This window comes from Streptomyces scopuliridis RB72 (genome assembly GCF_000718095.1).
Taxonomy (GTDB): domain Bacteria; phylum Actinomycetota; class Actinomycetes; order Streptomycetales; family Streptomycetaceae; genus Streptomyces; species Streptomyces scopuliridis.
Genome location: NZ_JOEI01000006.1, coordinates 1 through 57,671 on the forward strand (window position 1 = coordinate 1; position 57,671 = coordinate 57,671).

The 57,671-nt window shown below is 71.1% G+C and carries 51 protein-coding genes and 1 pseudogene (1 of these 52 running past the window's edge); 21 read left to right on the forward strand and 31 right to left on the reverse strand.

What is annotated here, in order from left to right; genetic code table 11:
* Positions 1–337: 337 nt before the first annotated feature.
* On the forward strand, positions 338–628 hold the full coding sequence (locus IF11_RS0108080) for a hypothetical protein (protein WP_116641066.1): 291 nt from the start codon (positions 338–340) through the stop codon (positions 626–628).
* A gap of 227 nt (positions 629–855) precedes the next feature.
* On the opposite strand, the gene IF11_RS0108085 is transcribed toward IF11_RS0108080, so the two are convergent.
* The 5 genes from IF11_RS0108085 to IF11_RS0108105 form a co-directional block, all read right to left on the reverse strand.
* The gene (locus tag IF11_RS0108085; RefSeq protein ID WP_030350776.1) at positions 856–1,455 is read right to left on the reverse strand and encodes a hypothetical protein; all 600 of its coding nucleotides are present in this window, start codon (positions 1,453–1,455) and stop codon (positions 856–858) included.
* A 703-nt stretch (positions 1,456–2,158) separates the two neighbouring features.
* Positions 2,159–3,364, reverse strand: a complete 1,206-nt coding sequence (locus IF11_RS0108090) for a DUF2201 family putative metallopeptidase (RefSeq protein WP_030350777.1) — start codon at positions 3,362–3,364, stop codon at positions 2,159–2,161.
* A gap of 131 nt (positions 3,365–3,495) precedes the next feature.
* Positions 3,496–4,818, reverse strand: coding sequence for an AAA family ATPase (locus IF11_RS0108095; protein ID WP_030350778.1), 1,323 nt, complete (start codon positions 4,816–4,818; stop codon positions 3,496–3,498).
* A gap of 215 nt (positions 4,819–5,033) precedes the next feature.
* Positions 5,034–6,620 (reverse strand): hypothetical protein, encoded by a 1,587-nt coding sequence (locus tag IF11_RS0108100; RefSeq protein ID WP_030350779.1) that lies wholly within the window; start codon positions 6,618–6,620, stop codon positions 5,034–5,036.
* 634 nt (positions 6,621–7,254) lie between these two features.
* On the reverse strand, positions 7,255–8,592 hold the full coding sequence (locus IF11_RS0108105) for a diacylglycerol/lipid kinase family protein (RefSeq protein WP_240627942.1): 1,338 nt from the start codon (positions 8,590–8,592) through the stop codon (positions 7,255–7,257).
* Positions 8,593–8,801: 209 nt separating this feature from the next.
* On the opposite strand from IF11_RS0108105, the gene IF11_RS0108110 reads away from it, so the two are divergent.
* From IF11_RS0108110 to IF11_RS40770, 4 genes are all read left to right on the forward strand, one after another.
* Positions 8,802–11,582: a winged helix-turn-helix domain-containing protein gene (locus tag IF11_RS0108110; RefSeq protein WP_078490546.1), complete on the forward strand. Its 2,781-nt coding sequence runs from the start codon at positions 8,802–8,804 to the stop codon at positions 11,580–11,582.
* 108 nt (positions 11,583–11,690) lie between these two features.
* Positions 11,691–11,888 (forward strand): hypothetical protein, encoded by a 198-nt coding sequence (locus IF11_RS0108115; protein ID WP_030350782.1) that lies wholly within the window; start codon positions 11,691–11,693, stop codon positions 11,886–11,888.
* A 190-nt stretch (positions 11,889–12,078) separates the two neighbouring features.
* The gene (locus IF11_RS0108120; protein WP_037727327.1) at positions 12,079–12,495 is read left to right on the forward strand and encodes an SHOCT domain-containing protein; all 417 of its coding nucleotides are present in this window, start codon (positions 12,079–12,081) and stop codon (positions 12,493–12,495) included.
* Between the two features lie 307 nt (positions 12,496–12,802).
* Positions 12,803–13,708 carry an SCO2400 family protein gene (locus tag IF11_RS40770; protein WP_425315186.1) on the forward strand — a complete coding sequence of 302 codons (906 nt, stop codon included), beginning with the start codon at positions 12,803–12,805 and terminating at the stop codon, positions 13,706–13,708.
* 29 nt (positions 13,709–13,737) lie between these two features.
* Here the strand turns inward: IF11_RS40770 and IF11_RS36480 are convergent, their stop codons facing one another.
* Positions 13,738–16,560, reverse strand: a complete 2,823-nt coding sequence (locus tag IF11_RS36480; RefSeq protein WP_051745679.1) for an FtsX-like permease family protein — start codon at positions 16,558–16,560, stop codon at positions 13,738–13,740.
* A gap of 8 nt (positions 16,561–16,568) precedes the next feature.
* Positions 16,569–17,345: an ABC transporter ATP-binding protein gene (locus IF11_RS0108135; RefSeq protein ID WP_211266750.1), complete on the reverse strand. Its 777-nt coding sequence runs from the start codon at positions 17,343–17,345 to the stop codon at positions 16,569–16,571.
* A gap of 206 nt (positions 17,346–17,551) precedes the next feature.
* On the opposite strand from IF11_RS0108135, the gene IF11_RS0108140 reads away from it, so the two are divergent.
* The 3 genes from IF11_RS0108140 (at position 17,552) to IF11_RS0108150 (ending at position 20,919) form a co-directional block, all read left to right on the forward strand.
* A complete protein-coding gene (locus IF11_RS0108140; protein ID WP_051745681.1) occupies positions 17,552–18,766 on the forward strand; it encodes a sensor histidine kinase in 1,215 nt (404 codons plus the stop codon).
* 5 nt (positions 18,767–18,771) lie between these two features.
* On the forward strand, positions 18,772–19,416 hold the full coding sequence (locus tag IF11_RS0108145) for a response regulator (RefSeq protein ID WP_030350788.1): 645 nt from the start codon (positions 18,772–18,774) through the stop codon (positions 19,414–19,416).
* A 366-nt stretch (positions 19,417–19,782) separates the two neighbouring features.
* Entirely contained in the window at positions 19,783–20,919 is a 1,137-nt protein-coding gene (locus IF11_RS0108150) for a serine hydrolase domain-containing protein (protein ID WP_051745683.1), read from the forward strand.
* Positions 20,920–20,941: 22 nt separating this feature from the next.
* Here IF11_RS0108150 and IF11_RS0108155 read toward each other — a convergent pair whose 3' ends face one another.
* The 6 genes from IF11_RS0108155 to IF11_RS0108180 form a co-directional block, all read right to left on the reverse strand.
* Positions 20,942–21,259: a hypothetical protein gene (locus tag IF11_RS0108155; RefSeq protein WP_030350790.1), complete on the reverse strand. Its 318-nt coding sequence runs from the start codon at positions 21,257–21,259 to the stop codon at positions 20,942–20,944.
* Positions 21,256–22,005 (reverse strand): oxygenase MpaB family protein, encoded by a 750-nt coding sequence (locus IF11_RS0108160; protein WP_051745685.1) that lies wholly within the window; start codon positions 22,003–22,005, stop codon positions 21,256–21,258. The genes IF11_RS0108155 and IF11_RS0108160 overlap by 4 nt, the downstream gene beginning before the upstream one ends.
* On the reverse strand, positions 22,002–23,264 hold the full coding sequence (locus IF11_RS0108165) for an MAB_1171c family putative transporter (protein WP_030350792.1): 1,263 nt from the start codon (positions 23,262–23,264) through the stop codon (positions 22,002–22,004). The genes IF11_RS0108160 and IF11_RS0108165 overlap by 4 nt, the downstream gene beginning before the upstream one ends.
* Positions 23,257–23,763: a hypothetical protein gene (locus IF11_RS0108170; protein WP_133243329.1), complete on the reverse strand. Its 507-nt coding sequence runs from the start codon at positions 23,761–23,763 to the stop codon at positions 23,257–23,259. The genes IF11_RS0108165 and IF11_RS0108170 overlap by 8 nt, the downstream gene beginning before the upstream one ends.
* Before the next feature lie 59 nt (positions 23,764–23,822).
* Positions 23,823–24,191, reverse strand: a complete 369-nt coding sequence (locus IF11_RS0108175) for a helix-turn-helix domain-containing protein (RefSeq protein ID WP_157848418.1) — start codon at positions 24,189–24,191, stop codon at positions 23,823–23,825.
* Between the two features lie 563 nt (positions 24,192–24,754).
* The gene (locus IF11_RS0108180) at positions 24,755–26,527 is read right to left on the reverse strand and encodes an LPXTG cell wall anchor domain-containing protein (protein ID WP_030350795.1); all 1,773 of its coding nucleotides are present in this window, start codon (positions 26,525–26,527) and stop codon (positions 24,755–24,757) included.
* A gap of 199 nt (positions 26,528–26,726) precedes the next feature.
* Here IF11_RS0108180 and IF11_RS0108185 point away from each other — a divergent pair, with 199 nt between their 5' ends.
* The gene (locus tag IF11_RS0108185; protein ID WP_030350796.1) at positions 26,727–27,692 is read left to right on the forward strand and encodes a DUF1152 domain-containing protein; all 966 of its coding nucleotides are present in this window, start codon (positions 26,727–26,729) and stop codon (positions 27,690–27,692) included.
* Between the two features lie 150 nt (positions 27,693–27,842).
* Positions 27,843–28,214: pseudogene (locus IF11_RS0108190) on the forward strand (leucine-rich repeat domain-containing protein); the annotation flags it as partial.
* A gap of 31 nt (positions 28,215–28,245) precedes the next feature.
* Here IF11_RS0108190 and IF11_RS0108195 read toward each other — a convergent pair.
* The 12 genes from IF11_RS0108195 to IF11_RS0108255 form a co-directional block, all read right to left on the reverse strand.
* Complete coding sequence (locus tag IF11_RS0108195) at positions 28,246–29,142, reverse strand: LysR family transcriptional regulator (RefSeq protein ID WP_030350798.1); 897 nt, start codon at positions 29,140–29,142, stop codon at positions 28,246–28,248.
* Between the two features lie 130 nt (positions 29,143–29,272).
* Complete coding sequence (locus IF11_RS0108200; protein WP_030350799.1) at positions 29,273–30,139, reverse strand: NAD-dependent epimerase/dehydratase family protein; 867 nt, start codon at positions 30,137–30,139, stop codon at positions 29,273–29,275.
* A 294-nt stretch (positions 30,140–30,433) separates the two neighbouring features.
* Positions 30,434–31,645: a cytochrome P450 family protein gene (locus IF11_RS0108205; protein WP_030350800.1), complete on the reverse strand. Its 1,212-nt coding sequence runs from the start codon at positions 31,643–31,645 to the stop codon at positions 30,434–30,436.
* A 105-nt stretch (positions 31,646–31,750) separates the two neighbouring features.
* Positions 31,751–33,340 (reverse strand): extracellular catalytic domain type 1 short-chain-length polyhydroxyalkanoate depolymerase, encoded by a 1,590-nt coding sequence (locus tag IF11_RS0108210; RefSeq protein ID WP_240627940.1) that lies wholly within the window; start codon positions 33,338–33,340, stop codon positions 31,751–31,753.
* Between the two features lie 97 nt (positions 33,341–33,437).
* Positions 33,438–34,958, reverse strand: a complete 1,521-nt coding sequence (locus IF11_RS0108215) for a phytoene desaturase family protein (RefSeq protein WP_078490553.1) — start codon at positions 34,956–34,958, stop codon at positions 33,438–33,440.
* Positions 34,959–35,022: 64 nt separating this feature from the next.
* Positions 35,023–36,726 carry an ABC transporter ATP-binding protein gene (locus tag IF11_RS0108220; protein ID WP_030350803.1) on the reverse strand — a complete coding sequence of 568 codons (1,704 nt, stop codon included), beginning with the start codon at positions 36,724–36,726 and terminating at the stop codon, positions 35,023–35,025.
* A complete protein-coding gene (locus tag IF11_RS0108225) occupies positions 36,723–37,484 on the reverse strand; it encodes a class I SAM-dependent DNA methyltransferase (RefSeq protein ID WP_037727332.1) in 762 nt (253 codons plus the stop codon). The genes IF11_RS0108220 and IF11_RS0108225 overlap by 4 nt, the downstream gene beginning before the upstream one ends.
* Positions 37,481–37,648 (reverse strand): hypothetical protein, encoded by a 168-nt coding sequence (locus IF11_RS40775; RefSeq protein WP_157848419.1) that lies wholly within the window; start codon positions 37,646–37,648, stop codon positions 37,481–37,483. The genes IF11_RS0108225 and IF11_RS40775 overlap by 4 nt, the downstream gene beginning before the upstream one ends.
* Before the next feature lie 178 nt (positions 37,649–37,826).
* Positions 37,827–38,435 carry a hypothetical protein gene (locus IF11_RS0108240; protein ID WP_030350805.1) on the reverse strand — a complete coding sequence of 203 codons (609 nt, stop codon included), beginning with the start codon at positions 38,433–38,435 and terminating at the stop codon, positions 37,827–37,829.
* The gene (locus IF11_RS0108245) at positions 38,432–40,237 is read right to left on the reverse strand and encodes an alpha/beta fold hydrolase (protein ID WP_240627938.1); all 1,806 of its coding nucleotides are present in this window, start codon (positions 40,235–40,237) and stop codon (positions 38,432–38,434) included. Before IF11_RS0108245 ends, IF11_RS0108240 begins: the two co-directional genes overlap by 4 nt.
* A gap of 184 nt (positions 40,238–40,421) precedes the next feature.
* Entirely contained in the window at positions 40,422–40,607 is a 186-nt protein-coding gene (locus IF11_RS0108250) for a hypothetical protein (protein WP_030350807.1), read from the reverse strand.
* Between the two features lie 101 nt (positions 40,608–40,708).
* Positions 40,709–40,912, reverse strand: a complete 204-nt coding sequence (locus tag IF11_RS0108255) for a hypothetical protein (protein ID WP_030350808.1) — start codon at positions 40,910–40,912, stop codon at positions 40,709–40,711.
* A 351-nt stretch (positions 40,913–41,263) separates the two neighbouring features.
* Between IF11_RS0108255 and IF11_RS0108260 the strand changes: the two genes are divergently transcribed.
* From IF11_RS0108260 to IF11_RS0108275, 4 genes are read left to right on the forward strand one after another with little or no spacing between them, the layout of a single operon-like run.
* A complete protein-coding gene (locus IF11_RS0108260) occupies positions 41,264–42,220 on the forward strand; it encodes an ABC transporter ATP-binding protein (protein ID WP_030350809.1) in 957 nt (318 codons plus the stop codon).
* The gene (locus IF11_RS0108265; protein WP_030350810.1) at positions 42,217–42,984 is read left to right on the forward strand and encodes an ABC transporter permease; all 768 of its coding nucleotides are present in this window, start codon (positions 42,217–42,219) and stop codon (positions 42,982–42,984) included. Before IF11_RS0108260 ends, IF11_RS0108265 begins: the two co-directional genes overlap by 4 nt.
* A gap of 30 nt (positions 42,985–43,014) precedes the next feature.
* Positions 43,015–44,199, forward strand: a complete 1,185-nt coding sequence (locus IF11_RS0108270; protein ID WP_051745693.1) for a sensor histidine kinase — start codon at positions 43,015–43,017, stop codon at positions 44,197–44,199.
* Positions 44,199–44,804, forward strand: a complete 606-nt coding sequence (locus IF11_RS0108275) for a response regulator transcription factor (RefSeq protein WP_030350812.1) — start codon at positions 44,199–44,201, stop codon at positions 44,802–44,804. Before IF11_RS0108270 ends, IF11_RS0108275 begins: the two co-directional genes overlap by 1 nt.
* 284 nt (positions 44,805–45,088) lie before the next feature.
* Here IF11_RS0108275 and IF11_RS0108280 read toward each other — a convergent pair whose 3' ends face one another.
* Positions 45,089–45,751 carry a GOLPH3/VPS74 family protein gene (locus IF11_RS0108280; protein WP_030350813.1) on the reverse strand — a complete coding sequence of 221 codons (663 nt, stop codon included), beginning with the start codon at positions 45,749–45,751 and terminating at the stop codon, positions 45,089–45,091.
* A 583-nt stretch (positions 45,752–46,334) separates the two neighbouring features.
* On the opposite strand from IF11_RS0108280, the gene IF11_RS0108285 reads away from it, so the two are divergent.
* The 3 genes from IF11_RS0108285 to IF11_RS0108300 all read left to right on the forward strand — a co-directional run bounded on the left by IF11_RS0108285 (position 46,335) and on the right by IF11_RS0108300 (position 49,848).
* Positions 46,335–46,901 (forward strand): hypothetical protein, encoded by a 567-nt coding sequence (locus IF11_RS0108285; protein WP_030350814.1) that lies wholly within the window; start codon positions 46,335–46,337, stop codon positions 46,899–46,901.
* Positions 46,902–47,241: 340 nt separating this feature from the next.
* Positions 47,242–47,808, forward strand: a complete 567-nt coding sequence (locus tag IF11_RS0108295) for a YcxB family protein (RefSeq protein WP_051745695.1) — start codon at positions 47,242–47,244, stop codon at positions 47,806–47,808.
* A gap of 1,356 nt (positions 47,809–49,164) precedes the next feature.
* The gene (locus tag IF11_RS0108300) at positions 49,165–49,848 is read left to right on the forward strand and encodes a TetR/AcrR family transcriptional regulator (protein WP_030350817.1); all 684 of its coding nucleotides are present in this window, start codon (positions 49,165–49,167) and stop codon (positions 49,846–49,848) included.
* On the opposite strand, the gene IF11_RS0108305 is transcribed toward IF11_RS0108300, so the two are convergent.
* From IF11_RS0108305 to IF11_RS0108325, 5 genes are all read right to left on the reverse strand, one after another.
* Positions 49,845–51,761: an ABC transporter ATP-binding protein gene (locus IF11_RS0108305; RefSeq protein ID WP_051745720.1), complete on the reverse strand. Its 1,917-nt coding sequence runs from the start codon at positions 51,759–51,761 to the stop codon at positions 49,845–49,847. The two genes, IF11_RS0108300 and IF11_RS0108305, sit on opposite strands and share 4 nt — an antisense overlap.
* Before the next feature lie 234 nt (positions 51,762–51,995).
* Complete coding sequence (locus IF11_RS0108310) at positions 51,996–52,439, reverse strand: VOC family protein (RefSeq protein ID WP_030350819.1); 444 nt, start codon at positions 52,437–52,439, stop codon at positions 51,996–51,998.
* 128 nt (positions 52,440–52,567) lie between these two features.
* A complete protein-coding gene (locus tag IF11_RS0108315; protein ID WP_030350820.1) occupies positions 52,568–53,008 on the reverse strand; it encodes a universal stress protein in 441 nt (146 codons plus the stop codon).
* Between the two features lie 70 nt (positions 53,009–53,078).
* Complete coding sequence (locus IF11_RS0108320; RefSeq protein WP_420894595.1) at positions 53,079–53,816, reverse strand: FMN reductase; 738 nt, start codon at positions 53,814–53,816, stop codon at positions 53,079–53,081.
* A 2-nt stretch (positions 53,817–53,818) separates the two neighbouring features.
* Positions 53,819–54,901 carry an LLM class flavin-dependent oxidoreductase gene (locus IF11_RS0108325; RefSeq protein ID WP_030350822.1) on the reverse strand — a complete coding sequence of 361 codons (1,083 nt, stop codon included), beginning with the start codon at positions 54,899–54,901 and terminating at the stop codon, positions 53,819–53,821.
* 280 nt (positions 54,902–55,181) lie between these two features.
* On the opposite strand from IF11_RS0108325, the gene IF11_RS0108330 reads away from it, so the two are divergent.
* The 4 genes from IF11_RS0108330 to IF11_RS0108345 form a co-directional block, all read left to right on the forward strand.
* Positions 55,182–55,490 carry a DsbA family protein gene (locus IF11_RS0108330; RefSeq protein WP_030350823.1) on the forward strand — a complete coding sequence of 103 codons (309 nt, stop codon included), beginning with the start codon at positions 55,182–55,184 and terminating at the stop codon, positions 55,488–55,490.
* Between the two features lie 114 nt (positions 55,491–55,604).
* Positions 55,605–55,751: a DUF6126 family protein gene (locus IF11_RS41240; protein ID WP_165840650.1), complete on the forward strand. Its 147-nt coding sequence runs from the start codon at positions 55,605–55,607 to the stop codon at positions 55,749–55,751.
* A gap of 428 nt (positions 55,752–56,179) precedes the next feature.
* Entirely contained in the window at positions 56,180–56,833 is a 654-nt protein-coding gene (locus IF11_RS0108340; RefSeq protein WP_157848420.1) for a GNAT family N-acetyltransferase, read from the forward strand.
* Between the two features lie 72 nt (positions 56,834–56,905).
* On the forward strand, positions 56,906–57,671 hold the 5' portion of the coding sequence (locus tag IF11_RS0108345) for a serine hydrolase (protein WP_051745699.1). 233 nt of this gene lie beyond the right edge of the window; only the first 766 of its 999 coding nucleotides appear in the window; the start codon lies at positions 56,906–56,908; its stop codon lies beyond the right edge, outside the window.

Consider the following 57,671-nt stretch of genomic DNA (forward strand, 5'->3'; position numbering starts at 1 on the left):
CCCGCCGGATCGCACCGCACCGTAGTCACCGCGCCCAGCGCGTCGACGACCGAGGCGAGATGGCCGCGGATGTCGTAGGCGTAGTGCGTGATGTGGCCGGCCGGGCCGCTTGCAAGCGCTGCGCGCGTTGGCGTGCGTCCTTGCGGACCTGCTGCGGTAACTGAGCTTCGGGGGCACAAGGGAGCTCGGCGGCGGGACACGAATGTGGGCCGTGCTGCCGAGGGACGCGGAATCACCAACTATCTCCCACGAAAGGACTGTTGGAGAGCCGAATGTAGCGAATGCATACTTGGGGCCACGAGGCTGAGGCCGCCGATCTACAGCGCAGGGAAACCCGATGAGTGCTGCCCGCCGTGGCAAACGCCGTGCCACGCTGCCGTCCCGCGCGTGGAGCGTGCTCGCGGCGTCCGTCGGGTTGATCGCACTCTCCGGCGCGGCCGTGTCCGCCACGGTCCTGAACGCGGGGGGCTCCGACGGCGTGGTCACGCACCGCGAGACAGCGAGCCCCGAGGAGGTCCTTGAGTTCTGGACTCCGGAGCGGATAAAACAGGCGAAGCCCGCTGAGATGCCGGTGCAACCGGTGGAGTGCGTGGGCCGGCAATGGTTCGTCCGCCCGCACTGCTGGTGATCTCGACCGACGGGTGTACCCCGGCGCCGGGACGGACCGGCAGCCGTGGAGGTCGGTGCAGAACCCAACGCCCGCCCACGCAAAACGCTCGGCCGGGAGACCCCGGCCGAGCGTTTTGGCTGAGCTGCTGACTAAAGCCATTTGACCAGCAGGTTGCTACGCCCCCTTGAATTCGCCACCGAGAGGGGGTTTCGTGCCGCCGGCGTGGCCTCTAGGCTGCCATCAGGTCAGATCGTCGGTGTGTCATCGACGATTTCCTTGTGCGGTTCGACAATGAACTTCCAGCCATCGCTGGGCTCCAGGAACCGCACTCGGGTCGGATAGATGTCCAAGGCGCGGCGGTCGCGGTTCTGGCTGCTCGTGTTCTTCCGCCCCCGGGTCGGCTCCTCGTACAGGTCGACCTTGACGTCCGGCACCGCGACGGCTTCCTCGCTCCAGCGCTGAACGATCCCCACGCCGAACGCGTCCCGCGCGGCGGAGTAGAGCGAATCCAGAGATTCCTTGTTCCCGTTGGGCACGAAGAGGGCGAGGTTCAGGAGGACGCCGGCACTCTGGAGAACCTCGATTTCCTCCCCCGCCTTGTCGGCAACCCAGATCCCGCCCTCTTCGGCATTGTCCGGGAGAACATGAATTTCCTCATCGAAGACCGTCCTCGCGATGAAGGACCCTCCCTCAAAATTCTTACCCGGCCCTGTAAGGAAAGCCGGTGCGTAGCAGTCGAGAGGAAGGCCATCCGTCGCCGCCGAGACGAAGATGTCGTCCTGGGGGCCCAACTCTGAAACCTCCCCGGCCGTAAGACGTCGAGCCGTAACCTTCTCGGTATTCACGCCATTCCCCTTTTTTCGTGGCGTCCTGTGAATTCATTAAGACTCTACCACGAAAACGACCGGCCAGTTCCCGTTACGCATGTCTTCGCGCCCACGATAGTACTGGTCATACCTCCGAGTAATTTCTTCCGGTAGAACAGCGGACTAATGACGAATCTTCTCGCATCGCCAGGCGAAACGCGGCACCCGTAGAGAAATGCGGTGAGGCCCAAGAGGTGACCTATCCGCTTCGATGGTGTTTTCGGCAACGAAGTCAGTCGTCAAATGGAATGCGAGCGGACTTGGCCGAATAGCGACAAGCAAACAAGAGGCGCCTTGATGCTCGGCATTGGGCTGTGCTTGCGCTCCCATCCGTTCCCATACGTTCCCATCCGTTCCCATCCGCTCGAAACTCCGACCCGGCCTGGGCGCAGCCAGACGCGTCACCTCGCACGACTGAATGAAACGGTCATCTCGAATCGCGACACGGCCGCGGACAGCCGATCACACCGATTTCCCCAGCCATGTCAGACAGCTCGGTCTCAGCGTTCAACGGTGACACTATTTCCGGCGTCAGCGGTCGTAACGCATACACATGACTGAACGTGGCGGGGCAGCCGGCACAGACGAGAGCCAATGACCCTGCTGCCAACAGGGCGGATGAATCACGATCGATCAGGGGCGTCGACAGCCCGGGTGGCAGTACCGCGCCACTGCGGCCTTCTCAGCCGATAGTGACGACACGCGCCCAGGGCGGCGGGGTGTCCGGGACGTAGTCGGGGTTCTCTTCCGGCACAGCGCGGGCAGGACGGGGGAAGAGACCGACGACGGTACGGCAGGGCGGCTGCGCGGAGGGCCAAGGCGTCTGACCGTCCGTCAGGGCGACGATCACGTCCGGGCGGGGCCGGGAGCGGAGCGCCCGGGCGAAACCGGAGCGCAGATCCGTTCCCCCGCCGCCGACCAGTTCGATGTTCTCGGCGCGGCAGAGCGGGACGGCGACCCCGGCCGCCGCGTCGCAGGAGATCACCGAGACCAGGTCACGCCGCCCGCCCACCGCCCGCGAGATCGCCGCCACCTCCAGCAGCGCGCTGCCCAGCTCGGCGTCGCTCACCGACCCGGAGGTGTCGATCACGACGCAGACCCGGGGCGGCGTACGGCGCAGGCTCGGCAGCAGCACGCCGGGGACACTGGCCGAGCGCCGGGACGGACGCCGGTAGCTGTGGTTTTCTCCCACCCCCGGCGCACCCGCCGCGGAGCGGACCGCCGCCCCCAGCAACTGTCGCCACGGCTGCGCCGGATGGAACGCCTCGTCCGCCCACCGGCGCCATCCCTCCGGAGCGTCGCCCGGCCGGCCCTTGATCCCCTCGGCGACCCGGAAGCGGACCGCGTCCCGCTGCTGCTTGCTGAGCCCGTGTGCCCCGTCGGGCCCCAGCTCCCATGGCCGGTCCTGTCCGTCGGCACCACCACCGCAGTCCAGCCAGGCCAGATCACCGGTGAGCCCTGACATCGACGCCGTCCGCAGGTACTCCTCCATCAGCAGCCCGTCAGCCAGCCGCAGCAGCGACGGGAGCACCGCCCCGGCAGGCAGGGGCAGACCGTCACCGTAGATGTCGTCATTGATCTCGAAGTCGGCGGCGATGTTCCGCCGCAGCCGTTCGCCCCGCCCGTGTTCCTCGTGCTCCCGCGCATACCGTTCGCCTCGCCCGTGGTGGTCCCGGAGCAGATGGGAGACCTCGTGCACCCAGACACCCGCCAGCTCCTCCACCGGGGTACACGCCACGAAGCCGGGGGAGACGTAGCAGCGCCAGTGTGCGTCCACCGCCATCGTCGGCACCGACCGGTCCTCCACCACGTGCAGCGCGAAGAGCGCGCTTGCCAGGTAGGGACGGACCTTCACCGCGTGCAATCGGGCGGCCAGCAGCTTCTCCATGTCCAGCGGGAGTCCGGGCGGGCCGTACGGTGCGCCGGAGCCGGCCGGCGGCGACGGAACGGTGGCCCGTACCGGGCGAGGCGGCGCGGGCCGGGCCATCGGGCGCGGCAGCGGGTGCTTCGCGGCCCCTGTCATCGGCACGCCCCCGTCGCACGCCCGGCGTCGGCCGCCGCCGCGGCCCGCCCCACCGACCGGTCCGCACGCCTGGCGAGACCGATCACCCCGACCAGCCGCTCCACCGCATCCGGTACCTCCCAGTCGTCGCGCCGCAACGCGGCGAGCGCCGTCGCCGGGGCGACCAGCAGGTCCGGGGCGCCGGTCTCCAGCGCCCGGACCAGCACCGCCCAGCCTGCCTCCCACCGCGCCCGCTCCGGCCGCGCCCGCTCCGGCCGCGCCCCGACGGCGGCCACCACCGCCTCCAGCGCGGCCTGACGCAGATCGCCCCGTACCGGCAGCTCGGCGGAGCCCGGATCGGCCAGCAGCGACTCCGGGTCGGGCAGGTCCATCCGGTCCAGATGGGCGAGGAGTTCGAGCCCCGGCCCGTCCCCCACCGTGCCCCGCACCAGCAGTGCCAGCACCTCCCGGGATACGGAGGCCGCCGTACCGAAGGCCAGCAGGGCCAACGCGGCCTCCCAGCTCCGGGGCGAGGGCCAGGCACCGCCACGACGCGTCTCCGTGCTCGGCAGCCGGTGGATCAGCGTCGGCCGGGCTTCCAGGAATCCGCAGACCGCGCGCCGGGCGAAAGCCACCGCCTCCGGCAACCGCTCCGGAACCAGCCGGGGCACCTCCGCCCGAGGCCAGACCCCGCCCAGCCCGCGCACCACTACCTCCCGGTTGTGCACCCAGTACAGATGTACGAACCGGTTGGCCAGCGGCGGGCTCAGCTCCCACCCGTCCGCCGCCGACGCGCTCGGATTGGCCGCGGCCACGATCCGCACCTCCGGCGGCAGTTGCAGCGCACCGACCCTCCGCTCCAGGACGACCCGGAGCAGCGCGGCCTGGACGGCGGGGGTGGCGGTGGAGAGTTCGTCCAGGAAGAGCAGCCCCCGCCCGGCCCGCACGAGTTCCACGGCCCACTGCGGCGGCGCCATCGGCACCCCCTGCACCGCCGGGTCGTCGCCGACGATGGGCAGCCCGGAGAAGTCGGTCGGCTCGTGGACGCTGGCGATCACGGTCGTCAGCGGCAGGTCGAGGGATGTGGCGAGCTGCGTCAGGGCCGCGGTCTTGCCGATGCCCGGCTCGCCCCAGAGCAGCACGGGCAAGTCGGCCGCGACGGCCAGGGTGAGCGCTTCGAGTTGCTCGTCGGGGCGCGGCTCGGTGGTGGTCGTCCGCAGGAGGGCCAGGAGGTTGTCGGCGACGGCGAGTTGGGGGTCGGATCCGGATGCGCCGGCGGGGGTGGGTGCGGGCAGGCCGACGGCCGGGACCGGGGTGGGCAGGAGAGTGCTGGAGGTCATGGGCATCACCTTGGGTGGGATAAGGGGACGGAACGGGCCGTCCCGGATGTCGAGGGGGCGTGCGGCGCGGAATGCGCAGTGCCGGCACGGGACTTAGGTGAGGGCAGCCGGTCAGGCGGTCGCCCGGTCAGCAGGTCAGCAGGTCAGCAGGTCGGCAGGTCGCCAGGTTGGCAGGTCGCCAGGTCAGCAGGTTGGCAGGTCGGCAAGTCGGCAGGTCAGGCCAGGCCGGTGCGGGGCCGGGCCCGGCTGCTCCGCTTGCTGCGCATCGCGGGAGGCGTACGGCGGTCGAGCCGGGGACGGTGGCCCGCCTCCGCGTGCCTCACGCCCGAGGCGTTTCCGCCCCCTACCGCGCCGGCGCCGGGGTGCACGGCGACCAGCCCCGAGCGGAAGAGCCCGTGGTCGACGCGGCGCGCCGCGGCCGACTCCAGTTCCTCCCGGAGCGGCCCGTCGCGCAGGACCGCACCGGGACCGAGCAGCCCCTCGACCACGGCCAGCGCCCCGGCGACGTCACCGTGGCCCAGTCGCTCCCGGACCGCGGGCAGTGCCTCCGGGTTACGGTGCACCTCGTCGATGGCCCGCAGGCAGGGCAGCGCAGGGCCGCCGAGCGCAACCAGCAGTTCCTCCCGGCGCAGTTGAGCCGGGTCGTGATCGATCGCCTTCAGCGCCCCGTCCCGCAGCGCGATCAGGTGGACCTCGCCCCGGCACTCAACCCGGTGCGGATCGCCGGGCCGGGGGGCGGGGCCGGCCGCCGGTTCCGACCCGGACGCCGCCGCCGACCCGGACGCCGCCACCGACCCGGACGCCGCCAATACTGTGGCGACGAGCGGATGCAGCCGATCGGTCGCGACCAGCCCGGCCCGCAGCAACTCCAGGTCCGGAAGGACCCGGGCCGCCGCCTCCGGCAGCACCGGAAGCGCCGCGGCCTCCTGCGGCGGCAGCGCCTCACGCAGCGGCCGGAACGTCGGGGCATGGCTGTCGTCGGGTGCGACGAGTTCGAGCACGGCGCGGCTCCGCGCACCGAGCCGCACGGTAAAGGCCCCGCGAGGGCGACCCTCGGCCCGCAACAGCAACTCCGCCTCGGCGGCCCAACTCGCCGACGCCCACGAGTAATCGTGGACGGCGGGCCGAGCCGGCAGGTCCGGAACGTCTGGCCGAGCGGGCGTGTGGAGCCGGTCGGGCGTGTGGAGCCGGTCGGGCGTGTGGAGCCGGTCGGGCGTGTGGGGCCGGTCGGGCGGCGCCATGGACAGTGCCACGCCCGCACCGCACCGCCGCGCCAGTTCGCCGCTCCGCTCGGAATCCCAGAGATGCCGGTGCAGGTCGAGCCGGAAACGCCGGTCGGGATGCGGGTGCGGATGCGGCTGGTGCATGGGGGCGCCGTCCCCGGACTCCTCCCACAGGGCCAGGGATATCCGCTGTCCGGCGTCCGCCCAGGCCGGCGGTGTCCGCACCACCAGCCGCAGCGGCGTGGCGCCGGAACTCCGGTAACGCGCCAGGGAGATGGTGAGGCCCGGCCGGAGCCGCCCGTCGGGGGCGATCCGGGGCATGTGCCAGCGGAGCAGATCCGGCGCCAGCCGACGCAGATCTGCACGGAGGTGGGTGAGGAGATCGGTGCCGTGGCGGTGACGCACGGCGCGCAGATCTAGGTCGACGTCGACCCGGGCGGCGGCACAGGCCCCCGCCCAGTCACCGACCGCACGCCGTGCGGTCGCGGTCTCGATCATGGACGGTGGCACGGCGTACTCACGCACGCGCTGCCACATCAACAGGTGTGCCGGAATCGGGTTCGCGAAGTGATGTGCCATCAGCACTCACCTTGCGCGAACGATTCCCCCGATCCGTACGAGGAGTAGTTCATCATCCCCGGCATCATAAGCACCACGATGAGGATCTGTCAGGCCCCCTCGACCGCCCATCGGCCCTTCCTCGACGCACGCCGCAACGCCCGGAGTCGCGCGGCGAGTACCGCCGTCGCCGCCCGTTACGGACCGCGCGGACCCGGCATGGAGGGAACGACCAGCCGCCGCGCCCGAGCACCCAGTGCCACTGCCGGATGTGGATACGTCGCCCTCGCACAGCCCCGCGGAGCGCACCGATGTGCTCCAGCCACCACTCCAGGCCGCCCGTCGCGTTGGTGAGCGCACCCGCTCACGGGACGATCCGGCCCGGGAGTCGACGCGAAGACCGCGTCCACCGCCTTGAGCGCGTCACGCCGTATCACGTACGGACCGGCGGCATCGGTCCCGGACATCACATGGCCTCCGACGTTCCATACGAGTTACCCGGGCACGAAGCGCCCTTGACAGCACGCAGAACCAACACCCTCAGTCCCGCTCCGCAGCTCAGAGGGCGAGTCGGCAGCCGGGTCGTCGCGTGAGCCGTGCGGAACTCCACCGCCGCCTGCCCACCGCGGAAACGAGCCGGGCGTGCCGGCGCCGGTCAGCCCGGGGCACGCCCCGCCGCGGCCCGTCCCACCGTCAGGGCCTGCCTGCGCACCCTGCGCCAATTCATCGGCGGTGCCGCGCGCGGCACGCCCGGGCGGCGACTGGGCAGCCGTACGCGCAGCGCGCCCGGTTCGATCCGGCAGCGTACGGGGACAGGCACGGTGAGGGCCTCGCCGTCGACACCGGCAGGGATGGAGGGTGCGTCGGCGTCGATGACGACCTCCCGGGCGGTGGCCGAGGTCAGCCCGGGTCCACGCCGGCCGCGAAGCATCGAGGCCGCCTGGACCGCGTTGTCGACCTTGACACCGAGCACCCCCAGGACGCCGGAATCCAGCCGATCCCGGTATCCCAGGCCCGCGGGATCTCCCATCCGGTAAGGGTTGTTGCTCACCAGGACGGCTTGGGGTCCGTCGATGACGACGGAATCAGCGTGCACTTCCAGGCGCGGGCCGCTGTGGTGGGTGAGCAAGTCCGGCAGCATCTGGAGGGTCGTACGGGCCTTGTCGCCGCGATAGGCCGGGCTCTGCACCACGGTCGCGTACGCGCCGAAGGAGGCGTTGTTGACGAAGACGCGCTCCCGGCCTTCCGCCGGGGACGCCCCCACGGCCATGAAGCCGAGGTCGACGCGGCGCTCGACGCCGTCGGTGAGCGCCTGGAGGCACGTCGAGGGGTCCTCGCGGTCGAGGCCGAGGTCCATGGCGAAATGGTTGCGGGTCCCGGCGCAGATGACGACGAACGGAACGCCGAACTCCACCGCGACGCCCGCGACCAGGGCCTGCGTACCGTCGCCGCCCGCGACGCCGAGCAGGTCGGCGCCGTCGTCCACGGCCCGCCTCGCCAGCTCGGCCACGTCCTGCGGATGCGCGGGGTCCAGTACGACGACCTCGGCGCCGAGAGCCCTCGCCCTGTCCACCAAGTGGAACCTTGCGACCTTCCCGTCGCCCGAGCGCGGGTTCATGATGATGAACGGGCGTCCCGGAGGAGGGACCCGGCGTTCCGGCGTGCGCACCGGGCCTGGGTCCGCCAGTGCTGTTCTGCCGGCGGAGACAGCCAGCGTCCACAGGGCGAGCGAGACGAGCACCACCCACAGCACTCCGGCGACCGCGTAGAACACCACGACGGCGACCGGCGCGCCGATCGCCAGTATGAGAGCGAGCGCCCTGGCCACACCCGCGCGCGCGAGCACCCACCACACGCCGGCCGCCGTGACGGCCAGCCCTGCCAGCCCCACGCCCACCAGCGCGACGCTCCGAAGCCCGGCGAACACCAGGAGGACCAGCAGCGCCGCCGTTCCCGCCGCCAGCGCGAGGCGTGCGGCCCAACGCCTGTCCACGCGATCAAGCCTCCCGCCGATCAGACAGCTCCCGTCCGTCATTGCACAGGCGCGGTCCGCGAAGCGCATCACCCGGCACGGGTGACCCGTCCCCGGGCCGTCGCGTGGCGATCAACGGCCGAGCGCATGACCATGGGAATGCCGGTTCCCCGGCACCGCCCGGCATGGCCCGGCATGGCTCGGTTCACGTGGTGACAGGACCGGAGTCGATGTGCCGGCCACGAGCCATCCATCGCCACCTGGGGGTGGTACGCATTCTTCCAGCCCGTGCCACGGCCGCAGAGGGCGGCGAGAACGAGGGCGGCGAGAACACCGTCGTCCCGTCGTTCGGCGCAGCCGGGGCACCGCTGGATCCGTCCGGGGACCCGCTGCTCGCGGCGAAGTTCTCGGTCCCGGCCGTCGCCCGCGGCTTCGTCCGCCGAAAACGGCTTCTGGACCGGCTCACCGACGGTACGAGCGGGCCGCTCACCCTCGTCACGGGCCCGGCAGGGGCCGGGAAGACGACCCTCGTCTCCTCCTGGACGCGGTGGGGTAAGGCCCCGGGACCGGTGGTGTGGGTGACCCTGGACTCCGGCGACACCCCCGGTGTCTTCTGGACCTACGTCGTGGACGCGTTCCGCCGCGGGCTTGCCGGGTTCCAGCGCGGACCCATCGGGCTCACCGGCGACATCGGCACGCCCGTCTCCGCCGGCAGCGTCGATCACTCGCTGCTGGTCCGCCTCTGCTCCGCCCTGGAACGGCTGCCCGAGCCGGTGGTCCTCGTGCTCGACGGCCTGGACAAGGTGCCCGACCGGGAGGTGGCATCGGGCCTGGAATTCGTCCTGGACCACGCCGGGCCGCGGTTGCGCCTGGTCCTGACCAGCCGGGTGGATCCCCCGCTGCCGCTCCATCGCTACCGTACCGAGGACCGGGTGTACGAGATCAGGGGCGGCGACCTGGCGTTCACCCCGCACGAGGCGGCCGTACTGCTGCGCGGGCACGGCCTGGTGCCGGGCGCGGAGACCGTGGGCGCCCTCACCGGCCGCACCGAGGGCTGGGCCGCCGGACTGCGGCTGTGCGCCCTGGCCATGCGGGAGTCGGGCGACGCGGACGGCTTCGTCCGGTCGTTCAGCGCCTCCGAGCACGCGGTGGCCGACTACCTGCTCGCCGAGATCCTCGACGCCCAGCCCGCCGCGACCCGGGAACTGCTGCTCCGTGTCAGCATCCTGGACCGGGTGCACCCCGATCTCGCCAACGCGCTGACCGGGCGCGAGGACGCCGAGCTGATCCTGACGCGGCTGACACGTGCCAACGCCTTCGTCGAACCCATCGCCGACACACGGTGGTGTCGCTTCCACACGCTGTTCGCCGAGGTACTCCACGCACACCTGCGCAGCCGGCGGCCCGGCCTGGAACCGAAGCTGCACCGCCGGGCCGCACGCTGGTTCACCGATGCCGGCCAGATCACCGACGCCCTGGCCCACGCGGCCGCGGGCGGGGACTGGCGGTACGGCGCCACCGTGGCCGTCCAGCACCTGATGGTCGGACGTCTGCTGGCCGACCCCGGGGCCGAGGGGCTCGATCGGCTCTTCTCCCGCATGCCGCCGGACGTCCCGGGGGCCGAACCCGCCCTGATCGCGGGGGCCCGCGACCTGTCCCGGCACGACTCCGCGGGCTGCCGCGCGCACCTCGCGCGGGCCGAGCACCACCTGTACCGCAGGGGAGCACGGCCCACGCCCGAGGCGCGGCTCACCCACGCCCTGCTGCGGCTGCTGTCCGGGTCGTACGAGCAGCGGCACACGGGGGCGGACGGCGCGGCGGCGGCCGAGGAGGCGGCACAGCACGTCGGGGAACTGATGGGGCGGCTGCCACCGTTCCGGATCAAGGAACACCCCGAAATCGAGGCGCTGCGACACCACGGGCTGGCCTGCGCCCTGCTGAAGTCCGGGCGCCTCGACGACGCCCGTACCGCGTTCGCGGAAGCCGTGCGGGCCCGCGCGGCCGAGGTGACGCCCCTCGTGCGGCACCAGTGCTTGGGGCAGCTCGCCCTGGCCGAGGCCATCGACGGTGCGCTGACCGTCGCGGCGGACCACGCCCGGTGCTCCCTCGGCGTCGCCGACCAGCACCGCATACCCGAGCCCCGCCGTTCGGGGGCCGGTCACCTGGCGCTGGCCATCGTGGCGTTCGAACGCGGCGATGTCCGCGCCGCGATTCACCACCTCGATCCCGCCGAGGCGCTCCCCGACACCCGCGACGACCCGATGCTGATGACCGAGACAGCGGTCCTGTGGTCCCGGGTGGAGCTGGCGCGGGGCCGGCGGTCGGCGGCCCTCGGGCCCCTGGACGCACTCGGCCCGACCCCCCTGCCATGGCCCGCCGAACGCCGGGCCGTCGCGCGCTCCGCCGTCGCCCTGGCCCGCGGAGACCACGCGACGGCGATCTCCGTCCTGGACGGGGCCGCATCCGGAGGCCCGTCCCGGACCGTCGCCCTCGCGCTCGCCCACCTCTCCGCCGGGCACACCGAGGCCGCTCTGCGCCTCGTCGCACCGATCGACGGCTCATCGGGGCCGCCCCTGCCCGATCGCGTACGGATCCTGCTGCTGCGGACCCATGCCACGATGCCGGACGGCGACCCCGCGGTCACGCGCGCCCTGCTCGCCCAGGCTCTGGACGCGGCACGCCCCGAACAGCTGCGACAGCCTTTCACCGAAGCCGGACCCTGGCTACGGCATCTGCTCCACCGTCCGGACGGCCCCCTCGGCGTACATGCCTGGCTCACCGCGCGGCCACCGGACCGCCAGGACAACCCGATCCTGATCGAACCGCTGAGCGGACGTGAACGGGAGGTGCTCGCGCACCTGGAGCAGATGATGTCCACCGACGAGATCGCCGCCGCCCTGCACCTGTCCGTCAACACCGTCAAGACGCATCTGCGGGGCCTCTACCGCAAGCTGTGCGTCTCCCGCCGCCGGGAAGCGGTCGAGCGCGGCCGTGAGCTCCGCCTTCTGTGAGGTGCCGGCCCTGCCGTGCGGTCACCTCCCGTGGGTGATGTGGTCCCGCCGCCCGACGGGGAGCATGCGGAGGACGGTTTTCCCGACGCGGGAGAAGCGGTGGGGCGCATGCGGTACGAGTTCCGTGTCACCGGCCATGTCTCGGCGGTCCTTGCCGAGGGGTTCCCGGAGCTGGACAGGGTGCTGGCTCCCCGGCAGACGCTGTTCATCGGTGAGGTGACGGACGAGGCGCATCTGTACGGGCTGCTGAACCGCTTCCGGGATCTGGGCCTGCGCGTCGAGGAGATGCGCCGCCTCGCGGACTGACACCGCCTGTCCAGCAGACCGGCAAGCTCCACAAGGCCGGAATCTCACCCGTACCGGGTGAAGCGTCCAGCCCCCGGATCACGCACGCTCGAACCGCGAGTAGATCGCGCGAGTAGCGCGAGTAGATCGGGGGGGATGGATCGGGGGGATGGCTTGGCGCGGGGGCCTGGATTGGGATTGGGAGAAGGCAATGGACGGTTCCATGTACCTGGCGTACGACTATCCGGTTCTGGGCGCGTTCTGGACCATGTTGTGGATCTTCCTCTGGGTCCTGTGGTTCGTCGTGCTCTTCCGCGTCATCGTCGACATCTTCCGCGACGACACCATGAGCGGCTGGGCCAAGGCCGGGTGGCTCGTCCTCGTGATCGTCCTTCCCCTCGTCGGCGTCCTCGTGTACGTCCTCGCTCGCGGTAAGGGCATGGGCAGGCGCGAGACGGAGCATGTCCGGGCCCAGCAGAAGGCGTTCGACACCTACGTGCGTGAGACCGCCAGGGGTACGGGAGGAACCAGCGAGGTCGAGGAACTCGCGAAACTCTCGGAGATCCGCGCCAAGGGCGACATCACCGACGAGGAGTTCCGCCGGGCCAAGGAGAAGATCCTGCACTGACGGCCTGACGGCCTGACTGCGGCGACAGCCACGTCGGCACAGCCGGTCGGTCCTCTCCTCACAGTCCTCACAGGCGGGTCGTACGGCGATGCCGGCCCGCGGCATTGATCCCCGTCCGTCCGGCGGATCCGCGGCCCGCGACCGCGTACGGACGGGGCCGCCGGCCAACAATCTTCGCGAGAGCAACACACAGAATACGCATAGCCTCCCGCAGAGGCCGTTACGTTGTTTCCCGCTCGATCATGAGTGCGAACTTGAACCGGTCGCCGGAATTCCTGGTGGCGCAGTCAGCACAGAAAGATCGCGGATGGACTACTGCTCCTCGTGCCGTCGGACCCTCAACGGGGCCCTGGTGTGCCCCGGGTGTGGCGCGTACGCCCCGGACATCGCCCCTCCTGGTCATCACCAGGGTGACGCGGCACCCACAACCGTGACGGCGGCGGAGGCGTGGCAGGCGCGGGAGTTCTCGGCCTCGGCGGAGTACTACGACGCTCCTCACGCCGGTCCCGAGCCGACCGCTTCCGACGCTCACCACGCCCCCGAGGGCGCGATGGCGGACGTGTCGGACGCCGGGCCGTTCAGCGATTCCGAGTACACCGCCGCCCCTGTGCCGGAGGGCCGCGCCGCCCGGCGCCGTCAGATGGCGCGCTGGAAGAAGCAGCGACGCCGGGCCGTGGTCGCGTCGACCGTCGCGCTCGTCGGGGGCGGTCTGACCCTCGCCGTACTGCCGTCCCGGCCTTCGACCGGCCACGACACGCAGGCATCCGCGACACCGGAGCCGAAGGCCACGGCCACAACCGGGACGGACGCCACCGAAACCGACTCGTCCTCCGTACGGCCGCGCACGGAAGATTCGCAGGGATCCGGCAGCAGCGCTCGCTCGTCCGCGATCACGAGCCCGCCGCGGAAGGCCACCACCCTGGTGGCCAGGACCTCTACGAAGAACCCGCGGCAGACCACCATCGCCGCCCGTCCCACGGCGACGACGAGCGCGCAGCCTCGCACCACCACTGCCACCGTGACGGCCGACGAGGCGCCCACCGCCAATCCGCCGGCCCCGGAGACGACGCCGCCGCCTCCCCCGCCGCCACCGCCCCCGCCCGCCGACGACTCCACAGCAGACACGCCGCCCCCGAGCCCCCCGCCGACTACGACAAAGCCGGACCGGCTCTGCGTGCTTGTCCTGTGCATTGGAGGATCGGCCGGCAACTGAGACTGGGGGCGCGCCCGCCCTCAGCCCCCTTACTCCCGCGACCGCATCGCCTCCAGAGGCCGTGCGCGCAGCACCCTCGTCGCCGGGATGCGGATCGAGAGCACGCCCGTCAGGACCGTCGCGGCGACGATGGCCGCGAAGACCCAGGGTGGGCCCGACGGCAGGGGTGTGTCGATGAGGCGCAGGGAGAGGATCGTCAGGGGGACGGCGGCTACGGCCGTGCCGATCAGGACCGCTATGCCCGCCACCAGTGACGTTTCGAGGGCCAGCATGCGGGTTACCTGGCGGCGGGTGCCGCCCACCAGGCGGAGGAGGGCCAGTTCGCGGGCGCGGCCCGTGGTGATGGTGACGAGGGTGGTGGCGACCGAGAGGGCGACGTAGGCCAGTACGACGGCGAGCAGGAGGCGGTTCAGCCAGGCGTTGGCCTCCATCTCGGTGTCCTGGGCCACGAGCAGGGACTCGCGGTCGCCGACGGCGAGGCCCGGGTGTTCCTTCGCCAGTGCGCTCAGGCCTGTGGCCACGGCGTCGCGGTCCGCGTCGGGGGCGGTCGCGACGAGTACGACGTCGGCGAGCCGGTCCGTCGTGTGGGGCAGTACGGCGTCGGACGGGAGGAGTACGTCGCCGAAGCCGAGGTTGGGCCGGTACAGGGCGATCACCCGGGGCTTCGTGGGGGTTCCGTCGCCCAGTACGAGGTCGACGCGGTCGCCGACCTTCTTGCCGAGCCAGAGCGCTTCGGTCTCACTCAACGCGACGGTGTCGCCGCGCAGTTCGCGCAGGCTGCCCGATGCGACGGGCAGGTCGAGCGTGCCCGTCAAGCCCGTGGCGTCGATGCCGTAGGCGGTGGACCGTGACAGTGGTTCCTCGGTGGCCTCGCGGTCGACCGCGACCACTTCGGTGGCGACCAGCGGGGTCGTCGCGGAAACGCCCGGCACGTGGCGTGCGGCCGCCGCGATGTCCGGGGCGACGCCGCCCCCGGCGCCGGCCAGCACGAAGTCCGCGACCGTCGCCGCGCGGGCCTGGTACTGCGTCGCCGTGGACAGCGTGGTCTGGCTGTAGAACTGGCTGGTCGCGAAGCCGATGGTCAGCACGAGCGGGGTGACGGCCGCCGCCAGCCGCCGGGAACCGGCCACGCTGTTGGCCGCCGCGAGGTAGCCCGCCACCCGGGAACGCCGCAGCAGGCTCGCGCCGGCGAGGCGGGAAAGCGCGGCCATCAGCCGTGGGCCGAGCAGCGCGATACCGATCAGGGCCAGCATCGAGGAGAACTGGGCGGGCACCGCGGCCAGACTCTGCGGTACGACCACGACGGCCGCGACGGCGACGAGCGCCAGGCCCAGCAGCACGTACCCGCCGATGACGCGCCCGCGCCCGATGTCGGGACGTTCCACCGCGGACTCGCGCAGCGCCTCCACCGGCCGCACCCGCACCTGGCGCCGGGCCGCCACCCATACGGCGATCCGCGCCGCGCCGAGGCACAGCACCAGCGTGGCGATCGCGGGCGCCGGGCCGATCGACAGAGCGAAGCCGTCCTCGATCACACCGATACGGGCGAAGCCGTCGCGCAGCGCCTGCGCGGCGAGATAGCCGGGCCCTATACCGGCCGGCGTCGCGACCCCCGACACCAGCAGTACTTCGGTGGCGAGCATCCGGTGCACCTGGCGCGGGGTGGCGGCCACCGCGCGCAGCAATGCGATCTCCCGGCGCCGCTGGTGCACCATCAGCGACAGCGTGCCGGCCACGACGAGGACGACGATCATCAGAACGAAGCCGGTGAACGACCCCGACACCAGCGTCAGGACCGAGCGCGACTGCGCCGCGCTGAGAAACTCGACCTCGCCGCGCTCGACACCGGCCCGCACCACGACGCGTTGGCCGTCCGCACGGTCACCGTTCCCGCTGCCGCCGTACCCCTGCCCGCCGTTCCCGCTGTCGCCGTACCCCTGCCCGCCGTTCCCGTTGTCGCCGTATCCCTTCGCGGCGAGGGCCCGCTCCACGCGTTCGACGAGCGTGTCCCGGTCCTGCGACAGCGAGCGCACCATCCCGAGCAGACCGCTGTCGCCGCCCGTCGGTACGCCGGGGTCGGCGAAGACGGCGATGGCCGCGACCGACGCGGGGTGGCCGGACAGCTCGCGCGCCCGCGCGTCGGTGAAGAACAGGGCCGACTGCCGAGGCAGTCCGTCACCCTCCGGCGGTGTCGCCAGGCCGACGACCCGGTACGGCGTGGCGCCGTCCGCCGTCGCGATCCGTACCTGCTCGCCGACACCGGTCCCCGCCCGCGCGGCGGTCGCCGCGTCCAGCACGATCTCGTCGGGACGCCGCGGTTCCGCGCCCTCGCGCAGCGCGAACGGCGTCAGCTTCGCCGTACCCCAGCCGTGGCCCAGCATCTCGCCGCCGTCCGGGCCGCCCAGCGTCCTGCCTTCGCCCGTCACCAGCGTCGCCGGGAAGCTGACTTCGCCAACCGCCGTACGTACGCCGGGAACCGCGGCCACCGTCGCGACCAGCTCCGCGGGCAGCATCGCCCGCTCGGGCAGCGACTCGACGGGGTCCGGCCCCTCGGGCAGCGGTACGGTGACCGACTGCCCGGCGCCGACGACGACCGGGGCCGCCGCGTACCGCTGCGGCGCGATCCCGGCGAACAGCCCGGATTCCAGCAGCACCCCGCAGGCCGTGACGAGTACGGCGCCGCCGAGCACCGCGAGGAACGACGCGATGAACTGGGCGCGGCGGGCCAGGATCGACTTCCGGGCGACGTACCGGACTCCGCCGATGGATCGGCCGGGACCGGCGGGCCGGGCGCCACCGCCGGGCCGGGCGCCACCGTCAGACTTGCCGGCCCCCATGCGCCGGTCGCTCACCGCGCCCCTCATCGCTCCCCCAGATGCGTCATCCGCGCCGCCACCGACTCCGCCGTCGGCGCGTCGAGTTCGCCGACGATCCTGCCGTCGGCGAGGAACATCACGGTGTGCGCGTAGGACGCCGCGACCGGATCGTGGGTGACCATCACGACCGTCTGCCCGAGCGAGTCGACCAGCCCCCGCAGCAGCCGCAGCACCTGCGCGCCCGTGCCGGTGTCGAGCGCGCCCGTCGGTTCGTCGGCGAAGACGACATCGGGCCGCGTCACCAGCGCGCGGGCGATCGCCACCCGCTGCTGCTGGCCGCCGGAGAGCTCGCTCGGCCGTCGCCCGAGCAGTTCGCCGAGCCCGACCGCGCCCGCGATCTCCGTCAGCCATGCCGGATCGACCGACCGGCCCGCGAAGCGCAGCGGCAGGGTGATGTTGTCGCTGACGTCGAGCGCCGGGATCAGGTTGTACGCCTGGAAGACGAAGCCGATCCGCTCGCGGCGGAGTTCGGTGAGGGCCGTCTCCTTCAGCCCGCTCAGGTCGGTGTCCCCGAGCAGCACCCGGCCCGACGCGGGCCGTTCGAGGCCCGCCGCCAGGTGCAGGAACGTGCTCTTGCCCGAGCCCGACGGACCCATCACGGCGGTGAACGCGCCACGCGTGATCCCGGCCGTCACCCCGTGCAGGGCGGTGACGGCGGCGGCGCCCTCCCCGTAGACCGCCGTGGCGGCCTCCAGTCGCACGGCGAAGCCGGACGCCGTACCGCCGGGCATCCCACCCCCGGACGCCGTACCGCCGGGCATCCCACCCCCGGACGCTGTACCGCCGGACGTCTCGCCGCCCGGCGCCACCCGCCCCGATATCCGTACCGGCCCTGCCGTCATGATCCGCCCCTCCACCAGGAAATCGTTATCGTGACGGTAGGCCGGAGCCGTTGGCGTGAACGATCCCGTACATGCCAGGATCGAGGGTGGAGCCAACTCCACCACGCACCAGGGGGCAGCCCGACGTGACCCACCCCACCGCGGGGCAACCCCGGCCACGGCTGCGCGAGTTGAAGTTCCTCGCGGTCGGTGCCGGCACCGGCCTCGTGTCGTGGTTCGTGCTGGCCGGGCTGATCCTGAGCGTGGCGCCGGTCGTCACGCTTCCGCTGCTGCCCCGCACCGCACGGGCCGCGCGCCGCCTGGCGGCCTTCGAACGCCGCCGTACCGGCGAGTTCCTCGGCACGCCGATCGCCCCGCCCCAGCCGCTCGACGGCGACGACATCGGCGCCGTACTGACGAGCCCCGACATGCGCCGTGACGTGAGCTGGCTGACCCTCCAGGCCACGCTGGGCACGCTGGCGGGACTGGTGGCGGTCAGCGCGCCGGCGGGCGTCGTCCAGAACGTGGTGATCGCCGCGCTCTGGCCGTATCTGCCCGAGGTCACGACGACGCTGAACCACCCGGTGGAGTCCTGGGGCGACGCGACCCTCGCGCTGGCCACCGCCGCCGCGTACGGCACGGTGGGGGCGCTCCTCATACCGACCCTCGCCCGGTGGTACGCGCGCATCAGCGCCGTACGGCTCGCGCCGCGCAGGATCTCGCTCGCCGAGCGCCTCGCCGAGGTCACGGCCACCCGGGCCGCCGCGCTCGAAGCGCACGGCACCGAGCTGCGCCGGATCGAACGCAACCTCCACGACGGCACGCAGAACCGTCTCGTCGCGGTCGTGATGCACCTCGGGATGGTGGAGCGCGCGCTGCACCGCGACCCGGAGTCGGCCCTGCCGATGGTGCTCACCGCCCAGAACGCGGCCACCGACGCGCTCAGCGAACTGCGTGAGGTGGTGCGCAGTATCTATCCGCCGGTGCTGATCGACCGCGGTCTGCCGGGCGCGGTGAGCGCGCTGGTGTCGCACTGCGCGATCCCCGCCACGTACGAGGCGCGGGACCTGCCCCGCGCGCCCGCCGCCGTGGAGGCCGCGGCCTACTTCGTGGTGGCCGAGGCGCTCACCAACGCCGTCAAGCACAGCGGGGCGCGGCAGATCACCGTGGTCCTGCACGCCGACGACGGCCTGCTCACCGTCGAGGTCACCGACGACGGCCAGGGCGGGGCCGACGAGACGCTCGGCACCGGACTGCTCGGTATCGAACGCCGGGTCGCCGCCTTCGACGGTACGACCCTGCTCCACAGCCCGCTCGGCGGACCCACGGTCCTGCGGGCCGCCATCCCCCTAGGAGTCTGACGCCTGTGCGCATCGTGATCGCCGAGGACGACGCCCTGCTGCGGGCGGGGCTCACGCACCTGCTGCGTGCCGAGGGCATGGAGGTCACCTCCGCCGTCGACAACCCCACCGATCTGCTGGCCGCCATCGCCGCCGACCGCCCTGACGTCGCGGTCGTGGACGTACGGATGCCGCCGACCTTCCGTGACGAGGGGCTGCGCGCCGCCGTCGAGGCGCGCCGCCGGCAGCCGGGCCTCGCGGTGCTCGTCCTGTCCGCGCATGTCGAGGACAGCTACGCCACCGAACTGCTGGCCGACGGCGCCGGCGGCGTGGGCTATCTGCTCAAGGAGCGGGTGGGGAAGGTCGCCGACTTCCTCGAAGCGCTGGAACGGGTGGCCGGGGGCGGTACGGCGATGGACCCGGAGGTCGTCGCGCAGCTGCTGGTACGCCGCCGCTCCGACGACCCGCTGCTCAGCCTGACCCCGCGCGAGCGCGAGGTGCTGGCGCTGATGGCCGAGGGGCACTCGAACGCGACGATCGCCGGGCTGCTGGTCGTCTCCGACGGCGCGGTGCACAAGCACATCGGCAATATCTTCAGCAAGTTGGGGCTGCCGACGACGGATGGGAGGCACCGGCGGGTGCTGGCGGTGCTGGCGTATCTGAAGGCGTGACAGCGACGGTGTGATGGCGAAGACGCGATGGCCGCGCCGGGAGAGGCCGCGGCCTGGGGATCGCACCCCTTGGGGGGTGGACCTTGCTCCACCCCCCTTACGGGCGCAGGCCGCATTCCCGCGGCATGCCGGACACGGACAAGCTGAGGACATGCCGGAGCACACACCTCCGGTCCGTACAGCTCGTACGGCCCCTCCCGTCCGTCCTCAAGGAGTTCCCGCATGTCCCACAACACCCCTGCCCCGGCTTCCACTTCTGGTGCTTCCGCTTCTGATGCTTCCGCTTCTGGTGCTTCCGCTTCTGGTGCTTCCACCCGCCGGAGTCGTCCTCGGCGGCGGGCTGCCACCCTGATCGCCCTCACGCTGGTGGCCGGGCTGGGTCTGCCGACGGCGTACAGCGCGGCCTACGCCGACGAGAGCACACGGACCAGCGCGGCGGGCACGCAGAAGGACACGCAGGCGGCCGCGCGGAAGGGCATGCAGAAGATAGCCGACGGGCTCGTGAGCGACGGCAAGCGTCCCGCCGCGCTCATCAGTACGCGGGAGCGGGACGGCCGTACGGGTACGTACGCCGCCGGGGTCGGCGACCTGGCGACCGGCGCCCGGGTCCCGGCCGACGGGCAGGTGCGTATCGGCAGCAACACCAAGACCTTCACCGCCGTCGTGGTGCTGCAACTCGTCGGCGAGGGAAAGATCGACCTCGACGCGCCGATCGAGACCTACCTCCCGAACCTCATCCGCGGCGAGGGCGTCGACGGCCGCCGGATCACCGTACGGCAGCTGCTCCAGCACACGAGCGGACTGCCCGAGTACACCCAGGCCGTGGCCGGGAACTTCGCGGAGTTCCAGCACCGCTACGCCGAACCGCGCGAGCTGCTCGACCTCGCCCTCGAAGGCAAGGCGTCCTTCCCGCCGGGCACCAAGTGGGAGTACAGCAACACCAATTACGTCGTCGCCGGCCTCCTCGTCCAGAAGATCACCGGCCGCCCCCTCGCCGAGGAGATCACCAAGCGGGTCATCGACCGGATCGGGCTCCGGCACACGTACTTCCCGCAGGCGGGCGACATGACGATCCACGAGAAGCACCCCAAGGGCTACTTCACCGAGAAGCCCGGCACCCCGCTGCGCGACGTCACGGTGCAGGACCCCTCCTGGGGCTGGGCGGCCGGGGCCATGGTCTCCACCAACAGCGATGTCAACCGCTTCTTCACCGCGCTGCTCGACGGCCGCCTGCTCAAGCCGGCCCAGCTCAAGGAAATGCGCACCACCGTCCCGGCCGAGGACCCCGTCCCCGGCTCCCGCTACGGACTCGGCCTGATGAGCAAGCCGCTGTCCTGCGGCGGCGTCGCCTGGGGCCACGGCGGCGACATCCCCGGCTACGAAACGCGCGGCGGCGTCACGGAGTCCGGCCGCGCCGTCAATGTCGCGGTCACCGTCCTGCCCAGCGATCTGGCCGGGGTGATGGAGGTGGAGAAGGCGGTGGACACGGCGCTGTGCCGCTGAGTCCCACACTCCGCAGCGTCCGTCAGCCCCCGAGGACCCAGCGCACCGCCGCGGCCACGCCGAGGACCAAGGGCGGCACGAGCCACCACGGTCCCATCGTGCGCCGCACCGAGGGTACGACCGTGATCAGCAGGGCCAGGGCGCTCGTCGCGAGGGTGAGGGCGCACGACAGCGCGATTCCGGCGCGTGCGTCGTCGTCCCAGGGGCCCGACGGGCGGATGGTCAGCGCCGTGTAGCAGCACCAGGCGGCGAGCAGCTGCAGGATCACGAGCGGGACGGCTAGGACCTGCCGCAGACAGCCCTGGTCGTCGGTTGTCGATGGTGGCGGTGGTGGCGTCATGTGGCGCGGCGTCGGGCGCGGGCTCGGAGCGCGTACGTGACCAGGGCGCGGATCGGGGCGGGTGGGCGGCGTACGGTCAGGGCCGCGCGGAGCGGCTGGTCCAGGAGCGAGGCCGCGACGGCCGGGGCGAGGGGGGCCAGGGGGGCCGGGAGCCGGGCCGCCAGCAGGCCCTTGCTGGTGGCGGCCCAGAGCGCGCGGCCCGCCTCCGTGGGGGCGAAGTGGCGCGTCTCGTAGTCGCGCATCCAGCCCTCCACAGCCGCCAGGTCATGGGCCGAGCCGCCTGCCAAGTCGCCGCTCGTGACCGGGGGTTCGGGCAGGCCGAGGGCGTCCGAGAGGGCCATGTGGAAGGCGTACGCCGCGTCCCGTTCCGCTTCGGTGACGTGCCGGTGGCCGTGGGCGTCGATGAACCGCAGGGGGCAGACGGTGAAGCAGGCCAGTACGTAGTGCATCAGCTCGGGCGTGATGCCGGGCCGGTCGTGGATCCGGCGCAGGCTGTCGACGACCCGCCTGCCCTCCGCGCTGTCCAGGCCCTCTCCGATCAGGGTGAACATGGCGACCCCGGTCGCCTTGGCCCGGCCGCGCGGCTCGTTGGTCATCCGGCCGCCGGCGGCCAGTACGTGGGCGATGTCCGGGATGCCGAAGGTACGGACGAAGCCGAGGGTGAGTCCGACCCGGGACTCCTCCGGCATCGTCTCCAGGACGAGCCGCGCGTAGGCGCGGTACGCGCCGCGCGTTCCGGCGGTCATCCGGCCGCGGTGGCGACGGCCAGCGCCTCGCCGGTCAGGGGCGCGTACAGATAGCGGGCGACCCGTACCAAGTGCGCGCGCTCCTCCCCCGGTTCCGCGTCCAGGCCGGGCAGTGGGGCCTGGTCCTCGCGCGGGCGCGGCGGCGTCCCGGCGTTCAGCGCCTCGCCGGCGAAGCGCAGCGCGGCGGCGACGATCAGCGCCGCCCGGTCGCCGTCGTCGAGGCGGGCCCGCTCGGCGACGGCGGTGGCCGCGGTGACCACCGCCGGATCGACCCACGGCCGCAGCGTCAACTGCCCGTCACGTATCTCCAGTCCGCGCCTGGCGGTACGCCACTCCAGGTCCCGGAACGCCAGCCGTTCGGTCCAGGCCGACGGCGGCGCTTCCAGGGCCAGCCGGCGGTCCGCGCGGTAGACCAGGTCCCACAGCGGGCGCAGGGCCTGGTAGTCGCGGCGCCTGCGCGTCCAGGCGGCGACGGCCGGTCCGGCGAAACCCGCGGTGATGAGTACGGCTCCGAGCGCGGCGAACGCGGGGCCCACGGCGGTGCTCAGCCACTCCACCCCGTCGACCTCCGCGAAGGCCGCACCGATCGCGATGAGCTTGCACGCGACATAGCCGCAGGCCACGAGCCCGCCGACGGCGATCAGCCGGATGCCTCGGCGCAGCCATCCGTACGGCAGCCCGGAGGCGTGCCCGGAGCACACCCTGCTGATGTCGAGCAGCGCGAAGCCGAACAGCGCCTGGTAGATGACGAGGAAGACGGCGATCTGCGGAATCGTCGCGAAGGTGGTGTCGAACGTGAGGGGTGTCTCCGGGCTGTCCGCTCCCCCCGTGAAGAACAGCGCGATCATCACCGGGACCAGCACCGCGAACACCGCGAGCCGCCGTCGCGCCTGGCGCCAGGTGGCGCCGGTCGCCGCGTCCCACACCCGTGAATTGGTGCGTTCCTTCGGCGGGGTCCACATCCGCGCCAGCACGACGGCCGCGGCGGAGAACCCCGTAATGCCCAGATAGACGAGCAGAGTCGCCAGGTTGCCGCGGCCCGTGAGGCGGTCGATCAGCCGGTACAGCACCGGGGACGCCACCACGAACGCGGTCGCCGGGGCCGCGATCGTCACGGCGACGACGAGCAGACCGTGGGACGGATCCCGCCGCCACGCCCGGAGCTTCAGTACGGCGACGACCCAGGCGAGCGTGCCGATGCCGAGGTAGACCGCGTTGAACGGCGCCTCGGATATGCCGGACGCGCCGCCCTCAGACATGCTGTCCCTTGCGATGCTCCAGCGCGGGCGCCAGCTGGGACGTCGTCCCGGCTCCGGGCGCCAGCACAAGAATGCGCGTCAACTCGGCCCCCAGGATCTCCGCTTCCTCTTCCGCGGCACCATCGTAGTGCGAGCGTCCGAGGACCAGCCGGATCATGTCGGCGTCGATCGTGGGCAGTTCCACATGGGCCGTGTCCTCGTCGGCCGCCGGGGCCTCGGCCAGATGCCCGCAGAGGAGATGCGCGAGTTCATGGCAGATGATGTGGGCCTGGTGCAGGTCCGAGGTCTCCTGCTCGAAGTAGATCACGTCGGATTCCGCGCGGCGTTCCACGAACCCCGACGGCTCTTCCACCCGCATCCGGCGCGGAACGAGCCGTACGGGACGCCCCGACCGGTCGGCGACCGCGGCGCACAGCTCTTCGACCGTGCTCAGCTGCGGCAGATCCAGCTCTCTGACCATGGCCCGCATCCGGCGGCGGGTACGTCCAAGATCTCGCACGATCTCCCCATCAGCATCAGCCAGTCGCCAGTGTCCCAACGGCGTCCGCCGGTAGTCGGTCACGCGTCGGGGCGGCCGTCGGAGCGGCCGTCGGGCAGTCCGACCGCCCTCCTCAGTTGTTCCACAACAGTGAGGGCGGCGTCCTGCATTTCCGGGGGAAGGCCGGCCGCCCGCATGGCGATACGTTCCACCCGGGCGTCCCGCAGCGCCTCGATCTTCCGCAGATCGCGCTCGACGGCCTGGGCGGTGGCGGAGTCGCTGAAGTAGTCCAGCGGGATGCCGAAGAACTTGGCGATCTTCACCGCGTTCTCCAGGCTGGGCTTCTGTGTGCCCTTGCGGAGGTTGCCGATATAGGTGCCGCTGAGGCCGGTCCCCTCGGCGATCTCCGAGTCGCGCCAGGGGCGGCCCAGATCCTTCGGATAGATCACCGAGATCACACGCCGGAAGCGCGCCGCGAAGTCCAGCGGTTCCGACGGCTCCTGACTGTCCCGACCGTCCCCGCTGTCGCGACTGCCCCTACTGTCGCGACTGTCCCCACTGTCGCCAGTGTCGTCAGTGTCGCCAGATCGAAGAGCCGACGCTTCTGAGCGTGGAGAATCGGTGGCCATGTGCCGGATCATAGAACTCTTCGGCCGTCGGCGGGGATCACGCCGTCGTACCGATTTACACGATCGTTGCGATTAAGCGGGCCAAAAGGCGTGCCGCGCAGGGAATCGCCGTCGACCACCAGCTGGTCAATCAACAATAGTTGACTTCTGCTCGGCGCAGGTAGCAGGATCGACGACGCTGGCGCGTGCACGTCATGAGAGTTCCCGCAGCGGGACCTGGGTCTGCGGGCGCTGGGCGCCGCTGCCCCACGGGGGTGGGCAACAGTGCCCGGCGCCAAGGCCTGTCCGGCGGACAGGCCCCAACGCCCTCATGGCGCGCTCGCAACGGCTGTGCCGGACGGGCGGGGGCCATGAGGGCCTTTGGTGGAGTTGGACCGTGCGCGTCAGGCCGCTGTACGGGTCCCGCGCCTGCGGGTGATGACCACCAGCGCGCCGCCCGCCGCGAGTACGGCCGCGCTCGCCCAGGCGATCGCCGACGTACCGCTGCTACCGGTCTGGGCCAGGGCGCCGGTGCCGCCGCCCGTGGTGCCCGCGGTGGCGTTCGGGTATGTGGTGGTGGTCTGGGTCTGGGGCTGGTTGCCGCCCGAGCCGCCCGCCGAACCGCCCGTCGAGCCGCCGGTGCCGGCGGCGTCCGTCACATTCACCGTGAAGAACGCCTGGTTGTTCGCCTTGTTGGTGTCGAACGTCAACTCAGCGCCCCACTCGGACATATGACGTACGACGCCGCGGGTCGTCGCCGGCGCGTCCTCGTCGACCTTCAGCACGAACGGCAGCGTCGCGACCTTGCCCACGGGGAACGGCGAGCCGATCCAGCAGAGGTAGGCGGGAGCATCGGGATCGGGTTCGCCCGTGCCGTCGCCGTTCCAGAGGCGGCAGCGCTCCGGCACCTTCACCGCCCTCGTGCCCTTGGGGATGTTGACCAGCAGCGAGATCTGGCCGTCGGTGGTGATGAGGTCGACGGAAGCGGGGCCGTCGTTGCGGATCTTCGCCGCCAGGGTGACGGTGTCGCCCGGATCGGCGGTGACGGTGTCCCCGGTGACGTCGAGATCGGCGGTGTTGACCGCGTTGACGATCCATCGCCACCACTCAGTCAAGGACTCGCTGGGCGGAGCGGCGCCGTCCGGAACGAGCGCGAGCTCAGGCCCGGAGCCGTTGCCGCTCTTCGCGCTCGTCGGCACGGTGGCGGCGAGGGGCGTCACCCGGTAGTCCACGAACTCGAAGAGCGCCGTCTTCTTGACGTCGAAACCCACGGACGTGGACAGCCGGTACCGCTTGCCCGGTTCGACGGGCGTGCTGATACGGCACACCGCCTCGGGCAGCGTCCGCCCGTTGCCGGACGGAAGGTCGGTGGTGCCGTACACACAGTTCGAGAACCGCTGCGCGAAGCCGAGTTCATGGGAGGTGCCGATCCGCAGTTCCACGCCCTGAGCCGTCAGCGACCCGGTGTTGGCGACGGTGATCGGGGCGTCGAGCGTGCTGCCGGGCTCGGCGGTGTCCGTCTGGGGGAGCCGGCTCACGACCAGATTCACCGCGCCGACGGTGACCTTGACGGTGGTGTCGATCACCTTCGCGTTGGAGGAGGTGGCGTAGACCCGGGCGGTACCCGTCGTGCCGAGCGCGGCGCCCGGCTTGGCTCTCATTTCGATGAGCCCGCCCTCGTAACCGTCCGGAGCGATGTCCCCGACAGGCCACGCGCACACGTCGCCCGGGCAGCCGGAGCCGAGGATATCGGTGAAGGCGGAGATGCCGGACACGTCGATCTTGACGACCACGTCCTTGGCGGTGCCGCCGTCGGGGTCGCCAGGGACGCCCCAACTGATCTGCGGCGGGTCGCTCTCGGCGGGCTGCGGCAGGCCGACCTCGTTCCGGACGACGTGGAACTTCAGGACGGGACCGTCCTGTGCGGCTTGCGGGCGGTCCGCCTGGGCGGCGGGCTGCGGGCGGTTCGCCTCGGCGGCGGGCTGCGGACCGTTCGCCTCGGCGGCGGGCTGCGAACCATTCGCCTGGGCGGCGGGCTGCGAACCATTCGCCTGCGCGGCGGGCTGCGGACGCGACGGGTCCGCCTGAGCGGGGGTACCGACGAGCGCGGCGCCGAGGAGAACGACCGCGACGGCGGCCGGGGTGGCGGACCATCGGCGTCGACTGGGTAGTGACATCTCGCGGATACCTTTCCGTTTACCGGACGTTGGCTTCCAGATGTCCTGTGCGACAGGTGGGCGTGGCGAATGGTTGTGCGGAGGTGAACGTTCCGCTCATGCGTGGCGCTCGTGCGTGGCGACGCCGCGGCCGGGCGGGGGTGCCCTTGGACACGTTATTGACCGGAAACGTACGCGCGCGTCCTGCTACCGTCCCCCGGTGTTCTCCCTCCGCGAGCCCGCCTTGTTCACCCGGCTGCGCGACGCACAGCGCGTGCTCATCGCCGGGGCCGGCGGTGGCTTCGACATCTACGCGGGACTCCCGCTCGCCCTGGCCCTGCGCGCGGCGGGAAAGGACGTCCATCTGGCCAATCTCTCGTTCGCCCATCTGTACGGTCTGAACACGGACGTCTGGTTGGCGCCCGATGTCGCGGCCGTCCGCCCCGACACCGTGGCCCGTGGCGGCTACTTCCCCGAGCGCACCCTCGCCCAGTGGCTGGAGCAGCGCGGGCTGCCGTCGACCGTGTACGCCTTCCCCGCCACGGGAGTTCGGCCGCTGCGCGCCGCCTACCGAGCGCTGATCAGCCACTTGGGCGGCGTCGACGCGATCGTCCTCGTGGACGGCGGAACCGACATCCTCATGCGCGGCGACGAGTCCGGACTCGGCACCCCCGAGGAGGACATGGCCAGCCTCGGCGCGGTGAACGGACTGGACGAGGTGCCCGTCCGGCTCGTGGTCTGCGTCGGCTTCGGGGTGGACTCGTACCACGGCGTCAGCCACGCCCTCGTCCTGGAGAATCTGGCGGCCCTGGAACGCGAGGGCGCCTACCTCGGGGCGTTCTCCCTGCCCGGCGCCAGCGAGGAAGGCGCGCTCTACCTCGACGCCGTCGCCCACGCGCATGCCGCCACACCGGACCATCCGAGCATCGTCCACGGCTCCATAGCCGCCGCCGTACGCGGGGACTTCGGCGACATCCAGTTCACCGAGCGGACCAAGCACAGCGAGCTGTTCATCAATCCGCTGATGGCCCTGTACTTCTGCGTGGACGCGCCGGGCCTGGCCCGCCGGAATCTCTATCTCGACCGGCTGGAGAGGACCCACCTCACGCGCCAGATCAGCACCGTCATCGAGGAGTTCCGCGACGAACTCCCGCGCCAGCGCCCGCCGCGCGCGATCCCGCACTGATCCGAATCCGTATGTCCTCCGCGCCACGTTGTGCGACTTTTGGTCGGTGTTCCGGCCGGGCGCGCACCTCGGACGGGCAACACCGCTACTTCTTCATCTCCGAAGGGCCGAGGGCATGACGGCGACGCTCAATCTCTGGCGGCAGGGACCGCTCTGGTGGAACTGCGCGCCCAGCACAACCGGCTGACCGCACTGCCCCACACCATCGGCCGGCTCACCCGGCTCCGGGAGCTGTGGCTGCGTGGCAATGCGCTGGAGCGGCTTCCGGAATCCGTGGCGGATCTGGCCGAACTGCGCCATCTCGACGTCCGGGAGAACGCCCTGGCTGACATACCCGAGTCGTTGGCCGGTCTGCCCCTGCTCCGTCAGCTCGATCTACGGGCCAACCGCATCCGCGGGCTTCCGGACTGGCTCGCCCGACTGCCCTCATTGGAGAAGCTGGATCTGCGCTGGAACGACATCGAGCCCCGGCCCCGCCTGCTCGACGCGCTGACGCGGCGCGGGTGCGTCGTCTTGCGGTGAGCGCCGTGGACACCACAGGACTCCGTCACCGTCACTGGCGATGTCCGGTGGCGTCGTGCTCCGCCGCGATGGACGCGAACTCCTGGATCAGCGGGCTGCGCCGGCCGCTCGCCCAGGCCAGGCAGACCTGGTTGGGGGCGATGTCAAAGATCTCGACGTGGGTGACGTCGGGGCGGGTGTAGTACGTCGCGGTCGACAGGGGCAGGACGACCACACCACGCCCGGCCGCCACGTTCTCCAGCTTTTCCTCGACCGTCCGGATGGGCCGCGGTGCCGCCTGCCCGCCGGCGGAGCCTTCGGTGGAGAGCTCCGTGGCGATGTCGCGCCACTCGGGTACGGCGTCCGGGTCCTGCAACAGGTGCTCGTCCGCGAGGTCGTTGACGCTCAGGACGCCCTTGTGCGCGTAGGGGTGGTCCGCGGGGAGCACCGCCACGCGCGGCTCCGTCAGCAGGTTCCGCAGGCGCAGGCCGTGCCGGTCCAGGGGCATGCGTACGTAGCCGACGTCGACCCGCCCGTCGTGGATCACCTCGGCCTGGTCGTCCCAGCTGGTTCTGACGACCTCGACCGAGAGGTCCGGATGACGGCGGGAGAGTTCCCGTACGGCGCCCGTGACGATCAGTCCAGGCATGAAGCCGATCGCGAACGTCTCCGTCCCCCGGGCCGCGCGGGCCAGTCGGCGGCGTGTGGCCTCCGCCGCCGCCAGCAGCGGCACGGCGTCGGCGAGGAGTTGCCGGCCCGCGGAGGTCAGCTCGGTGGCGCGCTTGTCGCGTACCAGGAGCTGGACCTTCAGTTCGCTCTCCAGCGCCTTGATCTGCCGGGAGAGCACCGGCTGCGCGATGTGCAGCTTCTCGGCGGCCCGCCCGAAGTGCAGTTCCTCGGCCACCGCGACGAAGTACCGCAGCTTACGGAGATCGAGGTCGAGGGCCACGGGGTGCTCCTTCCACACGTTGGTGCTCGGGGCCGCCCATGCTCGGGGCCGCCCGTGCTCGGGGCCGCCCGTGCTCGGGGCCGCCCGTGCTCGGGGCGGCGGGCGGGTGCTCGGCTGCCGACCGGCTCGGTCAGTGTGCGGCCAGTTCCGTCAGCGGATCCAGCCGTACGGGGTTCCAGCCCAGCCGCCGGCGCGCGCGGGCGCCCGTGAGCCGCTGGTCCAGCGCGAAGGCCTCGGCGACCGGTCCCATCTCCTCCGTCGCCTCGTCCATCGTCAGATGCCGGATCGCGCCCGGCCGCCCCATGGCCCGGCTGAGCGCCTCGGAGACCTGGAGCGCGGTGGGGTTCCGGTCGCCGACGCCCGCGTAGACGGATCCGGCGGGGGCCGCCAGCGCCAGCACGTACAGCTCGGCGAGGTCCTCGACATGGACCAGCGACCAGTGGTTGGACCCGTCCCCCACGCACGGGACAGCGCCCGCCGCCCGCCCGGGAGCCGCGTAGAACGTCTCGATCAGCCCGGCCGAGCGGCCGTACACCAGGCCGGGCATCACCACCACGGGCCGCTCGCCCGTGGCCGCCCGCGCGAGGACGCGCTTCTCGTTCTCCACGCGCCATGCCGTCAGCCTCGGCGGTTTCAACGGCGCGTCCTCGTCGACGATCCCGGCGGTGTCGCCGTAGACCCACACCCCACCGGTGTGCACGTACGGGCGGGCTCCCGCGCCGTCCTGCATCGCCTCGGCGGCGGCGCGGTCGACCTCGGCGGCGTCCGTACCGGCGTACTGGCCCAGGTGCAGAACACCGTCCGCGGCGCGCGCCGCCTCGCGGAGCACGGACACGTCGGTGAGCTCGCCACGGACCGGGCTCGCGCCCAGACCGGTCACGACCCGCTCGGAGGCATCGCTCCGTACCAGCGCCGCGACCTCGATTCCCCGCCGGACCAGCGCCTCGGTGGTGGCCTGCCCGATGTAGCCGGACCCTCCCGTCACGAAGACCTTCATGATCGCTCCCTTCCGGAGTGACGAACCCCGAGTGACGAACTTCCTCGGTGGTGAACTCGGCACTACCGACTCTGCTCGCGGAGGGGGCCGACGGTCCAAGACCTGGTCCGGCGTCTGTCATGCCCGGCGGGTATCAGTCCAGGTCAGAGGGTTGGCGGCGGGATCGGCCGACCGGGTGATCGCTCGGGGGCCGGACGCCTGGCGCCGGTCAGCCGCTCGCCGACCGGGCCTCGACGATCCGGTCCAAGGCCGCACCGGGGGCCGCTTCAGGCGATCACCAGCGGTCACCAGCGGTCACCAGCGCACCGGGAGCGTACGCAGTCCGCGCAGCAGGCTCGGGCGCCACTCGGGGGCGGCGGTCGCGTCGTCGAGGGCGAGGTCCGGGAAGCGGTCCAGCAGCGCGGGCAGCGCGACGGAGGCTTCGAGGCGGGCGAGCGGGGCGCCGAGGCAGTGGTGGATGCCGTGGCTGAAGGCGAGCTGAGCGCGGTTCACCGCGGGGTCACGGCGGATGTCGAAGCGCTCGGGGTCCGCGAAGCGCGCCGGATCGCGGTTGGCGGCGGCGAGGGAGAGCACGACGCGCTCGCCCCGCGGGATCGGCGTACCGGCCAGCGTCACGGGCTCGGCGGTGTAGCGGTACGCGGCGATCTGCGCCGACGGCTCGTACCGCAGCGTCTCCTCGATCGCGCCCTCCAGCAGCCCGGGATCGGCGCGCAGGGCGGCGAGTTGGTCCGGGTGGCGCAGCAGCAGATGGACGGCGCTGGAGAGGAGATTGACGGTCGTCTCGTGCCCGGCGACGAGCAGCAGGAACGCCATGCCGAGGAGTTCGTCGGGCGCGAGACGGTCGCCGTCGTCGCCGTCGGAGTCGTGCGTACGGACGAGGGCGTGCAGCAGGTCGGCGTCCTCTCCGGGGGCGAGGTGGCGCTTCTCCTCGATGAGCCCGGTGAGATATTCGGTCATCGCGGTCGCGCCGGCCATCGCGGCCTCCGCGTCGGTGACGGCGACGATCGCGCTCGACCAGCGGTGGAACGCTTCGCGGTCGGCGGCCGGGACGCCGAGGAGTTCACAGATGACGGTGATCGGCAGCGGAAAGGCGTACGCGTCGACGAGATCGGCGCCACCGGCCGGGGCCATGGCGTCGAGGAGTTCGGCGGAGATGCGCCGAATGCGCGGCTCCAGCTCCGCGATACGGCGAGCGGTGAACTGCCGTGAGACGAGCGCGCGGAGCCGGGTGTGATCGGGCGGGTCGACCTGGAGCATGTTGCGCCCGATCGCGTAACCGCCGTCGCTGTCGAACTCGGCGGAGTGCCGTATGTCGTTACGCAGCCGCGTGTCCCCGAGCGCGGCGCGGACGGCGTCGTACCCGAGGACCAGCCAGACCGCCTCGCCCGCGGGCATCCGTATACGGCGGACGGGGCCTTCGGCGCGGAGCGACTGATAGGCGGGATAGGGGTCGGCGAAGAAGTCGGGGGCGGCGGAGGTGAGTTCGGTGAGGTGGTCTGCGCGCATGGTGGCTCCCTGGATAATCGGGGACAGCTCCCCGTTTCCTCTCGCGCCGAGCCTACCAACAACCGGGGACAGAACCGGGGACACCTCCACGCTTCAGCCCGGGAGCTACTCCCACTCCACGGTGAGCGTCGCCCCCGCGCCCGACCTGAGGAAGACGTACGCCGTGGCGGCGGGCGCCGAGGCGAGGCGGAGGCGGGTCTGTGTGATGCCGGTCGGGTTGACCGTCGTGAAGGCGGTGGACGACTTCGTTCCCGAGGTGAAGGCGCCGATCTCCGCCGCCCCCGTCGCCGAGGCCGGGGCCGACCAGTCGTCGGCGGCCGTCGCGCAGGTCGCGCCGAAGCAGCCGGTTCTGATGTCCAGGAGCAGCCGGTTGCCCGCCGCCCAGGGGTCACCGGCGCCGCTCGCGCGCGTCACCGTCACGAACGCCCGCGTCACGCGCGCGTCGTCCGGGACGGACGAGGTGTCGAACGAGAACAGGGCCCGGTTGTGCAGCCCGTCCGTGCCCCGGCCGACGGCGACCCCGAGGCTTCCTTCGAGCGTGCCCACGGCCGGGCCGTCTCCGGTCGCGGACGCCTTCACGTAGCCGTCGTCCGCGGCCAGGCTCGGCAGTACGGCGCTCCCGGCGCCGGGCTCGGGCCCCGGACCGGGGGATCCGGCGCCGTCCAGGTGCCAGAACAGGCCGATCCGGTACGAGGCGCACAGCCCGACGTCGAGGATGTACGCGCCCGCCGTGCCGCACTGCTCAGGGCCGGTGCCCGGGTCGACCGGCTGGCCGTGTCCCATGCCGGTCAGCGAGTACGTCTCTACCACGTCCCGTCCGGCGCCGTCGCGGTACACAGCGTGTGGATAACCGGCCACGGTGTCGGTGGCGTCGGGCGTCGCGTCCGTACCGTGGACGGCGGTCCACTGCTCCACCGTCTCCGTCAGATTGGCCGGGACGACCGTCGTGTCCGTCGTCCCCTGCCAGACCGAGACCGTGGGCCAGGGTCCGCCGTAACCGGGGTACGCGGCACGGACCTTGTCGGCCCAGGCCGACGGCGACAGGTTCGTCCCCGGGTTCATGCAGGTGTACGCGGCGAGCACGCTGGTCGCGCACGCGTACGGCAGCCCGGCCACCGGTGCTCCGGCGGCGAAGACGTCCGGGTAGGCGGCGAGCACGACGTTGGTCATCGCGGCCCCCGCGGACAGCCCCGTCGCGTAGACCCGGGCGGGGTCGCTGCCCAGGTCGCTCTTCATCCGGTCGGTCATCTGCTTGACCGACAGCGCCTCGCCCGCGCCGCGCGCGATGTCACCGGATTCGAACCAGTTGAAGCAGGAGTTGAGGTTGTTGCCGGACTGCTGCTGGGGCAGCAGCAGGGCGAAGCCCCACTGGTCCGCCCACTTCGTCCAGCCGGTCTCCGAGTCGTACGCCGCCGCCGACTGCGTGCAGCCGTGCATCGCCACCACGAGGGGCCGGCCTGCGGGCAGGCCGTCCGGGACGTAGCGGAACATCCGCAGATTGCCGGGGTTCGTACCGAAGCCGCTCACTTCGGTGAGCGTCGCGGCCCGCGCCTCGGGGACGAACCCGGGGCCGCCCGCGCCGAGCAGGGCGACCAGCAGCGCCAACAGCATCCCCGCCGTGGTGAGTCGTCGTGCCGTGCTTCGTTTCGCCGTACCTCGTAGGGCGGTTCGCTTCGTCCAGGTGCTCTCCCGCATGGCGGCTCCTTCGCGGCGGTCCCTCGTGTCCGTCACCCTTGACGGGCTACGGACACTAGGGGCGCGCTCGGGCCGCGCAGCACGGCCCGGACCGCCATCAATCCCGCGGAGACGTGGGCTCCGGCCACATGGACAACGCCTGAGCGGAATCCTCCGGGCCCGCCGCCCGCCCCGCCCCCAGCTCCGGCCGCTCCCGGATCCCGAATTCCCGGCGCAGCGCCGAAAGAGCCGCGAGATAGCCGGACATGCCATGGACACTGGGCCCCGGCGGTGTCGACGCCGAGCAGAGATAGACCCCTGGCAGCGGCGTCCGGTAGGGGTCGAGCCGCGGGGTGGGGCGCAGCAGCGACTGCTTGAGGGTCATCGCCCCGCCGCCGATGTCCCCGCCCACGTAATTCGGGTTGTACGCCTCGTACGCGGCGGCCGGGATCCCGCGCTGGGCGACGATGGTGTCGGTGAACCCCGGCGCGTACTGCTCGATGCGCGCGCGCACCATCTCCAGCGGATCGGTGTCGTCGCCGTTCGGTACGTGCGCGTACGCCCACACCGGCCGCTTGCCGGGCCTGGCGCGCCCCGGGTCGGTGGCCGCGGGGTCGACCAGCAGGACGAAGGGCTCGGACGTGGCGACGCCCCTGGCCGTCAGGGTCTCCTGGCGGAACATCTCCGCCTGGGTGCCCGCGAGGTGGACCGTACCGGCCTTGCCGACCTCCGGGTTGGCCCATGGGATCGGTTCCGACACCAGGAAGTCGGCCTTCGCCGCCCCCGGCCCGTACCGGAACGCGTCGAGCCGCCGCCGGTAGCGCGCGGGCAGCCGGTCACCGGCGATCGCGGTGAAGCCCTTGGGGCTGGTGTCCAGGAACACCGCCTTCACATCGCCGAGTTCGCGCAGATCGCCGATGGGGCGGCCGGTGTGGAACGTACCGCCGTGCGCGGTGATGTCGGCGGCCAGCGCGTCCGCGATACGGGCGCTCCCGCCGCGCGGCAGCGGCCAGCCGGTGCCGTGGGCGAGATGGCCGAGCAGCAGGGCGACCCCGGCCGAGGCGAGGGTGGGCATTCTGCCGATGGAGTGCGCGGCGACGCCGGCGAGCAGGGACTTCGCCCGCTCACCGGCGAACCGCCCGGCGGCGAGCGGGGTCCCGTGCGCCAGCGCCCTGGTGGGCAGGAGCAGCGGGGCCGGCAGATCGCGCGGCAGCCCGCGCCCGCCGGAGAGGATCAGATCGACGATGCCCTCGCTGTGGTTCAGCAGCGGCGCCATGAGCCGGCGCCAGCGCCGTCCGTCGGGGCCGAGGTGCTCGCAGGTGGCGTCGAGGTCGCGGTAGGCGAGCCCGGCGTCGCCGCCGTCGAGGGGGTGCGCGTAGCTGATCTCGGGGTGGAGCAGTTCGACCCCGCGCGCACCGAGGTCGAACTCGCGGAAGAAGCGCGAGGCCGCGGCCATCGGATGCACGGCGGAGCAGATGTCGTGGACGACGTCGTCATCGAAGAGGGGTTCGGTGCGCAGCCCTCCGCCGATGGTGTCCCTGGCCTCGTAGAGCTCGACGGTGAGGCCGGCCCTGGCGAGCGTGACGGCGGCGGCCAGGCCGTTGGGCCCGGTCCCGACGACGACGGCGTCCGCTGTCATGCCACACCCTCCCGAAGTACCCGCGCACCCGACGCACCCCATGCGCCCAGCACACCCGACATTGTCACGCCGCGACCTCCTGATGCCTGGAGAGCCGCTGATACAGGTCGTCCGTCGTGGTCAGTTCCGTATGCGTGCCGGTCGCCCGGACACCGCCCCGGTCCAGCACGATGATCTGGTCCGCCTGCGTGATGGTCGAGATCCGGTGGGCGATCGCGATCACCGCGCAGGTCCCGGAGATGGCGGTGATGGTGTCCCGCAGCGCGTCCTCCGCCTCGCTGTCCAGATTGGCGGTCGCCTCGTCCAGCAGCACGATGTGCGGCCGTTGCAGCAGCGTGCGCGCGATGGCCAGGCGCTGCTTCTGCCCGCCGGACAATCCCGCGCCGCGCTCGCCGAGTTCGGTCTCCAGTCCCTCGGGCAGGGCCCTGATCACCTCGCCCAGATGGGCCATGCGCAGCGCGTCCGCGATGTCCTTCTCGCTCGCGTCGGGCGCGGCGTAGGTGAGGTTCTCGCGGATGGTGCCCCGCATCAGGCTGTGGTCCTGCTCGACATAGCCGATCTGGCCGCGTATCTGCTCCAGCGGCATGGTCGCCGTATCCGTCCCGCCCAGCAGGACGGTGCCGGAGTCGGGCCCGTAGAAGCGTTCGATGAGCTGGAAGACGGTGGTCTTGCCCGCTCCCGAGGGGCCGACGATCGCGGTGAGGCCCTTGTCGGGGACGGTGAAGGACACCGTGTCGAGGACGGGCTCCTCGCTGCCGGGGTACGAGAACGAGACGCGGTCGAAGGCGATCGCGTGGCCCCGGGTGGCGACGGGAGCGGCGTCCGGGTCGAGTTCCTCCTGCTCGATGCCGGCCAGCTCGCCGATCCGGTCGAGGGCCGCGCGGCCCTGCTGGAACTGGGCGATCGACATGAACAGCATCACCAGCGGCGACACCAGATAGAAGAGGTACATCATGAACGAGGTCAGGTCCGCGGGCGGCATCGCGCCGGTCGCCACCCGGGCCATCCCCCACGCGATGACGACCGTCAGGGCGACCTGCGTACCGACGTTCATCGCGGGCGTGAGCATCGCGGACAGCGCCGAGACCCGGACCCCGGAGCGGCGCGCCTTCCGCGCGAAGCCGGTGATGCGCTCTGTCTCGCGGTCCTCGGCACGCGACGCCTTGACGGTGCTCATCGCGCCGAGCACCCGCATCAGCGCGGAGCCGAAGTCGCTGGTGTGCTCGCGGTTGATGACCGCCACCTTCCGCACCCGGCGGGCCAGCAGCAGCGACACGACGCTGGCGAGCCCCAGGCACAGCAGGGTCACGGCGAGGAGCAGCGGATCGATCCACGCCATCAGCGCGATTCCGCCGATGACCATGAATCCGCTGGTGACGATCTGCGCGAGGGCCTGCGCCATGCAGATACGCGCGAGCGAGGTGTCGGTGACCATACGGGTGAAGACGTCGCCCTGTTCCCAGCGCGCGAACGCGGCGGTACGGGAGCGCAGCAGCCGCGCGGTCAGCACATGGCGGATGTCGAAGACGATGTTCTCACCGGCCCGGCCGATCGCGTAGGCGTGGGCGGCGGCGAGCGCCGCGTCCGTCACGAACAGCGCCGCCGCGAGCAGGATCGGTACGAACAGTGAGCGGTCACCGGCGACGGCCTTGATCATCTCGCCGATGGCCAGCGGCTGCGCCAGCGTGGCCGCGGATCCCAGGATTCCCAGGATTGTGCCGGCCAGCAGGAGCACGCGGTGCCCGCGGGCTATCGACCAGACGTTCACGCCGCGGCCTTGGTGTAGACCGAGACGAACATCGGCGACTGCTCGCTGTAGGGCGACTCGTCCCAGCCCGCGAACCGCTGCTCGGGCTCCAGTCCGGCGTCGCGCGCGTACGCGTCGACCTCGTCCGGGGTGGTGAGGCGGGACGCCTCGGAGCCGACGCGGGTGGTCCCGTCCGACTCGTACCAGATGTGGGAGCAGAGCCAGATGGAGCCCTCGGGCAGCAGGGTGGAGTGGGTCTGGAGTCCGGTGCCCGGTTCCGGATATGGCGTGAAATAGGTGTCGCGGCTGCGGCCTTCGTGGAGCGCGAGGATGGCGGGCTTGTTGTGTGTCTCGATGACGAGCCGGCCGCCGGGCCGCAGCAGGTCCGCCGCACGCCGCATGGCCAGCTGCTGGTCCTCGGGGGTGAGCAGCATGGAGAGCGTTCCGCAGACGCAGTACACGAGACCGTACCGCTCCTCGGAGGTGTACGTACGGATGTCGCCGTGGACCGGCTCGACCTCGGCGGCGCCGGGCTCGGCGCGCAGCGTGGCCAGCATCTCCTCGGAGGAGTCCACCCCGGTCACCCGGCCGACATGCCCGGACAGCGGTACGGCGATACGGCCGGTGCCGACGCCGAACTCCAGGGTGCCGGCGGAGTGATCGGGGTGGAGGTCGGCGATCTTCTTGGCGACCCCGGCCGCCGCTCCGTCCTTCGGGAACAGCCGGTCGTACCAACCGTCGAACTGGCGGCCGTAACCTATGTCGGCTATCGCGTTCACTGGTGACTCCTCTTCCTGTTCCTGTGCAGTTCCAGGCCGGCGGCGAGGACGAGAGCCGTGCCGATCCCGGCGGCGAACGGATAGTTGATGACATCGCCGATCGCCAGGAACACCAGCACGGCGATGGCGGCGAGGGCGCAGAGAATGACCGGGGTCTTGTTCATCAGGGACTCCTCAGGGACTCCTCGGGTACCGCTGGTGCCGCCCCTCGTGGGGGAAGGGGCGGCAGTCGATGGCGACCAGGCCCTGTCCGGCCGGACAGGACCTACCTCTTCAGAACGCCGATCGCGATGGCCGCGGCGATCGCGGCACCGATCGCGAGAATGACGTACGCACCAACACTCATGCCTTGACCGCTTTCTTGACGTCTGATTTCACTGGCGTGTCCGTGTGGGGGTCCAACGGGGTGTACGGCGACACGAACACGACCTCGGGGTCGTGACCGTCGTCGTACCCGGTGGCACGGGCCAGCGCGAACTGGAATCCCGTGATCCGCCGGGCGTCCTCCTGCTCCTGGATCGTGGCCCGCAGATACTCGGTGAGCGTCCGGTAGGCGGAGGTCCGCACGATGACGGGGAACCCCTTGTCGATCACATGGAGGATCTCACTGCAGATGTCGAAGATCGCCTTTTCCGGCCGCCGCGTGGGGAACCAGACGATCTGCCGCATCTTGCGTCCGGCGATGACGTCGACGCCCTTCCAGGCGGAGGTCTCCCCGTCCGTGCCGCGGGTGCGGTAGAGGAAGTGGTAGTCGTGCATGGCGGGAGTCGGCGCGAAGAACCGCCAGTTGGGCAGCAGCGAGAAGGTGTCCTTCAGCTGGAGCCGGTTGAACAGCTGGTTCGGGTGCTGGGTCGCGATCGTGCTGACCAGCATCACGGCCCCGGCGATGCGCCAGCCGGAGCCGGGGCCGGTGAACAGGTTCTTGCCGATCTCCCGCGGTGATGTGCTCACTTGGCCGCCCCCTCGTGCTCGTCCGTGGTCGCGTCGGTCCGCAGTCCGGCGTCGCAGAACGCGACGATGCGCTCGGTCACCTGGTGCGCGAAGCGGCTCTGCGTCAGGACCGTGTCGTGGTCGGCGCCCTCGATCACCACGACCTCCGTCCGCCGGCCGTCGCCGCGGTGCGCCTCGGCCAGCTCGTTGTGCATCAGCAGCTGGTCGGGGTCCCGGTCGACGGTCTGCTGCGCGGAGACCACGAGCGCGTGGGTGTCCAGCGGCTCCAGCTCGCCCGCGAAGGCGCGGAAGTCCGCCTCCACCGCCGCCCATTCGCGGCGCCCGGCGTTCCACATCCGTACGTCCGTGTACTGCGCGAACGCCTTCTTGCGGTACGCCTCGGGCAGCGCGTCCACCCAGATGGGACGGGACATCAGGATGCCGGTGCCGGCGCGCAGGAACCACACCATCTGGGTGAGGGACTCGCTCAGCCGCTTGGCGGTGTCGCTCTGCTGCTTGGAGCGGTTCAGCTCGTCGGGGTGGGAGGAGTCGAGATAGACGACGCCGTGCACCCGGTCCCCGAGCTGGAGCGCGGCGCGGCGGGCGAGTTCACCGCCGAGCGAGTGTCCGACGAGTATGACCCGGCGCTTCGGCGAGACGGTCCCCACGAGGTCGACCAGGTCGTCGACGGACTCGGCGAGGGTGTAGGCCGCGCCGGACTCGCGGCGGCTGCCGGCGTATCCGGCGCGGGCGTACGTGACGACGCCGTAGCCGGTCTCCTTGGCCAGTTTCTCCGTCACCCAGGAGAAGTGCTCGGAGGTGGCGACCATCCCGGCGGCGAACACCATCACCGGCTTGTCGGCGTCTCCCTGCGACATGACCTCGTACTGGAGCTCGTTGCCGTTGCGGGTGGTCAGGATCCGGGTGGTGTGCCAGCCCTCCAGCGTACGGAGACGACGCTGTACGGCGACCACACCGGCCACCGCGGCGGCGCCGGCCAGCAGGCTCGCGGCCGTCAGCGGTGCGCGGTTGTCCCGGCCCGCGACGGCGGGGTGGCCCCGGTGGGTCGCGGTGTACGCCACCATCGGGTGCATGGCCACGAAGGAGGACACGAACCGTCCCAGGCCCATGAGGAACCCGTTGGTGACATGGAAGGCGGCGGCGCTGGTGATCACCGGGCGGGCCAGCCGGCCGCCGGCGAGATAGACGAGGGGGAAGAGGCACTCCAGCGCGAGCACGCTGTGGGTGAGATAGCGCGAGAGCCGCGGATTGTCCTGGGTCCACCGGAACATCGGCTCGTGGCCGTAGGTCCTGGTCCGCATGATCCCGCCGAGCGCGGAGGCGTCCCGCCAGGGCTCGCCGAGCAGCTTCACCCAGCCGGACACCGCGTACGACAGGCTGGACTGGAGCGCGACGTACCAGATCAGGGCGTCCTTGGCCTCCGGCGACCTCACCAGCCGGGCGGCGCCGGTGGCGGTCTGCACGAGGATGGCCACCTGGTCGGACCCGTCGGTGCCGTAGCGGTGGCGCGGGTAGAGCAGCGCGGAGGTCGTGCCGAGGAAGAGACTTCCGGCGCCGCGCCAGCGCGAGGAGCCGGGAAGCAGCATGCCCGCGCTGACGGCGGCGCGGGCGACATGGAGGGCGGTCGTCGTCCGGCGTCCGCTGACGGCGTGCAGCGCCTTCCGTACGAGGGGCGTCGAGGCGGCCTGGACATCCTTGACGATGTCCCAGTCGTTGAGGCCACCCTTGCGCAATTCCTTGCGCTGGGAGAGATATTCGATCGACGAGGTCAGCGTGGTGACCGCGGCCAGCCGTTCCGACACGCCCACCGCCCCGTCCCGGGACACCGGCACAGGACCGAAGACTGCCGAAGCGATCCTTCGTGCGAATCTCACAGGGTTCCTTTCAAAACCGCCCTGGGGGACGGCTCCCGTAGAGTGGATAGGGTTCTGCCGGGCCAGAACGCATCTCTGGCCCGGCAGAATTGCATTCAGATGCTGCCTGCGACTAGAGCTGCGTGGCCGGGGCCGAACCGCCGCCGCGACCGAGCTCGAAGGCGCCGATGACGGCGGAAGAGACCGCCACGCCGCCCAGGAACGCACCCGGGGTGGCCAGCACCGGGGTGGCGTCGGGGAATACCTTTCCCTCCGCCGGAATGTCCATCTCGTTCACTGCCTCGATGATGTTGTTCATGCTTTTCCTCCTACCAACAGTTCGATTTGGTGAATGACAATGAGCGTTTCCGCGCAGGTGGTGTGAAACCACCGACGGGGATGTCCAGCCGACAGCGATGTTTAGCCGACGGCCTTGCCGAGGGCGTACGCGCCACCGACGAGGGTCGCGCCACCGACGAACGCGCCGACGACCTTGGCGCCACCGATGGCGGCGAGGGCGGCGGCCGGGGTCGCCAGAACCGGGCTCTGCTCCGAGTTGGACTCGCCCTGGTCGATGGCGCCGAGGTCCAGCTTCTCGTTGAAGTACGAGACGATCTCCACCATGAGATGCTCCGCTTTCTGCTATGTGTTGGATGCACGCGTTACACGCGCTGGATGCACGTGCGAGATGCACGCACCGAAATCCAGCCATGAATAAGACCGATAACGGTCATTTGGTGGCCCTCAGTGCGTTATACGCGGGTAAACCTCCGCGACTGAAGCGGCGATCCCCCTGCCGTGCGGTTGGATGAAAGCACCCGCGCCAACAAGGCCAGTATGACGTAGGTCACAGTGATATTCGGAATGGGATCGTCCGTCTACTGACATGTGTCACAAGGCGATATGACGTCCGTCATCAGAGGCCATGACAGTTCTCATCGAGATGGACGTCATTCATCGGCGACGATTTCGCCCATGGATGCCAATGGAGCAGAAAATGTGATCGAGGTCACAGACCTTTGGCGGCGATACGGGCCCGATGACAAGCGGGGCTTCGCCGCCGTTCGGGGCGTCACCTTCTCTGTCCCGCAGGGCGAAATATTCGCTCTGCTCGGGACAAATGGCGCAGGAAAGACCTCTACGGTCGAACTCCTCGAAGGGCTCGCCCGCCCCACCGGTGGCAGCATTCGCCTTTTCGGCGCGCACGACCCCTTTACCGACCGGAAGCACACCCGGCCGCGGACAGGCGTCATGCTCCAGCACGGCGGTTTCGCCACCGACCTCACGGTCGACGAGACGGTCCGCATGTGGGCATCCGTGACCACCGACCCGCGCCCCGTCGCGGAGGCCACCGAGATGGTGGGGCTCGGACACCGCGGCGACGTCACCGTCAAGAGCCTGTCGGGCGGCGAGAAGAGGCGTCTCGACCTCGCCATGGCCACGCTCGGCCGGCCCGATCTCCTCTTCCTGGACGAGCCGACGACCGGAATGGACCCCGAGGGCCGCCACGACACCTGGCGGATCATCGAGCGGCTCAACGACGACGGCGCCACCATCGTCCTGACCACGCATTACCTGGAAGAGGCCGAGGGGCTCGCCGACCATCTGGCCATCATGCACCAGGGCGAGATCGCGGCATCCGGAACGGTGCCCGAGATCGTCGCCGCCCACCCCTCCACGCTCGGCTTCCGCCTCCCGCCGGGCCTCGGCACCGACGATCTGCCCTCGGCGGGCGACCTGCGGGCCACCGTCACCGCCGGCAAGGACGGCCTGATGGAGCTGTCCACCGACGACCTCCAGCACACCACGACCGAAGTCCTGTTCTGGGCCCGCCACAAGGGCATCGACCTGAAGGAACTCGACGCCAGCTCCGCCTCCTTGGAGGAGGCGTTCCTGCGCGTCGCCCGGACCGCCACGAGGGGCACCGAATGAGTACCGCCGTCGCACACCTCACCGCGCTCAGCCGGGTCGAGCTGAGCCTCTTCGCCCGGAGCAAGACCAACCTGTTCAACGTGCTGGTCATCCCCGTACTGATCACCATGGGCACGACCACCTTCATGGACCAGTACGACCTGGCGGGCGCGGGCCTCGCCATGGGCCAGGTGATGATCTCCACCTCCGCCGGCATCGTCCTGGTGATGGCCCTGTACGCGCCCCTGACCGGCGTCTACGTACTGCGCCGCGAGGATCATCTCCTCAAGCGGCTGCGCACCGGCGAGGTCAACGACACCGTCATCCTGGCCAGTCCGGCCGTTCCCATGGTCGTCGTGGCCGTCCTCCAGTTCGCCCTGATCGCCGCGGCCGTCACGGTCATCGCCGGTCTCGGCGCGCCCGCCGCCCCGCATCTGGCGCTCCTCGGCATCCTGCTCGGCGCCCTCCTGACCACCGCCGTGGCCGCGCTCACCACCGCCGTGGCGCGCACCGCGGAGAGCGCGCAGGGAGTCAGCACGATGGGCTTCCTCTTCCTCCTGCTGACCTCAGGCACCCTTATCCCCATGGGTGTTCTGCCGGACATCTTCGGAGACGTCCTCGGATACTTCCCGCTCACCCCCGCAATCAGCCTGGTCCAGTCAGGCTGGACCGGAGAGGATGCGGGCCTGGGCTCCACACTGATCAGGGTCGCGACGATCGTCGCCTGGACCGCCCTGGCGACCTGGGGCGTACGGCGCTGGTTCCGGTGGGAGCCCAGAGACTGACCGCATGACCAACGGGGAAGAGGAAGCGAAATGGGGACCTCGCTGCACCAGACCAACGTGCACAAGGCCACGGTCTACACACGTTGGATGCTCTGTTCCATGCCCTGGCTCCTGCTCGCTTCCCTCCTCTGGCCATTACTGGCCCAACTACAGCGTGGCGGCGCGCCGACCTCGGCCGTGAGCCTGGCGGCCGCGCTCACCACCGTCCAGGGGATCGGCGCGACCACGGCCGTGGCCTACGGCATCGGACGGCAGGTCCTCCCGGTACCGCTGCTGCTCGGGATCGGGGCGCTCACCGCGCTCCAACTCGCGCTGATGCCCTACCTGTACGACGCGGAGTGGCTGACCGGTACGCAGTCGATCGCCACGTTGTCGGTCGTCCTGGCGCTGCCGCTCGCCTTCGCCCTGTCGCCCACGGCCAATCTGCGCCTCTACGCGAGCGCCGCGCTCGCCGAGACCGCCGCCGCCGCGACCGTGAGCCTCTATCTCGACCCGCGGATGACCCTGCCCGTCCTGACCGTCACCGCGACGGGATGGGCGGTCATCGGCCTTCTCATGCACTCCTCCGTCTGGTTCCTGGCCGTCATGTGGCAGCTGGACGCGGCCCGGGAATCGCAGGCCCGGCTGGTCGTGGCCGAGGAACGGCTCCGGTTCGCCCGCGATCTCCACGATGTGATCGGGCGGAACCTGTCCGTCATCGCGCTCAAGGGCGAACTGGCCGCCCGGCTCACCCAGCACCCCAAGGCGCAGGCGGAGATGGTCGAAGTGCAGCGCCTCGCGCGCGAACTGCACAAGGAGATCAGGGACGTCGTACGGAACTACCGCACCACCGACCTGGAGGCCGAACTCGACGGCGCCCGCGCGGTTCTGGAAGCGGCCGGCACGACCTGCGTCATCCATCACGCCCCGCCGGCGGGCGGCTTCGGCGAGAAGACCCAGATCGCGCTGGGATGGGCCGTGCGGGAAGCCGTCACCAACGTACTGCGGCACGCCCACTCCACCCACTGCACCATCACCGTGGACCGCCGCAACGGAGGGGAAACCCAGCTCCAGGTGACCAACGACGGTGCCACGCCCGGCAGCGGTCCCGGCCAGGGGACCGGTCTGGACGGGCTGACGCAGCGGCTCGCGCCCCTCGGCGGCGAGCTCTGCCACGGCTACGGGCCGAAGAACACCTATCGCCTCACTGTGCGCATACCGAACGGGGAATCGTAATGATCCGGGTCCTCCTCGCCGATGACGAACACCTCATACGCGGCGCGCTGGCCGCGCTGCTGACCTTCGAGCGCGACCTGGAGGTCGTCGCCGAAGCCTCGACCGGCCCCGAGGCCGTGGCCATGGCCCGCCACCACAAACCCGATGTCGCCGTCCTCGACCTCCAGATGCCCGGCAAGGACGGCATCACCGTCGCGGAGGATCTCAACCGCAGCCTGCCCGGCTGTCAGACGCTGATCGTCACCAGCCACGGTCTGCCCGGCCATCTCAAGCGCGCGCTGGCCTCCGGGGTCCAGGGCTTCGTCTCCAAGACCGTGTCCGCGCAGGAACTCGCCTCGATCATCCGCAGCGTCCACGGCGGCAGCCGCTATATCGACTCCACCCTGGCCGCGGACGCCATCAGCGCCGGTGACTCGCCCCTGACCTCGCGGGAGGCCGATCTGCTCACGCTGGCCGCCGACGGGGCGCCGATCGAGGACATAGCGGAACGGGCGGCGCTGGCGCAGGGGACCGTACGCAACTACCTGTCGGCGGTGACCACCAAGCTGGGGGTGGAGAACCGGCACGCGGCGGCGTATCTGGCGCAGCGGCGGGGCTGGATCTGAGGGAACTCGATACGGGCCGTACTGGTACGGGCCCGTAATCACAGGCTCACCCGCCTCCGTACGTCGGTTCCGGCGGGCGTACGGGGGCGGTCGTAGGTACGGGGGCGGTCGTACGTACGGGGCTCGTACGTACGGGGCTCGCGCGTGCGGGGCTCGCGCGTGCGGGGCTCGCGCGTGCGGGGCTCGCGCGTGCGGGGGCGGTCGCGCGCCGTTCGGGCACACGACCGCTGGGGAGTACCGGACGGGGGACCGCCTCGCGCCGGGGCGCCTCGCGCCGAGGCGCCTCAGTTGGCGCCCATGACCGTCCCGATCACCGTCGTGGCGACCGTCGCCGTCAGCGCTGTCTCCGCCGCGTCGATGATGCCGCGTACGGCGGGCGACGCCCACTGGCCCTGGGCGATCGCCGCCATCCGCGACTCCACCGCGCGCGCGTCACCGTCCGGGAACACCAGCTTGTGCAGCTTCGCGCCGTGGAGCAGGGCCACCAGCCCGGCCGTACGGTCGCCGGGGGTCTCGCCCCGGAGCACAGCCTCGTCGAGCCGCTCCCGTACCGACGCCTCGGCCGAGCCGTCCGCCTCCGGATAGCGGCGCACGGGGAAGAGTCCGAGCACCTTCTTGGTCTCCTTGCGGACCAGTCCCTTCTCCACCAGACCGTCCGTCGCGCCGGACATCGCCGGCTTCTTCAGGTGGTGCATCCAGTCCTTGACCTTGCCCGGCTTGTCGTAACCGACGATGTCGGCGAGCGCGGCGTCGAGGCTCGGCACACCGAGCGGCGCGGGATCGCGGACGGAGACCCCCTCGTCGGTCACCTCGATCCGCCCGGCCAGCGCGAGATCCACGAGGGACGCCGCCGCGATCGCCCAGGCGACCGTCGCCGGCTCCTTCTCGTAGCCCCATTTGTCGTCCAACGAAAGCAGTAAGAGCTGTTCGCCCAGCGTGGTTTCCATCTCTTTTGCCTCTCCGGGTGCCGTGGGGGGTAAACGCGTTCAGCGTACGGGCGCCCCGTCCTTCGCTCCGGCCCGGCCGGCTCCGCCAGGGATACGCCGGCCGTGGGGGTGTTGGCCGCCTTCACGAGATAATGCGGGCGCCGCTTGACCTCGTAACGGGCCGCTTGACCTCGTAACGGAAAGACACGCGCGAGCGCGTCACCGGCGCACAGTGCCGAGGCGGTGATCAGGGCGGCGATCAGGGCGGCGACGCACGCGGCGCGGCTGATGGGTTTCACACTGGGATCTGTCCCCGGAACCCGCCGCGTTGCGGTGATGTAGGGCACATACCGACGTCAACACGGCGCCCGCGCGGCCACGCGTCCGGGAGTCCGTGACCGATCCGCTGTCGGAAATCCCTGACGAGGGGTCATAATGGGACGCGTAGCCCTTCGCGCATCCCCCGTCGCGAAGGGCTACGCCTATTCACCAGGGCCGGATTCGCCGCCCGTGAGTCGCACGAGCAGTGCTACGCAGAGTAGTTGCGCAAGCTCGTTCCGGCCCCCTCGGTCGGGCAGACCAGTTCGTCGACGGAGAGAACAGCATGACCACCAAAGCCCGCGCCGTCACCGACATACTCCAGCCGCGCAACGTCCTGCTGGTCGGCATGCTCGCCATCGGCCTCGCCGCCGCGGGAGACTGGACCGGCCTGCCGTGGGGCCTGCTCGCCGCCGTGTGCGCGGGGCTCATACCCGCCGGCTACATCGAATGGGAACGCAAGCGCGGCACTTGGGGCGACCGCCATGTCGTCGACCGTACGAAACGCGCGCCGATCTTCTTCGTCATCCTCGGTTCCATCGGCACCGGCTCCGTCATCATGCTGCTCGGCAACGCCCCGACGGGCATCCTCGTCACGATGCTCGCCCTCTGGGCGATGACGGTCCTGCTCCTGGCCGTCAACACCGTATGGAAGATCTCGGTCGACTCGGCGGTCGCCTCGGCGGTCGTGGCACTGCTCGCCGTGGTCCACTCCCCCTGGTGGCTGCTCGGATACGCCATGACCACCGCGGTGTGCTGGTCCCGCGTGGCCCTGAACCACCACACCCTCGCCCAGACAATCGCCGGAGTGACCTTGGGCGCGGCGACGGCGACGGCGTTCTTGTTCGCGTGAGGGTCGCGGTGCGGGTTCGCGCGCGAGTGGGGCGGCCCGGATTCCCGTGGAACGGCAGGCCGCCCCTGAACGCGTCGGTGTGGTGAGACGCGTCGGTGTGGTGAGACGCGTCGGTGTGGTGAGTGCGGGTCAATTCGAAGACATGCAAAGGATGTTGGGCGAGACGCCTGTCCGGGCTGGGTCTCCATCTGCACACCGGCAACGCCGGTGGCAACAGCTCCGGTGGTTCCAGTTCAGGTGGCTCCAGTTCAGGTGGCTCCAGCTCGGGCGGATCCAGCTCCGGCGGTCGGCCTACTGAGGTTCGGTAGGATCCGCGAGTCTTCGTACCGGGGGAGAGATCATGACCGAGGGCCGCAGCGCCGAAGGCACCGACAACGGCGCGGAAACCTCTGCCGATGCCGTGGACGAGCGGAGCGCGGTCCAGTTGGTGTACCGGCCCCGGTCTGCCGACACACTGGTCGGCCTGCGGGTCCGCGAGCGGATCAAGCGGACTGGGCTACTGCTGCGAGGCGTGTTCCTCGCACTGTGGGTGGGGCAGTGGCTGGTCTCCGCCGTGGGCCGCGGGAGTATCGACGCGGTCTCGACCGTTCTGTTCGTGTTCGTCGTCCTGCTGGTGTGGGGGTACCCGCGGCTACAGGCCGCCCACGTGCAACGGATCATCGGATGGCAGGGCGAGTACCGCGCCACCGTGTCTCCGTCCGGGATCACCTGCCGCAGCGACCACAGCACGTTGATCCAGAAGTGGTCCGTCTTCCAGGGCTACCGGGAGACCGCAGGTCACTTCGTCCTGCTCAGCCGGGACCCCAACATCATGTGCCTCGATGTCCTGCCCAAGCGGGGCGTACATGAGGCCGAGGACCTCGACCGGCTGCGGGCCATCCTGGACCAGCACACCACTCGCGTGTGACGGACACGAAAGGTGCCCGTCGCGGCGATGGCGACGGCGTTCGTGTTCGCGTGAGGGCTTGAGTGAGGACCGAGGGGTAGTTGGGGTCGCGGGGGCGGTCCGTTGCCGACCGCGGGTCGGTGGGTGGGGGCGCGGTAGTGGAGTGGGGCGGCCCGGCACCGGCTCAGCGTCTGACCGCTGTGGGGGGCTGGGATTCATGCCCCGCTGTTGGCGGTGCGTTGTCGGGTGCGGGTCAGGACCGAGAGGTATCCGGGGTCACCCGGAAGGTTCGAAGGCGGGTGGGGGCCGCCCCTCAGGCTTCAGTTTCGCGGTTGCGGGTCGGGTGTCAAGGGCGCTCCTTCGTCGCGTCGGCTGCGCCGATTCCGCTTCGCTCCACCCTTGACACCCGACCCTCCACCGCAAGTGCAGCTTCGTGGAGGGGCGGCCCGGGGGGAGGGGTCCCCGGAGGGGATCCGTGCATGGTGCGGTCCTTTGCCGACCGCAGGTCGTGGGTGGGGGCGCGGTTGTGGAGTGGGGCGGCCCGGCACCGGCTCAGCGGGCAGGTGTGGGTGGGTAGTTGGGGCGCATGCCCCGCTGGTGGCGGTCCGTTGCCGACCACCCCTGCAATCTGACCCGTATGTCCCGGTTTGGTTGGCCCTTTGGAGGGTCCTTCGGCCGGTGATGCGTCCTGTGGCCAGGTAACCAGGCAGCGGGGCACATCACGGCCTTTCAGTGGCCCAGTTTCCGCCTCACTCGTCACACCCGCCCCACCACCCACGCACCCTCACCAGCGGGGCATGAATCCCAGCTCAAGGAGTGTCCGCAGACGCTGAGGCGGGGCCGGGCCGCCCCATTGCACTGGTGCGCCCCCACCCACCGGCCCATAGGCCGGGAACAGACCCCGGGAACAAGGGAGCTTCCCCGGGGACCCCTCCCCCGGGGCCGCCCCTCCACAAAGCTGCACTTGCGGTGGAGGGACGGGAGTCAAGGGTGGAGCGAAGCGGAATCGGCGCAGCCGACGCGACGCAGGAGCGCCCTTGACGCCCGGCCCGGAGCCGCGAAACTGAAGCCTGAGGGGCGGCCCCCACCCGCCATCGAACCTTCCGGGTCACCCCGAATACCCCTCGGTCCTGACCCGCACCCGACAACGAACCGCCACCAGCCGGGCATGAATCCCAACCCCCCACCCCCACACGCCCGCTAAGCCGGGGCCGCGCCACCCCACTCCACTACCGCGCCCCACCCACCGGCCACCAGGCCGGCAACGGACCCGCCCCGCCACCCCACCCCAGCAAACCGGGGAGGGCCCCCCGTTTACCCGCTCCACGGTAGCATCTGAATCGGGGAGCGTTCCACGTTTTCCTTGGAAGGGTGGTCATGGGAGTCGGCGAGCGGAAACCGGCGGCGAAATCGGCGCCGCTGCGGCGTGACGCCCGGCGCAATCGGGAGTTGCTGATCGCCTCCGCGCGGGATGTGTTCGCCGAGCAGGGGCTCGACGCGTCGCTGGATGAGATCGCTCGTCGTGCCGGTGTCGGTAACGCCACTCTGTACCGGCACTTCCCCGACCGGGCCGCGCTCATCGAGGCCGTCTTCCATGAGTCCCTCGGTGAGACGCAGCGCGCCGGTGAGGAGGCGCGGCTGAGTGACGACGCCTGGGCCGGGCTCACGACGTATCTCTCGTCGATCTTCGCGGGGCTGGCCGCCGACCGCGGGGCCAACGACCTGATGACCACCGGCGTACGGGGCGTGCCCTCGCTCGAAGCGCTCCATGCCGAGAACCGGGAGACCGTCGGCCTCCTCCTCGCCCGCGCCCAGCGGCAGGGCACGATGCGCCGCGACGTCACCACCGAGGATCTGCTCTTCAGCCTGGCCGCGCTCGGCCGCGCCGTACCCGCCCTGACCACCACGGCCCCGGACGCCTGGCGGCGCTATCTCGCCCTCCTCCTCGACGGCCTGCGCGCGGAACCCGCCGTACCCGCCGTACCGCTTCCCGCACCGCCCCTCACTCTCGACGAACTCGGCAGCGTCCTGCACGACTTGGGCCCGCACCGCGCCCGCTAAGGCGTGCCGGACGGGACGGACGGGGCCGGGCTGTCGGCCGCGTACTGTGCCGCCTGGATCCGGTACAGGCCACGGAAAACCTTCGGGCCCTCGACCTCGTCCGACAGCAGCTCCGCGAAGGTGCCGCTCTCCACGACCCGTCCCCGGTCCAGGACATGGATCAGATCCGCCGCCCGTACCGACCCGAGCCGGTGCGTGATCAGGATGACCGTCTGGCCGGAGTCCGCGAGGCTGCGGATCTGCTCGAAGAGCTGCTGCTCGGCCTTGGCGTCGAGCGCCGACGTCGGCTCGTCGACGATGAGGATCTGACCGGCGCGGTAGTGCGCGCGACCGAGACCGATCCGCTGCCACTGCCCGCCGGACAGCTGGTGACCGCCCTTGTATCCCCGGGCCAGCAGCGTCTTCCAGCCGCGCGGCAGCTCGGCTATCAGCTCCTCGGCGCCCGCGTACCGTACGGCCGCGTCCAGCCGGTCCCGGCTCACCGGCACCTCGGGCCGTCCGATGCTGACGTTCACCGTGGCGGTGAAGGGCCACCGGTAGAAGTCCTGGCCCACCACCGCGACCCGCGAGACCAGTTCCTGCCGGTCCGCCTCCGCCGCGTCGACGCCGTCCCACAGGATGCGGCCGGAGTCCGGCCGGTAGAGCCCGCACAACAGCTTGACCAGGGTGGACTTGCCGCTGCCGTTCTCCCCCACCAGCGCGACGATCCGGCCGGCGGGGATGGTGAGACTGGCGCCGTCGAGCGCGCGTTTGTTGTCCTTGCCCCGGTAGGTGAAGACGACGTCCTCGAAGGTGATCGTCTCCGGCCTCTCGGGCAGCGGAAGCCCGCCGACCGGTATCGCGCGCTCGACTGCCTCCTCGCACAGCCGGTGCAGATCCCCGACGAACAGGCTCTCCTCGTGCAGGTAGTTCACCTGGAGCACCAGATTCTCCAGGCTGGAGGAGCCGGTACGGATGGCGAGTACGGCCGTGCCGCCGACGGAGAGCGCCATCGCGCCGGTCCACAGCAGCCCGCCGAGCGTGGCGTACGCGGCGCCCGCCGCCAGGCCCGTCCATCCGGCGGCGATCAGCCCCGTACGGGCCGCGAGCCGGGCGAGCCTGCGCTGTTCCGCCTCCTGCGAGCGCGACATCTCGCGGAAGTGATGCAGCAGGAACGGTCCGACGTTGTGGACCCGTATCTCCGGCGCCGCGTCGGTGGAGATCAGCAGCCGGCTGATCAGGCTCCCGGCCCGTGAATGCTGCACCCACACCTGGAACGAGATGTACCGGCGCCGCGCCATCGACAGGGCCGCCCACGCGCTGGGCAGCGTCATCGCGATGAGCAGCGGGAGCAGTACGGGGTGCAGTACGGCGAGGACGCCGGCGGCGGCGATCAGCGACATCAGGGCGTTGAGGACGTTCTGGCAGTACTGCACCATCCGCCGGGCCGAACCGGCGCCGTACTGCGCGCTGTCGAGGAGCTTGTGGAATTCGTCGTCCTCGACCGCTTCCAGCTCGACGTTGGCGGTATGTGACAAGTACCGCTCGGTGGCGACCCGTTCGACCTTCGGCTCCAACTGCCCCGTACCGGCCGTGGACAGGGCCCGCAGCACCGCGCCGGCCACCGCGGTCCCACCGGCGACGGCCAGCGCCGGGCCGGCGTGGGTGAGCCGCTCGGCGGTGGTGCCGTCGCCGAGGAGATGCCCGAGGACGCGGTTCACGGCGATCAGCCCGACCGCCTGGCTGACCCCCCGGCCGATCTCCGCGCAGGTCACCAGGCGCAGGGCCGCCCTGTCCGCCTCCCACGCCAAGCGGGCCGTCGTACCGACCAGCCGCGGCAGACGCGTGACCATGGAACGTAAGTTGAGCTGGAGGAAGGCGTCGTCGTGCTTGTTCCAGCCCATGTCGTACCGCAGCGGCCCGCCGAACAGCATCTCCTCGGACTCGGACGACTCCACGCGCTCCGTCTCGCCGGTGACCTCACTGGTGGGACGAGGTTTCCGTCCAGTACGGGGTTTCCGTCGCAATGCCATGGCTGTTCGATGCCCAGGCCCGAGGGCGGTCACGGCAGCGAGCCCGGCGTGAACGGAGCACTCCCGGAGCACACCAGGCGCACACCCCTCACCCCGCGCGCCGGACACATCGGGAGGGGGGTGACGGCGGTGTCGTCAGCCGGCCTGGGCCGGGCCGGCGGCGACACAGAATTCGTTGCCCTCGGGGTCCGCCATCATCACGTGATGTCCTTCGAACTCCTCAAGGACGCTTCCCCCCGCCCTCACCAGCCGTTCGGACTCCGCCCTGATCCGCTCCCATCGCTCCTCGGGGCTGCCGTGGCCCGGCACCCGCACATCCATATGAAGCCGGTTCTTCGCTGTCTTGGGCTCCGGGACCTTGAGGATGGCGAGCCGGGGGCCGGCGCCGTCGGGGGCACAGAGCCACGCCCCGTCGTCCACGGAGTCGTCCTCCGGCAGATCGAATTGCGCGAGCCACTCCTCGCGGGTCTTGAAGGGGGCGGGCGGTGGCTCGTCGATATAACCGAGCGCCGTCTTCCAGAACCCGGCGAGGAGTCGTGTGTCCGCACAGTCGAGGGTGAGATCGATTCGGGCTGCCATGACAGGACCGTACTGCGCGCCTCTGACAATGGGGCGATCCGTTTCGGGCCTGGCGCTCGGGCCTGACGCTCGGGGCCTGACGCTCGGAGCCGCCCCGCTCGGAGCCGCCCCGCTCGGGCCGGTGTCAGTCAGTCCTCGGCGATCTCGCCCCGCACCACGACCACCGGGCACTTCGCGTGCTGCGTGACATGCAGGCTGACCGAGCCGAGCAGGGCCGCCTTGAAGCCGCTGTACCCACGGTCGCCGACGACCAGGAGGGAGGCACCTTCCGAGGCGTCCAGCAGGACCTGCGCGGCGGGGCCGCTGACGACGCGGCGTTCGACCACGGCCGCGACGTCCGCCTCCAGCGTCTTGTCCAGCGCCTCGTCCAGGATCTGCCAGGCCAGCTGCTCCGGTTCGAACTCCGGCGGCATTCCCGGCAGCATGCCCGCCCAGCCGGTGGCCGGGTACTCCCAGCCGATCACCGCGCCCACGTCGTCACCGGTCAGCTTCGCCTGCCGTACGGCCCAGCGCAGCGCCTTCAGTGAGGGCTCCGAGCCGTCGACGCCGACCACGATGGTGCCGCTCATGACGTTCCTCCTGCTGATTGACTGCTGATTGATTTTTCGCTGTTGTCCCGATTCCCCCTATGGGGCAAACCTACTTAAGGTTCGCGAGGAGGTGCTCGAAGGGCACCACCTCGTCACTCTCGCCCACGTCTCCGTTCGTCGCGCGCGTCAGCCCCCGCAGCAGCCCGGCGAACTCGCCACCCGCGCGGTCGATCCGGGCCGGCAGCCCGCCCGCGTACGCGTCGGCGCCCGCGCCCCAGTCGTCGGTCGCCGCGAAGACGGCCGTCGGCAGGGTGAGTGCGTGCAGATACGAGAAGAGCGGGCGCATCGCGTGCTCCACCACGAGCGAGTGGCGCGCGGTGCCGCCGGTCGCGGCGAGCAGTACGGGCGTTCCGGTGAGCGCGTCCGGCTCGATCAGGTCGAAGAACGACTTGAACAGTCCGCTGTACGAGCCGGCGAAGACCGGACTCACCACGATGAGCCCGTCCGCCCCGGTCACCGCCTCCAGCGCCGCGCTCAGCACGGGCGCCGGGAAGCCGGTGACCAGGTGGTTCGCGATCTCGACGGCGAGATCCCGCAGTTCGACGATCTCGACCTCGGCCTTCCGGTCCTCGACGGCCAGTTCACGGCTGGTCGCCTCCGCCAGCCGGTCGGCCAGCAGCCTGGTCGAGGACGGCTTGCTCAGCCCGGCCGAGACGGCGACGAGCCGCAACGGCCCGGCGCCGCTGGTGCGCGTCGCGGTGCTCGTACGCGTCGCGGTGCTCGTACGCGTGGCGCTGCCCGTACGCTCCGTGCCGCTCATACGCTCCGTACCGCTCGTACGCTCCATCGTCAGACCTCCTCCTTCACCGACGTCACGGCGGCCGGGTGGACAGGACCGTCCGGGACCCCGGCCGGCCGCAGGGCCGCGAACTCCTTGCGCAGTACGGGTACGACCTCCTCGCCCAGCAGGTCCAGCTGCTCAAGCACGGTCTTCAGCGGCAGCCCCGCGTGGTCCATCAGGAACAGCTGGCGCTGGTAGTCGCCGAAGGAGTCACGGAACGCCAGCGTCTTCTCGATGACCTCCTGCGGGCTGCCCACGACCAGCGGCGTCTGCTCCGTGAAGTCCTCCAGGGAGGGCCCGTGTCCGTAGACCGGCGCGTTGTCGAAGTACGGGCGGAACTCCCGTACCGCGTCCTGCGAGTTCTTCCGGATGAACGCCTGGCCGCCCAGACCGACGATGGCCTGCTCAGGGGTGCCGTGTCCGTAGTGCGCGTACCGCTTCCGGTAGAGGCTGATCAGCTTCTGGAAGTGCTCCTTGGGCCAGAAGATGTTGTTCGCGAAGAAGCCGTCTCCGTAGTAGGCGGCCTGCTCGGCGATCTCGGGCGAGCGGATCGAGCCGTGCCAGACGAACGGCGGGGTGCCGTCCAGCGGCCGGGGCGTCGAGGTGAAGCCCTGGAGCGGCGTACGGAACTTGCCTTCCCAGTCGACGACGTCCTCGCGCCACAACTTGTGGAGCAGGGCGTACTTCTCGATGGCGAGCGGGATGCCCTGGCGGATGTCCTCACCGAACCACGGATAGACCGGCCCGGTGTTGCCGCGCCCCATCATCAGATCGACGCGCCCGTCGGCCAGATGCTGGAGCATCGCGAAGTCCTCCGCGATCTTCACCGGGTCGTTGGTGGTGATCAGCGTGGTGGACGTCGACAGGATGAGCCGCTCGGTGGTGGCCGCGATGTAGCCGAGCATCGTGGTGGGCGACGAGGGGACGAAGGGCGGGTTGTGGTGCTCGCCGGTGGCGAAGACGTCCAGCCCGACCTCCTCGGCCTTCCGCGCGATGGCGACCATCGCCTTGATCCGCTCGTGCTCGGTCGGCGTACGTCCGGTGGTCGGGTCGGGCGTGACATCGCCGACGCTGAAGATCCCGAACTGCATCGCGCTCACCTCTCGCTACATCTCATAGAACATATTGGTTGAAACTTCAACCGAAGCCTATAACGGCACACCCCCGGTCTCTATTCCGACCCCCACACACGTGTGCCGCGCGGCTGACGACTTCGCCGGTGCGCGGCACACTCTGGACAGGTTCAGCTACCTGGAGTCACACCTCGGAGGGAGGGGAAGAGGGAGGGCGGCTCTGGCTGCGTGTCACGGGTACGGCTCCGAGCACGACTCCAGCGCCTCCGCGTACGGCGCAGCACGCGATACTGGAGGCGTGGACATCCAACTCCTCGTCGTGCCGGACTGCCCGAACGCCGCGCCCACCGCCGAGCGGCTGCGAGGTGTCCTCGACGGCTTGGGCATGCACAACATTCCCGTGACCCAGCGGACAGTTGCCGACCAGATGGAGGCGGAGCGGATCGGCTTCACCGGCTCCCCGACCGTCCTCATCGATGGCCGTGATCCGTTCGCCGAGCCCGGACGCCCTGCCGGGCCGGCCTGCCGGGTGTTTCGTACTGAGGACGGCGTGGTCGGTGTCCCCGGGACCGAGCAGCTGCGCCGGGCCATCGTCGCCGCCCTCTAGACGGGGCTCCGGCACTCATCGGAGAACGGAGAGGCGGAGCGGCATGGCAGGCGGCGACAAGGATCTCGGCAGCAGGGCGTCGCCGTACTCTGCACTGGAGAGGGGAGGCCGACGGTGAGCGAAGAAGACAGCGGCCGTGATCTGGAGCGGTGGAAGGAGCGCGGGGTGGCCCTGCGCGTCTTCATCTACGTCTTCGCGACGCACGCGCTGGCCGGGTTCATCTGGCTGCTTTTCTACGTCGGCGATCACGCCCCGAAATGAGCCCGCTCAGCCGGTGAAGGCCGTGGCTCCTGTCCGTACCCGTGTCGGGGGGTCCGGCACCCGTGTCAGTGGGTCCGGCGGATTCGGCGGATTCGGCGGGTCCGGAGGGTTCTGCCGGTCCGGAGGATTCGGTCCGGGTCGCGTTCGGGGGCTCCCACAGGGAGCGGCCGAAGCTGTAGCCGGCGATGCGATTCCTGTGCTGCCCGTTCACCAGGTGGATCACCATGACGCCCACGACGATCAGGCCCAGGATCACCACGACGCTGATCCAGTTGCTCATCTTGCCCTCGCCTCCTCCCGGCATGAGCGGGATTCGCGGCTTTTCCCAGCGTACTCCGGAAGATGCACAGAACCTGGGGCTCGGTATTCCCGTGATGGTCCTCCCCCTGCGACGATGGACACCGATGTACCGGCCGGGGGGAGTGCATGTGGCAGAGGTGTTCGTTCGGCGCCTGAGCCGGTGGCAGGCCGAACAGCAGCGGGAAGCCGTCGCCGATGTGTACGTCGAGGCGTACGCGTACCGCCGTGTCCCCGGCGAGGAGCTCCGCGACCGCCAGGAGCGCGACCGCCGGGAGTTCCTGGAGACCTTCGCCGAGGATGTGCAGCGCCCCGGGTTCGACATGGTGGTGGCCAGCGGGGGCAGCAAGCCGGTGGCGTACGCGTACGGGTTCGCCCTGGACCGGGGCGGCGAGTGGTGGCGCGCGCTGAGCGGCGAGGTGCCGTGGGACTGGGACATCGAGGAGCTGACCGTCTCGGGTCAGGTCTTCGCCCTCGCCGGGCTGATGGTCCTGCCGGCGCACCGGCGGGGCGGGGTGGCCACGCGGCTGGTCGAGCAGTTGCTGATCAGGACGGACGCGGCGCTGGTGGCCGCGCGGGTCGACCCGGCGAACGAGGCCGCTGTGGGGGCGCTCCGGTCCTGGGGCTGGACGAAGCTCGGCGCGGTCGCGGCGCCCGTCGCCTCGTCGGACGGGGGCGTGGACGCGGTCATGGACGGCGCGGCCTCGGCCGTACCGCTCACCGCCGTACCTGTGGGCGGTTCCGGCACGGTGACGGATATCTGGAGCCGCGCGCTGACGTCGTGACAGAGCCGGATTGTTATGGAGGTTTAACGCGGGACACTTTCTGGACACAGCCGGGCTTTCTAGCCTCACGCCATGTCCCGCCACCGATCCGCCCGCAAAGCCCGCGGTTCCACAGCCCGCGGTTCCGTACGGAGCCGGGCCGCGTTCCCCGTACTCGCGGCCGTGGCCGCCGTCGTGTTCCTGGCCGTCTGGGTGGCCATGGACTTCCCTCCGCTGTCCAGCGGCGACTCGGACGCCATATCGCGGTCCGGTGATCCGGGGTGGTCGGCGACACCGGTCACCCCGGCCGCTCCGTCTCCCCCGGCTTCGGCGTCTCCCTCCCCCTCGCCCTCCGTCGATCCTGATCAGGTCCTCTCCGAGCAGCTCGCCCCGATCCTGAAGGCCACGACGGCCTCTCTCTCCGTGGCCGTGCTCGACGTGGAGGACGGGGACGGCGCTGACTACGGCGTACGGGCCGGGACGACGTACGACACGGCCAGCGTCGTGAAGGTCGACATCCTGGCGGCCCTGCTGCTGAAGGCACAGGACCAGGGCCGGGTGCTCACCGCGCAGGAGAAGACGTACGCGACCTCGATGATCCAGGTGAGCGACAACGCTTCGGCCGACGCCCTGTGGCAGGCGATCGGCGGGGCGGACGGTCTGGACGCGGCGAACAAGCGGCTCGGTCTGACCGCGACGACCGGCGGCAGCGGGGCCCTGTGGGGGCTTACGCAGTCGACAGCGGCTGACCAACTCGCTCTCCTCTCCGCCGTGTTCGGCGACGACTCCGATTCCCCGCTGGGCTCGGGCTCACGGACGTACATCCAGGGCCTGATGGGCGGGATAGCGGCGGACCAGG

Bases quoted from the DNA above. Each gene is read 5' to 3' on its own strand.
- IF11_RS0108080 (WP_116641066.1), top strand. From the start codon at position 338: ATGAGTGCTGCCCGCCGTGGCAAACGCCGTGCCACGCTGCCGTCCCGC.
- IF11_RS0108090 (WP_030350777.1), bottom strand. From the start codon at position 3,364: ATGGAGAAGCTGCTGGCCGCCCGATTGCACGCGGTGAAGGTCCGTCCC.
- IF11_RS0108095 (WP_030350778.1), bottom strand. From the start codon at position 4,818: ATGACCTCCAGCACTCTCCTGCCCACCCCGGTCCCGGCCGTCGGCCTG.
- IF11_RS0108100 (WP_030350779.1), bottom strand. From the start codon at position 6,620: ATGGCACATCACTTCGCGAACCCGATTCCGGCACACCTGTTGATGTGG.
- IF11_RS0108110 (WP_078490546.1), top strand. From the start codon at position 8,802: ATGTGCCGGCCACGAGCCATCCATCGCCACCTGGGGGTGGTACGCATT.
- IF11_RS0108115 (WP_030350782.1), top strand. From the start codon at position 11,691: ATGCGGTACGAGTTCCGTGTCACCGGCCATGTCTCGGCGGTCCTTGCC.
- IF11_RS0108120 (WP_037727327.1), top strand. From the start codon at position 12,079: ATGGACGGTTCCATGTACCTGGCGTACGACTATCCGGTTCTGGGCGCG.
- IF11_RS40770 (WP_425315186.1), top strand. From the start codon at position 12,803: ATGGACTACTGCTCCTCGTGCCGTCGGACCCTCAACGGGGCCCTGGTG.
- IF11_RS0108135 (WP_211266750.1), bottom strand. From the start codon at position 17,345: ATGCCCGGCGGTACGGCGTCCGGGGGTGGGATGCCCGGCGGTACGGCG.
- IF11_RS0108155 (WP_030350790.1), bottom strand. From the start codon at position 21,259: ATGACGCCACCACCGCCACCATCGACAACCGACGACCAGGGCTGTCTG.
- IF11_RS0108160 (WP_051745685.1), bottom strand. From the start codon at position 22,005: ATGACCGCCGGAACGCGCGGCGCGTACCGCGCCTACGCGCGGCTCGTC.
- IF11_RS0108165 (WP_030350792.1), bottom strand. From the start codon at position 23,264: ATGTCTGAGGGCGGCGCGTCCGGCATATCCGAGGCGCCGTTCAACGCG.
- IF11_RS0108180 (WP_030350795.1), bottom strand. From the start codon at position 26,527: ATGTCACTACCCAGTCGACGCCGATGGTCCGCCACCCCGGCCGCCGTC.
- IF11_RS0108200 (WP_030350799.1), bottom strand. From the start codon at position 30,139: ATGAAGGTCTTCGTGACGGGAGGGTCCGGCTACATCGGGCAGGCCACC.
- IF11_RS0108205 (WP_030350800.1), bottom strand. From the start codon at position 31,645: ATGCGCGCAGACCACCTCACCGAACTCACCTCCGCCGCCCCCGACTTC.
- IF11_RS0108210 (WP_240627940.1), bottom strand. From the start codon at position 33,340: ATGCGGGAGAGCACCTGGACGAAGCGAACCGCCCTACGAGGTACGGCG.
- IF11_RS0108215 (WP_078490553.1), bottom strand. From the start codon at position 34,958: ATGACAGCGGACGCCGTCGTCGTCGGGACCGGGCCCAACGGCCTGGCC.
- IF11_RS40775 (WP_157848419.1), bottom strand. From the start codon at position 37,648: ATGAACAAGACCCCGGTCATTCTCTGCGCCCTCGCCGCCATCGCCGTG.
- IF11_RS0108250 (WP_030350807.1), bottom strand. From the start codon at position 40,607: ATGAACAACATCATCGAGGCAGTGAACGAGATGGACATTCCGGCGGAG.
- IF11_RS0108255 (WP_030350808.1), bottom strand. From the start codon at position 40,912: ATGGTGGAGATCGTCTCGTACTTCAACGAGAAGCTGGACCTCGGCGCC.
- IF11_RS0108260 (WP_030350809.1), top strand. From the start codon at position 41,264: ATGGATGCCAATGGAGCAGAAAATGTGATCGAGGTCACAGACCTTTGG.
- IF11_RS0108265 (WP_030350810.1), top strand. From the start codon at position 42,217: ATGAGTACCGCCGTCGCACACCTCACCGCGCTCAGCCGGGTCGAGCTG.
- IF11_RS0108270 (WP_051745693.1), top strand. From the start codon at position 43,015: ATGGGGACCTCGCTGCACCAGACCAACGTGCACAAGGCCACGGTCTAC.
- IF11_RS0108275 (WP_030350812.1), top strand. From the start codon at position 44,199: ATGATCCGGGTCCTCCTCGCCGATGACGAACACCTCATACGCGGCGCG.
- IF11_RS0108280 (WP_030350813.1), bottom strand. From the start codon at position 45,751: ATGGAAACCACGCTGGGCGAACAGCTCTTACTGCTTTCGTTGGACGAC.
- IF11_RS0108285 (WP_030350814.1), top strand. From the start codon at position 46,335: ATGACCACCAAAGCCCGCGCCGTCACCGACATACTCCAGCCGCGCAAC.
- IF11_RS0108295 (WP_051745695.1), top strand. From the start codon at position 47,242: ATGACCGAGGGCCGCAGCGCCGAAGGCACCGACAACGGCGCGGAAACC.
- IF11_RS0108300 (WP_030350817.1), top strand. From the start codon at position 49,165: ATGGGAGTCGGCGAGCGGAAACCGGCGGCGAAATCGGCGCCGCTGCGG.
- IF11_RS0108305 (WP_051745720.1), bottom strand. From the start codon at position 51,761: ATGCTGTTCGGCGGGCCGCTGCGGTACGACATGGGCTGGAACAAGCAC.
- IF11_RS0108310 (WP_030350819.1), bottom strand. From the start codon at position 52,439: ATGGCAGCCCGAATCGATCTCACCCTCGACTGTGCGGACACACGACTC.
- IF11_RS0108315 (WP_030350820.1), bottom strand. From the start codon at position 53,008: ATGAGCGGCACCATCGTGGTCGGCGTCGACGGCTCGGAGCCCTCACTG.
- IF11_RS0108320 (WP_420894595.1), bottom strand. From the start codon at position 53,816: ATGGAGCGTACGAGCGGTACGGAGCGTATGAGCGGCACGGAGCGTACG.
- IF11_RS0108325 (WP_030350822.1), bottom strand. From the start codon at position 54,901: ATGCAGTTCGGGATCTTCAGCGTCGGCGATGTCACGCCCGACCCGACC.